The following is a 57,671-nucleotide window of genomic DNA, read 5'->3' as shown; positions in this document are numbered from 1 at the left end:
ACCGCTTGTTCGTCCTGAATCGACCACTGCTTCAGCCAACTTTGGTGCGGATATCGTGCTTGCTTCACCAGCTGTTCTACTGTTAACCCTTCAGGAGCAGAAGGGCCTTGCGGCAAAATAGACATCCGGCGTGCAATTTCTTTAGTGGAAATATGAGCAATTTCTTCGCCCGCTAATAATATCGATCCAGTATTAGGCTTAAGTAGACGTGCTAATGTACGCAAAATAGTCGATTTCCCACAGCCATTACTTCCGATCAATACCGTAATTTTACCTTTAGGAATATGCAAATGTAGATCTTCGATAATAGGATCTGCTCCATATGTGATTGTCAGATTGCGAGCTTGTAATTGATCCATCATATGCCCTCCTTTATATTCGAGATAACGTTCACATAGAGATATCTATAGGATCAAAAGCGATTGCGATTCTGATACAACAAATAGATAAAAAAGGGAGCTCCGATTGCCGCTGTAAATATACCTGCTGGAATATCAATTGGATAGAAAGCTGTTCGTGCGATCACATCTGCGACAAACACCAACAGTGCTCCAATTAACCCTGATGCAAGCGAAATGCTACCAAATGTACGCCCCACCCATTTACGAGCAATATGAGGAGCAATTAATCCGACAAATCCGACTGCGCCTACCACAGCAACAGCACTGCCCGCCAGAATAACGCTCAGTATCAACAGCAATAACCGATGCTTCTGTACACGTACACCTAACCCGAGTGCTACATCGTCGCCAAGTTCCTGGGAATTTAGACTACGGGCAAAATACAACAGCAATGGAATCGCAATTACGCATACAGGCAGAATCGAATACACACCACTCCATGTCGCTCCATAGACACTGCCGGTTAACCAGATATACACTTTGCTTGCTGTAAATGTAGAGCTAATGACTAGCATAAATGTCGTCATCGCACTCATCCCTGCGGATATCCCAATACCAATCAACACCAGTCGCATCGGTGTGACTCCATTTTGCCATGACAATAGATAGATCAGTGCAGATACGATCAACGCTCCCATAATGGCTGCTACAGGTAACCAGTCGATACTTAGATGAAATACACTACTTCCATACGAAAGAAATAATACCGCAGCTACAGAAGCTCCACCTGTAATCCCGATAATATCCGGCGAAGCTAAAGGATTGCGAATCATCCCTTGCAAAATAGCGCCAGACATCCCTAAAGCGGCACCAGCCAGTAACCCTACAACAGCACGTGGTAATCGTAATCGGTATAATACAAAATCGTATGCTCCTGAACTCTGACCGAATATCGCCCGAATAACTTCCCACGGATGTATCCATGTCTCTCCTATACCGATGCCTATTATACTGACTACGATAACAATCATTGTTAATATCGCCAGAGTACGAACAGATCTTTTTTCCAATTGCATATGAAATCTCGCAGATCGACTGCGTAATGTCCAATATCTAGGTTTGTTCATTTCCATGTCACTCCTTTACGAGCGATATAGAGAAAGAACGGTACTCCGATAAAAGCAGTAATCACGCCCAGAGGAACTTCTGCCGGTATAATCACTAATCGTGCAATCAGATCTGCTGTCATCAATAGTAGCCCTCCTAAAGCACCGGAAAAAGGAATGATCCAGCGATAGTCAGTGCCTACCAGTGCACGTGCCATATGCGGAATAAATAACCCTACAAATCCGACAGCTCCTACAATCGCTACCGAACCACCTGCAAGAATCACAATAGTCAGACCCATGACTATTTTGAGCAATACTACTCGTTGCCCCATACCTTTAGCGATATCTTCACCGGTTACAAATAAATTAATAGCCCGGCCCATACCTAATGCAGTCACACCCGCTATAGTCAATAACGGAAGCACAGGCTGTAACATTTCCAGTGTTCGTCCACCGATCGCTCCTGCTAACCAGAAAAGCACATTTTGCATTCCTGTTTCATTTAATACCAGCATCGCCTGTGTAAATGAAGTAAATAACGCTAAAATAGCTGATCCTGCCAGAACTATCTTGATCGGTGTTAATCCATCACGTCCAATAGACCCCAATCCATAGACGATAATAGCGGCTACTAATGCTCCTGCAAAAGCAAACCACATCAATTGTGTCATGTCTGATATCGAAAACATCAGACTCGCGACCACTACAAAAAAGATAGCTCCTGCATTAATCCCAAATGTACTGGGTGAAGCTAATGGATTACGGGTCAATGCTTGCATCAATGCGCCTGCAATCGCCAGACTTGCACCTACGACTAACCCGATAATCGCTCGTGGCAACCGTTCGGTATGTATCAATACATCTGCTGTCGATTCAGGATTGTAATGCAGAAAAGCATTAACCACTTCTCCCCATGATGCAAAGGTTCTTCCTAACATTTGGCTGATCCCAAGGCATACTACACATAGTAGTAAAGTAATAATCAGACTCCATATTTTGGCTGTATTGCTTTTGAATAAAACCAATAGACATTCACTCTTTCATCATTACATTTCGTGAAGTGAGTATCATTCTGACTCACTTCTATCGCTAAATAGTAGATGTGATAAAAGGAGAAGCAGGTGATGTCGCTACCTGTTCTCCTCCTTATGATTACTTGGTTTGAGGTTTCTCTAATTTGTAGATATCATACAATTCATCTAACATCAGACCTGCAGAGATATAACCACCTGCTAGATTCCAATTGACTTCATTTACTTTGTAAATTTGATTGTTTTTGTAGGCTTTTAAGTTTTTCCATAATGGATGCTGTGTCCATTGTTGATAATTTTGTTCGATAGCTGCTTTGTCTGTTCCTGAATCAAATACAAAGATTGCATCGGCATCCATATCAGGAATACTTTCTTTCGAATTGACTTTGATTCCCCATTCTTCTTGCTCTTGCGCCGCGGGGCGAGTGAATCCAAGTTCTTTCAATATCAAGCCTGCATACCCCATATAATAAATGCGAGCATGATCTGCACGGAAGTTTACGATCGAAGCTTCAATCGGTAAACGGTCGCCCATTTGCTTTTTGAAATCAGCTACACGATCTTCCCACGCTTGTAGCAATTGTGTACCTTTATCTTTTTCATTTAAGACCTGACCTACTAGATCGACTGTTTTTTTCCAATCGTACACTTGATCCACCATAACGGTTGGAGCAATTTCAGATAACTGAGCATACGTAGCTTCATTGCGGAATTTAGAACCGATAATCAAATCGGGCTTTAAATTATAGATTTCTTCTAGATTAGGTTGGGTTTCTAATCCCACTGTAGGTACGCCTACCAGATCTTTTTTCAAATAATCATAAGCAGGTTCACCTGTATGTGCTTCTACTATGCCTACAGGTTTGACACCATAAGCGACTAACACATCGGTTGCTCCTTGATACAAAGTCACAATCCGTTTCGGTGTTCCTTTGACCTCGGTGGCTCCCATTTCATGTTCAATCGTACGTACAGATGAATCAGCGCTTGCATTGTCACCTGCTGCTTGAGCGGTAGGCTCTACTGCGCCGTTATTCGTATTTGCACCACAACCTGCGAGGATAATCACGAGAGTCATCATGATGCATAACATATGTATACCTTTAAACGATTTCAACATGGTCTTCGATCTTCCTTTCTGCTCACTACAATTGATATTGATTCTCATTATTAATTATAGTGAACGTTTATTCCTTTAACATGGACAATTCAGTCTAGTCCTTGGAATAATCCGTCATTTGTCGTTTTTATCCAAAAACAATTGACGCACTTTTTCTAACAGCATAAGGTGTGAATATGAGTTATAACAGGTGTGCATATGCTGAGTCGTATACATTTCGTATACAGATTGCGTCTGTACTGCTTGGAGACGTTGCCATAATGGATCTGCACATAAACGGAAAATACCTTGCTCAATACCTGCTTGCATCCCTACAGTTCCATCATGTTGAAAAGGAGTCATTAAGATACAATCTGCATCATAATGAATTAATTCTTCGGGTTGAATTTCATAGTAATGAGCGATATTCTCGACCCCAGCAGGCATGATGAACCCAAGATCGTTATACAATACAGACCCCAGATTACGCTTACCATAAATACAGATTTTACTCTCTCCAACACCAAGAATAAGCAATGAGCGTTGACCGAATTTATTTTTCAATTGTTGACGTAATAATTGAGCGATATCTGCATATTGTTCTAACCAGACTTGCGCTTCTTGATCTTTACCTACGATTCGTGCAATTGTCTGAAAATGAACACGCCAGTCTTCAAAAAAAGGCAATGTGATCGTGGGTGCAATCTGCTCATACATTTTTTCTTTTTGCGACTTTTCAAAATCTCGAAATTCGCAGGTCACGATCAGATCGGGCTGAGCATTCATTAATTTCTCCAGATCAGGCTTGTTGTCGCCTATCGGAATCGTATGTTCAAATTGAGTTGTTATGGGATAGGCATTGTTAATCACTGCTGCATAGGGTTCTATCCCAAGCGCTACCAGATGACCGGTTAACAAATGTTTAAGTGAAGCGATTTTGTTAGAATACCGGATATTATGAATATAGGATTTGGGCGAACGACCTGTGACTGCTTTGAATTTGCGACTAAAATAAAACTCATCACTAAATCCCACCTGCTGAGCTACCGAGCGAAAAGAATCGTTAGAAAGAAGGAGCACTTGCTTGGATTGTGTAATCCGAATTTCAGTGAGATGCTCCATCGGGCTTTTACCGACTACTTTTTTGAAAGCACGCGAATAATAATCTGCACTCATCCCTGCAATCTCTGCCAATTGATTGCGAGTAATCGACGTCGCATAATGCTGTTCCATATGATCCAATGTAGCGGCTATCGCTTGATTCATATCAGGCTTCTGCTCTTGAGCATCTTCTTTGAACAAATGGATTAACAATTCTTGAAAAATAACATTGGCTTTCATCTGATCCCATAGATTTTCTTGATCATGCTTATCTTGAATCTCACGTACACGATCGGCAAACCAGCGAAAATGAGCCACATGCAGTTCATACAATCCGAGTAATTCAATCGGTACAAAGTGCCCTTGTCCGTCAGGCTGTAATACATGAAAAGAAAGAATATAGTATTCGGTACGACTATCGCTTTCAATCATTATTTTGAGCGAAGCATGTGGAGGTACCAAAAACACTTTTTGCTGATGTAGATCATAACGGTTACCGTTAATAATAATCTGCCCTTTGGCCTCTTTAAAAAGTAAAAGACTATGCAATGTGGCATCGTAGCGTGGTAACACTTGATCCGCATATTGCACAGTCTGTAATTTATAGATATAGGAAGGAAATTGTCGATACTGATCTAATACCTTACTCATCACTCGTCGCCTTTCTACATAGATTGAGAATAATTATCATAATTCTGAGAACTATTCTCATTATATAGATTTAGACGAAAAAGTAAATTGTTGTAGCAATTGACGCTAGAAATTACAACTGTAAAAATGGATTCTGAATCGTACTTTGACCGGATGGCATACTTCCCGGTACACCGGCTTGTTCTAACAAAGGCTTCACAACCAATTTAAGTGGCCATTCTTCTTTTTCGAATAAAATAGAATAGATCGCTTGTCTCACTTCTACCGCAAAAGGAACTTCATGTAACTGCTCTCGCAATTGATCTCGCAGTATATTCCACAATAATTTCTCTTCGATATTATACACGGTAGATAGCGCATCTATAATCGCATACAGATTGACTTGTATCCCTAACGTTTGCAAGTAAAAGATCAATTCTTCAGGTGTGTCATTGTACAGGCTATTAGAGTAACCCGGACGAATCATATATTGAGGATCGTCTATTCCTTGTTGCTGAAGCCATGGTAAATGAAGCCGTACAGAATCATGATCTCGTAACAGCATCTGCTTCATATATCCATGTTGCCAGACTAATACGCTGTTCTGTCCATGCAACTCTGGCATTAATCCTAAGCGGAATAATCGTAAATTGATTTGGAAAAAAGTCTGGCAGACTTCGCCAAATAAGATACAAATCGATTCTTGATTAACATCCAGATCACGAACCTTCATCCATTCATCAAAAAAGTGTCCTTCACGTGGTGCATTAGTAGATACAGGTAACACTACCGAGAGAGCAGACATCGGCAATAAACGTGTACCTTTTTCCCCTGTGATTAACGATGTTGGATAGGTGCGCACCATTGCTGCTAGATGTCTGGGTTCATCATCAAATAAACTTCCTGCTTCAGGCATATATGCCCACCAGCGACGTTCATCACAAAGAAATAACTGTTGTGCCAATATAGGATCACATTTTAATGCTTGTTCTAACATGCGTTGTCCACGTTGCCCATTAATTAATTTGACAGCTGGCAGATAACGAGAAGCCCCTAATGAAAAGACGCTAAGCGGTAATTTAATATAATGCGGGCTATCATTTACAGGAGATAGTGACCGTACAGAAGATGTAGCTTCAAAAAGACCCAGTTGAAGCTGAAGATCGACCCAATCGCCTTGTGCTTGTGCTGTTCTCAAATAGTGAGGCAGATTATGCTGTAATTGCCACGGATGAACAGGAATCGCTATATATTCATTCGTATTCAATCCTTTGTCCTCAATCGCTTGGATCACTTGCTGTTGTTGGTCTAACGATAAAAGATCAGTCATTGGTTCTGATAGATCGCAAGCTAATGTGCTATCTTGGCGATAATCATAAAGCTGATAATCGAGCACTGTTCTGTCTACAAGCGCTTCCCCTTCCATCACCAGATTGCGCTTTATAGCGACCCATGATAACGAGATCGGCTGTGCAAATTCTGCACTATATTGACGATAATTTTGCTTATCTAATCCTACTTTGGCTTTGGATACAGGATGAAAAGGTCGATCTCTTAAAGAAGCATACCGCTCCATCTGCTGAAAAAAGTCACTGGCAGACCGATCAAACCATGACTCTTCAGATAGGGAATGATCTAACGACCATGTGGTCTGCTTTATTGTCTCCTCTAATAATTGTACAAATCGCTTCACTCCCGGTTGTTCGCGGTAAGTGGCTGTTAGGCATTGATCATTGACTATTTTCATCAATTGAATGGGTGTTAATGGAGTGATCTGTAGTAATGGTGCATTGTGATCTGTTGTACATGTAGTTGAATAACGAATAGCATAGACATGCGTATCGGTTAGTTCTTTTGCAGATAATGAGGCAGGTCGCGCTGTAGCCCGTTGCTTATACGAATGTATAGTTACACTGGCGGGAACATAACGATACGGTTGCACAATCGCTGATTGTACAGGGAAAATAACCATATATTGTGGTTGATCTATTCGTTGAGATGAATCAGATAATGTGGATGGCTCAATTGATAAAACTGGAATTTCCCAGTAATACCACAAGTTATTTTGCAATAGAGAGGTATCTGTTATAGAAGAAAGAACAGATAATATGTCTTCTTTTTGTGACTTATGCTGTTCTGTTAAAGTAGAGATCAATTTTTGCTTTAATTGTTCTGTAGATAATAGTTGCAGTTGATCGTTAGACCAGAATCCTTCGGCTAGCAATGTGTTTATCAGATCTTGCATCACCTGTTCTGAAGCTACACTTTGCTTGATTTGAATCTCAGTCTGCTCTAAATCTGTGTATGCTGGAGTAATCGATTGCTCAGAGACAAGTTGAGCTTTATTAATATTAAGTGGTTCTAACACTTCATTCCAATTCATAATGATTCATAACCTCCTGTGTGATGATCGATATAGATCATATCGGGATGAGGATGACTTAGAAAGTCATGGTGCGATATCGTCCATGCATACGCACCGGCAATCGAAAACAAAACAATATCTCCTACAGCAATCTGTTCTAGTGTTACCTCTTGAGCAAGGATATCTTTGGGTGTGCACAGTTCACCTGCCAGTGTAAGAGTGACTTGCTCTTGACGGGGACGTTCAAACGGATAATCCCACTGCTCTATCGCTATCATTTGAAAAGGTTGATTGTGTCCCCATGAGACAGGTAAACGAAAATGATGAGTCCCTCCACGTAAAATCGCATAATGCTTATCATGATTACATTTCAGATCAATCACTTCTGACGCATAATAACCTGCATGAGCGACTATATATCGACCCGGTTCAAAAATCAGTTCTACGCCAGGCAATACTTCTTCGTTCCAGATATGATGTAGTCCATTGATAAATGTCTCCCATTCGAAATGACGATCTGGTTCTGTATAACAAATACCAAATCCTCCGCCAGCATTAAGGTATTGAATAGACAAGTTATATTCACGAATCCAACGACTCACCGATTGAATATACATATGAACCAGTTCTACATGTAATTGAGCATCCAGATTATTAGATACCGAATGCATATGGAATCCTGCTAACGTCAACTGTGGCAAAGATTGTACTAATTGGATCGCTTCTCCGATCTGTACTTCATCGATCCCAAATTGCGTCGGTTTCCCACCCATCGTAACCGTACCTGTAGGAATACTTTTTCTTAAATTAACACGTAGTAGAATCTGAACCGTTTTATTTTTTTGCTCCGCTATCCATGCGATTCGGCGGATTTCATGTACACTTTCAGCATGAATAAGCATCACATTGTGATCAATCGCTTGTTCAATCTCGATATCTTTTTTACCCGGCCCACCAAAAATAATATGAACGTCTGGATCGATTAAGCGAATCGCTTGCACTTCTCCGATCGATGCCGTTTCAAAACCATCTACGATTGGCGCTAATGCTTCAATCATACGTGGATCAGGATTCGCTTTGACCGCATAAAATAAATGCGTGCCTGCTGGCATATCGGCTACTTTGGAACGTGTACGCTCACGTAATGTATTGAGATCATAAATAAAAGCACATACTGGTTTTCTAGATATGACATGAGGATCGCGATTGGCTTGTTCTGCTGCTCTTATTCGATAGACTTCATCCATAATCGAAGAAGGCGCTTGCGCTATATATGGAGCATACGATTGAGTAGTATTTGAGTTCAACATAAAGCCTCCTTTGCGTGCTGAATATCTATAATGCAATTACGATAGATCATTGATGATTGTGCGATTGTTCTTTGGAAGGGATAGCAGAAGCTACAGGAAATTGAGTTAATTTACTTTGTAACGCACGAAAAGCTATTCCACGTTCATCTCCTAATACGTAAGCCTGTACTCCTTTTCCTTGCCAGTAATCATATTGATCCGGTTGACGAGGAATTGCGCAATAAGGGATCTGTTGTTCAGCGGCAACTTGTTGAATATGATCCAATGCTTGACGCACATGAGGATGCTCGGTCTGCCAAGGTACACCATAAGATTGTGATAGATCAGCTGCTCCTTCAAGCACCATATCGACTCCTTTTACACTTAGAATCTCATGGATGTGTTCGACTCCTTTGACCGTTTCAATCATCGGTACAATCATGATTTCTTGATTCGCTCGATCCATATAATCCACTAGATTGTCTCGTCCAAAAACACCCGGTCGCCCGCTATTCATACTGCGTTGACCGATAGGAAAATATTTAGCCGCTTGAATCACGGCTTCGATCTGTTCTTTAGTTTCTACTTGCGGAATAACTATTCCCATTGCTCCGCTATCCAGAACACGTAAAATCACTTTGGCATTGATTTCAGGGATACGTACCAGTGGTGTAATCCCAGATTGTTCAGCCGCACGAATCATATGTTCAACCGTTTCAGGATTGATCATCACATGTTCCATATCAATAATTACAAAATCAAAACCGGCATAAGCGATCATTTCAACCATAATTGGTACAGGCACAGAAGCGATCAATCCAAATACTGTCTGCTGTTGTGCTAATTGCTGGCGTAGCCGATTGGACGTTAACATGTGGATTGTCGGTAAGCATATAATGGGTTCATTCCATCTTTGAAATGAAGCTCACCATCTCCGAACAATCTTCTTTTGGTTAATTCTTCGATTAATACTGTCTCCGCAAACAGATCAAAACAATCAAACCGTTCTTGATGCTGTGGATGGTCATGCTGATATTGATGGATAATATCGGCGGTCATTTTCCAGAATGATTGTTCGGATAACTGATAATGCTGTTCCAAAAACATACACATTTCTGTAGCTGCAATAAAAAAGAACGCATCATAAGAGAAATCCCGTACATCATCAGGGTTATTCGTTTGGATAAATGAATTACGATTGATCTTTGCATGACTTGGCGGTTCTGGCGTTAGATCAGGGCATAATTCAGGTTCTACCAGATGTGTCACTGAGAAACGCACACCGTCATGAAAATCTTTGAGTGCAATACGTGTAGGTAATCCATCATGATGAATCAGAATAATATTTTGACCGTGTGATTCCATTCCAATTCCGTGCGCATATAACATATGAATAATAGGAGTAACCGTTGCTGTTAACATGGCATATGTCCACCGTTCTACTCCATATTGCTGTATCCACGGATCGATCAGAGGTACACCGCTTGGTTGCACATGACATAATCCATTGAAAGGAACACCGTCTTCCCCTTCTTTTAGATACGTATGCAGACTTTCACGCCAGATCGTTCCTAATGAACCATAGGTCTGTGACTGTCGATATTCGGGCAACTTTTCATAATTGAAAGTGATTCCAGCACGCTCACGTAAAACTACAAATCCAAGCTGACGGGCAGTCTCGTTATGTTGAATCAATCGAGTTAACCAATCTGTAATCATCGCTCCATTAAGAACGGTATGCCCTGCTAATATACGAGCAGTTGATGTATTGGTAATACTTAATGCCATTTTCAAATAAGGAGCTTCAGGTCTTGTTCGATTGCCTAATGTACGAATCGATTGCTGAGCATAATAAGCATCATTTCCAATTCCGAGCGGAACGATCTGTTGACTGGCTAGTTCACGGTAAAAAGCCGATACAATCTTATTCTTCCACTGCCACGGATGAACAGGGATCAAGTGATAATCTTCTATATTCAATTGTTGCTGTTGTAAAATCTGCTGAAATTGATTCCATTGCTTGGTGCCTAATGATTCCTGCATAAATGAATCGTGATCTTCGACTGTAGTTGAAAAAGCAGACAAACTGTATTCTTTAGCCACCGCTAACCAAATCGGGTACAACGATTGTTGAAATTCTGGCCCATACTGAGCATTATCTTCTAACGTAAAACCGATTCTAGATTTATAACAAGGATGGTATGGATGACCGTCTTTGATCTGCCCTTCCAGCTGATCATAATAAGACTGTTCTGTTGAGAATACACTTTGTTGTACATATGCTTGAGATTGTAAATCTTTCAATAATGTCTGTTCTAGTTCATTACGGAATTGTTGTAGCTTCTCCCCTTGTTGTACTTGTTGAAGTACTTCATTCAAAAATTCATGCAGATGTGCTGTCTGTTGTTGTCCGTCTGTCGCTATTCGTATAACAGGAACTTGCTCTAATCTTACTCTGCCAAAGCTCACCATCCGCTTACCCGTACACATATACTGCACCTTTTGTTGATCTGTAGTTACACCGACTATAGTAAACTGCTGATAAGCTTTTGGCTCTGATAAGCTAGAACGTATTTGTTGCTGAGACATTTCAGTCTGAAGATAAGGAAGAATATCTTCATAGATGATTGCTTGCATTAATTGACGAATAATTCGCTGTTCTACTGCTGGAAAATGTTCTGAATGGAGTGCTTTGATCATATCAAAAGGATCAGTCGATTGTGTCAATGATAAGGCTGAATACGTAGGTAATTGTTGTGTAAACGTCATTATTTCACCTCGGATTAAGTTAGTCATACCTATAGAGATTGGATGTTGGAACGTGTCCGTAAAATTTGCATGAATTGAGTGACATTATTCTTCGTTTTTATCAACTTTTAGCTAGATATAAAGGATTCGGAATAGCGATAAATGAAGGATGATCGCCTTTGGCTTGAAAACAACTGATAAAGTTAGCTTTAGCGGGTAACGTTTTTACGTGTAGTAAAGATTCAATATGATGGCAAAGAGAACTATTTCCTTCTAACGCTGCTTGGGTTCTCCATGTTAATAATTGTTGTTGTACTATATTCCAATAGTGCTGTTCACTACGTTGTTCATAGGCGGCTATGGTGTGAATCAATGAACCTAAATGATTGACTACAAAATAGTATCCTGTTCTTAACCATGAAGTCTCGTGATCATATAGCACATGACTATCCTGTTCGATTAACGGTTGAATCCATTCCTCTACGGATGGACATGTTCGATCAATACTGACTCCTTCCAGATCGCGTACATAATAACAGTCTGGCATCCCGTCTTTGAGCGAAATTAATGAATTTTGCAGATGGGCTTCAAAGCTTATCCCGTAATCCGTAAAAACACGTAATAACGATAAAAGAGTGATCTCTGTATACTTTGACAACCATGTTGATAAATGTGGAACTGTATCTTTTGCATGTTGACGAATTACTGATATTAATTTGGGTTCATTAGTGTTGGGCGCTGTTTCCAATAGGGAAGCTACAACATACGTATGCTCAGGATCAATCTGTTGTGGACGATAAATGACAGTCATGGCAGCAGTCCATTGCTCTTGCTGCGCCAAAGTCATGGCTGTCAATGAGTTAAACTGGTTGTCGGTAGCTGATTTGCTATCATTTACTTTATGATTTTCCGCTAGATCGTCTGTCCATTGTGTACTTAACGTACCGACTTTTACTGAACTGTAGCCTGTTTCTGTTAACACTTTAAAATGATTCGATTCTATCGCTGTCCGTTTATGATGAATAATGCGTGCAGCGTCGATAGTCCGCTTGGCTTGTTCTATTGTATTTTCACGAATAAGATTCGTTATTCGGATATGCAAGGGTAACTTATAACCTCGATGGTCTTTGGGATTCCAGACTGTTCTGACCGAAGAAGTCGGATATAGTTCATCACCTAGTGACCCTAACAATACCAAATACTGAGACTGTATCGCTTGCTCCACGATAGGAAGCGTCTGAATATACTTTGCTTGCCACGGATGCATTGGTAAAAGGTGATATTGATCTGCCTGTACACCTTTTGCATGTAACAGGTCTGTTGCTTGCTGATATATAGCAGGTGAGATTGCTTCTTGTCTGGTCTGCTCATCTAGCCAGTGTTCCTCGATATAGATCGACTGTACCGCAATATAAAACAACTGAAAGCTAGCTCCCATTTCTGGACTATACAATGCTAATTCAGGGATAGCGAATCCTTCTGAACTTTTGGGAAATGGATGAAAAGGATGCCCTGCAATCAGTGACTGTTCCGAATAGATATAATTGTTACGATCTGAACCGTGATCAGCAAGATGATGATCATAGTAATATTCCATTTTGGTCAGACTGTTTCCGATGCGATCTACCATTTGTTGCTTCTGCGAATCTCTTGCCTTACTATCTGTATAATGACTTACTTCTTCGATCATATAATTGATCAACTGATAGGCCGTTATAATCGCTGGAGATTGCTCTTGTTCAATACACACAAAATAATAAATATAATGATGCTGACCGATCAGGGAATAATACGTCACCCCTGTCTGTATCCATCGCCCGGTAAAAGGAAGCTGGATCAGTATCATGTCATACGATTCTTCGATATTGATATCTAATCTGGATATCATTTTGTTGTGCAGTAAAGGGAACTTCTCAATCACGGCTGAAATTCTAGGGTCAAATTGTTTCGTTTCTCGTAAATAACTATTGAGTATCGCTTGAATACTTGCAGCAAGCGCCCACTTTTTGGCATCTAAAATAGGATTTTCTGTTAATTCAAAGTCTTTACTATACGTTGTTTGTTGCATTAATTTCTGATTTTGATGGATATCTACAGAAGACACATTATGCACTCCTTTTCATATGATGGATAGGCTCAGAAGATGTTACCGTCTGATGCATGAAGAAAGCCGCTGGAATCGTAAATAAAATGATTATACTTAACACCCAGAATCCCTGATTGATCGTATGCAATGTGCTAAAGGCATCTGAATGTCCATCAGCTATAAGCTGAGTCCGCCGAACTTCATAATAGACTGAAATGATCACAATTCCGAGTGAGGAAGTCATTCTTCGAATCACATTATTCATGGCTGAGCCTTGAGATACCAACTGATCAGGAATTGCATTTAACCCTGCTGTCGTGACAGGCATATTCGATAATCCCAACCCTACTCCGCGCAACATCATCAGTACAAAAATGATCCAGATTGGTGAATTAACTTGCAACATACCCAACATCGCAGTCGTAATACAAGTCATAGATAAACCAATCAATACAATCATTTTCGGCCCTTTACGATCAAGATGTTTGCCTGCAATTCGGACAAAAATACCTGTGAAAATCGCTGAAGGTAAAAATACCAATCCGGTCATCATTGCACTATATCCATATACATTTTGTACCAGTAAAGGAACCATAAAAATCGTAGCAAACATCGCAATGGCTTGTACACTGACTACCACGACACTAAGCGTATAAGTCGGAATATTGAAGATACGCAGATGCAGTAATGGTTGTTCTTTGGTTAACTCCAAACGAACAAAAATAATAAGCAATACAACTCCAACACCCAGCATCACAAGATTAGACCCTAACCATATATCTGCCAGATGCTTCATTTGACCCAGTGTCCATAAAATAATGCCAACTCCCAGCGTCACTGTAACAAATCCGCTCATATCAAATGTTCGCTTCCGATCAGGTGTCGTATGTGGCAAATACTTAAGCCCGATCAGTAACCCGAGCAATCCAGTAGGTACATTCATCCAAAATAAAGATTGCCAGCTTCCCCATTCGATCATCATTCCTCCGACTGTGGGGCCAATAGCAGGTGCAACCATAATCGCAATGCCCCAGATTCCTGTCACACGACCACGTTCATTTTTGGGAAAAGCATCGAACATAATCGCTAGTGATAGCGGAATCATCAATCCCCCTGCAATCCCTTGTAGCCCGCGAAAGCAGATCACAGATAACAAATTCCATGAAAATGATCCAAGTACAGACCCGATAATAAACAGGAACAGTCCGAGCAAATAAATTCTTTTTTTACCAAATCGATCACCCAGATATCCTGTTAATGGCATCGTCATTCCCATACCTAGCAGAAAAATAGTAATAATCCAACTGGTGGAACTGGCACTACTCTGAAAAACGTTCATCAATTCAGGAACAGCTGGATTGAGCGAACTGTTATTCAAAATGACTGTAAATGTTCCTAATAAAATACTACATAAAATCATCCATTCCGCAGAAATAGCCAACTTATATCGATGCTTGATCATTACACTGTAGAAGTCTGTAACGTTTGATACGCTGTAGTGACAGCTTCACCAAAAATACGAGTGACTTCTAATACTTGCTCTCTTGTAATAATAAGGGGTGGTAAAAACCGCATGACGGTAGAATGTCTTCCTCCTACTTCTAGAATCAGTCCACGTTTCAAACATTCTTGCTGGATCAAGCTTGCTAATTGTGGATGTGCTGGATAATGCCCTAGATGATCCATGATGTGCTGATCATTTACAATTTCCACTCCAATCATTAATCCACGACCACGAATATCACCAATACAACCCACTTGCTGTTGAATCTGCTGTAACTGTTCTACCAATAACGATCCCATATCAGTGACATGCTCAGGCAAATGATGTTCACGAATATAACGTAATGTTGCAAGTCCTGCTGCCATCGCCATCTGGTTACCACGGAAAGTACCAATATGTGCACCTGGATTCCATTGATCCAAATCTTTGTTATAGATAACAACAGATAATGGCAAGCTTCCTCCGATAGCTTTGGACAATACCAATACATCAGGAATAATACCTGCATGTTCAAAAGCATACAATTTGCCTGTCCGACCAAGCCCTGTCTGTACTTCATCAATAATTAATGGAATATTGCGTTCTTGTGTAATACGACGCATTTCACGAATCCACTCTACAGGAGCAGGAATAGAGCCTCCTTCGCCTTGTACCACTTCAAAAATCATTGCACATGGCGATACAATGCCACTCTCAGGATCATCCAACAAATTTTCGATATAACTACTACTGATCTGATGCGTCTGTTCTCCGCCTATTCCGAAGGGGCAACGATATTCATACGGATACGGCATAAAATGAACATCAGGAATCAATCCATTCACACGTTCTTTTTGCCCTAATGTTCCACTAAGACTCATTGCGGCATGAGTCGATCCATGATATCCCCCTTGAAAAGATAAAATACTACGTTTACCTGTAGCTGTTTTGACTAACTTTATCGCCGCTTCGATTGCATCTCCTCCGGTAGGGCCACAAAATTGAATTTTGGCATTTTGGGCAAAAGATGGCGGAAGACTTGCAAATACTTCTTCTACAAACTGTTCTTTGAGGGGTGTAGTCAGGTCTAAGGTATGCAACGGATGCTTGCTGTTTAGTAATTGCTGAATCGCTTCGATCACAACAGGATGATTATGTCCAAGAGCTAATGTTCCTGCACCTGCTAAGCAGTCATAGTATACTTTGCCATCCATATCTGTAATATGAATCCCTTCAGCTTCTTTGATGACAATTGGTAATCGGCGTGGATAGGAACGAGCATTAGACTCTCTTTCGGATTGGCTTTGCAAATAACGTGTATTTTGAGATACGGCTGAATCTACTGTTTCTATCATCATAATCGCTCCTTTGATATTGATAATCATTTTCAATTAGGCACTTCTCTAGTATATGGAATAAATTTCTAGACTCCATAGACATTTACGTCCTGTATTTGTACAAATACTACATCTTCATTTTTAGGAATCGCGATCAGACAAAAAAAGACGACTCTATAAGAGAACTATAGAAATCGTCGATACAACAAATTAGCTATTCATTTTTCGATATGTCCATGTATGAATAAGCTTTTGATATTTCTTTTCGTTGGCAGAATGAGGGTCATTTTCGCTAGATGATAATGTGGATTCTATCGTAATCTGTTGGTCGATCCATTGGCCTGTCAACCAGCTATAATGCTTGTCTACAGGTAAAGCGATTTGCCAATCGTATTTATTACTAGCTGAATCTGTAGCTTCATAATGTCGCCACTCTACTGCTGTCCAATCGATCCATGCAGTCGATAATGCAACCGGTACATGTGGAATCAGGCTACCTGCTCTGACCAGTATAATGATCGGAATGATGGATTCTTCTATATGATGCCATGTAGAGCCTGCATATCTCTTACCTGTCTGGTAATCGATCCACTCTCCAGAAGGAGTATACACCTCTCTAGCTGTCATTCCTTGTTCTAACATCGGAGCAATTAACAGATCTGTTCCTAGCAAATACTGATCTTCAATCTGCCATACACCCGGTTCATCTGGATATTCAAGCAATAGTGGACGCAGTAATGGAATACCTTGTTCAGCACTTACAACCGATTGTGTATAAATATAAGGCATCAGCTGATATTTTAATTCGACTGCTTTTCTAAAATCTTCGACAAACTCTTCATCATAATGCCACGGCTCTTTGGGAGGTGCTCCATGACATCGACTATGCGACGTCAACATTCCAAAAGGCATCCAGCGTCGATACAATTCTCGCGGACTTTGATGGACAAATCCACCGATATCATGACTCCAAAAAGTAAAACCACTCAACCCCAACGACATTCCTGCTCGCAAAGAAGCTGCCATGCCATTATCCGTATTTTCAACATCACCGCCCCAATGTAAAGGATACCGTTGACTGCCTGCCCATGCGCTACGTGCCCAGATAATCGATTCACCAGTGACTTTTTGCGTAATCTCAGATACTGCCTGATTATAGCGAAGAGGATACAGATTATGCTCTTTCCATCCATTTTGACGAGAATAATACGAACCATGAATCGGTGCACTTTCTCCAAAATCGACTTTGATTGCACTTACACCTATATTTAATAATCCTGCAATCTTTTGTTGATACCACGCTACGGCTTCAGGATTGGAAAAGTCTAAAATAGCATCTTCCCCTGCAATATAACCATTGCCATCACTAATCGCATAACCTTTGGCAATAATCTCTTCATATAGCGGATTAGAAGGCATAAAATAAGGATACTGCCATAAGCTAATCCGATATCCTTGCTCACGTAAATCCGTAATCATTTGCTCTGCATGATCAAAGCGACTGGTCGAAAATTGATAATCACAACGCCAATCATGCTCAAACCAACCGGTATCCAGATGAATGACATCACAAGGAATTCGGTGCTCTTGCAACTGACTAGCGACTTCCCTCACTTCTTGTTCGGATTGATACGTTATACGACTCATCCACAATCCGAAAGACCATAATGGTGGAACAGTAGACTTCCCTGTTAAGGATGTGTAACTAGACAGTATTTGTTTGGGTGTGCCGAAAAAGAAAAATAAATCCAGTTCATCTTCACCAATATAGATCGTATTGGTTCCATCAAAATGATGCCCTACATCACAAGTCATCGGACAGCTATGATGAAAAAACATCCCATAACCTCGATTACTCCATAACAATGGAATAGGCTTATACATATCTGCGGTCTGCGCGCTTAAAGGATCATATGTAAACCAGTTAAACTTTTGTCCGCGTTTATCCATTTTCAAAAAGGATTCGCCACCTCCATATAATCGTTCTCCTGGAGATAAAGCAAAACTTGCTGCCAGACTACGATTCATATCTTTCGCCGATCGGATAAAACAAAATGGAGTTGGGTCAGAGCTGAGAATAGAAGCTTGATCTGCCATATGATGTGTGCGTGTTAATAATTTTCCTGTAGCATCTCGAAACTCTATCCGCCACGGCCGATATACTATAGTTACCGAGCCATAAGCACTTCGATACGTCACATGATCATTATCCTGTTGTTCGATAATCCAATCTTGACTAACAGGTATTTCTTCCTCTGTAAGCATCAGACTATGACGGGGTTCTAAAGTGGGCTTACGAACGGTTAATCGAATCCGAACTGTCTGTGCATCAACAAATTCCAAGCGAAAAGGAAAAGAAGGTGATTCGGTATAGGCAGGAAATTCCCACGATTCTGTGGCTGTAAAAGGCAATGTGTATTTACCAAAATCCAATCTAGGCTTACGTGCATACCGTTCCCAATGTATCTCGCCGGTAGCTGTTTCGGGATTGAAATGTTCGATATGCATCCCCATAAAATAGGTATTTTCAATCTGTCCAAATGCTTTGCTCATATCAATAGGTTCACAAAGTAATGCTGTATCATATAATCGAATCATTCGTAGTTATCCTCTCACTATTTATTTAATTGATAACGTTTACATCTTAAAATATTGTATACTTTTGTATAGATTCAACCTACTCTAATTCTATGTAGTATTCGCACAATATTACGATCATCGAAGTACATCAAAATAAAATATATGCTCTACCGTATCGCTTCCGATTCCTATACCGTCTAATTTCACTATACATATAATGGAGGTTGACCACAGATGCAACTCTCACCCCCTTATGAAGTTACTCAAATGCCCGACAAAACATTTCCGATTAATATCTTTCATGTTGCTACACCTCATTGGCGCTGGGTACCTTTGCACTGGCATGAACATTTGGAATGGATGATCGTCTATAAAGGCTCTTTCCGTGTTCAAATCGGTACAGAGCATCAAGATATTACGGTAGGAGATATTGTGTTTGTTAATACTCGTCAGATTCATGCCGCTTTTCCTTTAGAGGAAGATACTGAATTGATATGTATTGTGTTCAATGAAGCATTGATTCGGAATATCCAGTTAGATCATACAGAGTCACGCTATATTCGCCCCCTATTGGAAAATCAATTAGGACTACCTGCTATTTTCCCCAAAGATCATCCGTTAGCCAAACAGGTCACCTTTTATTTACAACAGATGATTATAGAGTATGAACAATCTACCTCTGGTTCTGAATTATTGATCAAATCCTATCTGCTGGCTTGTATAGGTTGGCTTTATCGTATTGTTGCTCATGATCATATAGAGTTGCCTGCCTCCCATCAACCTGCTTATATGCAACCTTTGTTTCAACATCTGAGTCATCATTTTCGAGAATCTATTTCGATCGAGACAGCCGCTGAACTATGTCAATTGACGCCTACTTATTTCTGTTATTTATTTAAAAAGACAACAGGCAAAACATTTATCGAATATATCAATATGCTACGTATTCATGAAGCCGAGCAATTGTTGCGTTCTGGTGATTGGAATATCAGTCAAGTGGCTTATCACTGTGGATTCACGAGTCTAAATTACTTTGGCAGAGTATTTAAACAATACAAGCAGATGTCGCCAAGTCGTTGGCTCAAGCATATCGCCAAATCGTAAAATAAACTAAAGTTGTATTATTGTGTAGAACATGTGTATTTCTACGCTCTTTTGTAAATACAGTTTATTTTTCACCTTTCATAAAATACAATAAAATGGAAATTAAACCATATAAAAGGTGGGGTATTCATGTTGATACGCAAGCAGATTGCTATTATTTTATCCACGCTATGCTTATTTACATTATTGGGATCATGGACTTGGAATTCTCAAGCCGAAGCAGCAGGCACTTGGAAACAGATCTGGTCAGATGAATTCAATGGATCTAATGGAAAAGGGGTAGATGGTTCCAAATGGAATTCAGAAACAGGTGCTGGCGGTTGGGGAAATAACGAGTTACAGTATTATACAAATCGTACCAATAATGCTTATATGGATAATGGCAATCTGGTTATTCAAGCGTTAAAAGAAAATTATAATGGTGCTCCTTATACATCGGCTCGCTTAACAACAGCTGGCAAATTCGACGTGAAATATGGAAAAATTGAAATGCGTGCTAAGCTTCCCTATGGTAAAGGCATCTGGCCTGCATTCTGGATGTTAGGTAGCGATATCGGTAGCAACCAATGGCCAAAAAGCGGTGAAATCGATATTATGGAATACGTAGGTGCTAATGCTCCAAACACTGTGTATGGCACTATTCACGGCCCTGGTTATTCAGGCGCAGGTGGTCTATCTGCGGCTTATACGATCGGTGAAAATATCAGTAACGCTTACCATACGTTCTCGATTGAATGGGAACCGAATGTCATCCGCTGGTATGTCGATAACAATCTATACCACACACGTACATCAGCAGATATTGGTGGTAATCAATGGGTATTTGATAAACCATTCTTCTTATTACTTAACTTAGCTGTAGGCGGTAACTGGCCTGGCTATCCTGATGCAAGTACTACATTCCCGCAAAAATATGCAATTGACTATGTACGTGTATTCCAGCGCTCTGGAGATACAGGTAATATTGTAGCCCTTAAAGCTGTAGCTAATGGAAAATATGTAGCTGCTGAAGATTATGGAAATGCACCTCTACTTGCTCGTTCTACTACAGTAAGCGATTGGGAAAAATTTGAGTTAATCGATCTTGGAAATAACAATGTTGCTTTGCGTTCTCTAGCTAATAATAAATACGTATCTGCTGATAATACAGGTGCAAGCCCGTTAATAGCTAACAAAACGGCGATTGGCACATGGGAAACGTTCCAAATCGGAACAACAGCCGATGGGAAGCGAACCTTCAAATCATTAGCGAATAATCAGTATGTCTGTGCAGACAATTATGGAGATAGCCCGCTGATTGCGAATCGAAGTACCATTAGCGGTTGGGAAGCTTTTGAAGTGATCAAGCAGTAAAAAGTAAAATGTAAAGGTATCACTAATTAGCACTATTATATTCACTATTACAATGCAAAAAGGAAGCCTATAGCAATCTCAGGCTTCCTTTTTGCATTATTGCTGTTTTTTACTTTTAGGCATTTTATTCTTGATATAGAATGTAATTCGAAATAGCACTTGTCACAGCGTTATCTAAAAAATAGATTGTATGACCTTAAAATCATCTTTATTTCGCAATCTTACTATTCTGATTCGCTACTCGTAAATAACGGAAGAAAAAGATAAATACTATTGCCATCCATATCGCAAATACGAGGAAAATATTACTGAACGTATTGGCTTCACTATAATGCCATAAGCTATTAAATGACCACGGCGATTGTACACGATCTAAAATCAATCCCAAGACCGTTGTCCCAATGGCTCCAGAAATAAAGCTTAACATCATGTATAGACCCATCCCTACACCTACTTGTGCGCCGTCTAGTGTCCGAGAAACGGTATTCGCAAGCCCTACTTGGGCAAATGTCAGTCCGGTGTTCCCAATCACCAGTACGCCCATAATCATCCAGTACGAACGATCTGTAAACACAGCAAGAATGATATACGTAATCAGTTGTAAGATAAAAGCAATCCGAAGCAAAAACGTATTTCCTTTGCTATCTGCAATGCGTCCACCGACGATACCAAAAATAGCAGCGATCAATGCACCCGGAAACATAATCATACCAATCGTAAAGGAAGACAACTGATGAATACTGCTTAACATTTGGGGTATCAAGTAAGGCACACATAGATTAAAGATCAATGCCAGACAAGCGATAATCATCGTCATTGTATAGGTGGAGTTACGAAAAATCGCTGGATCCAGAAAAGGCTGTTTGGCTTGACGAATATACAGAATAAAGATAATTAATAATACAATCGTCATTATCGCAAGAATGAAGCTTACATTGGTAATCGCTAGTAAAAGTAATGTTACGGTTGCTGCTAACATTACACCGCCCCAGAGGTCTATTTTCAGCGGACGTACCTGATCTTGATTAAGATATTTGCGGAAAAATGGAATCGTTACTAATGATAGCAAAGAGATCGCAAATAAATAACGCCAATCTGCAAAACTGGTAATCATACCTGCAATAATCGGCCCCATAGCTGTACCTAATGCCATACCAGAAGAAGTAATGCCTAGCGCTCTCCCACGCTTTTCAGGAGATACATAACGAATCGGAATAATCATTGACGATGCTGGAATAACAGAAGCACCTGCTGATTGTAGAATTCTTCCTGCAATCACCATCCAATAATCAGAAGCTATAAACCCTACAATAGAACCGACCGCAAATAAGCAAATACCTACAGTTAGCAAATTTTTAAGGCGGTATTTATCGGCTAGCTTGCCATAAGTCACTGAGCCAATCGCGTAAATAATAATATATGACGTTACGACCCAGCTCACTTGTGAACTACTGAGATCAAAATCTTGACGAATGGACGGTAAAGCTACATTAAACATCGTTGAGTTCATGACAGAAATGATCATAGCCAATGCTAAAATATAAATAATTTTCATAATATACCTGAATACTAGCCTTATACACATAGTAGAGACGTATAAGACTAGCGTTATTCTTTTCCTTTATCCCATTATTCTGGACGGTGACCGCCAGGTGGAGTTACAACTTTAAGATCCAACGTTTGGATATTGGCAATCACTCGATCCATACGAAGAGGTCCCGGTGTATCAGGGAAAATATAATGTTCATATTCATCTCCTAATAGACGGAAAAACGGTTCAAATAATCCACTAACCAGTACACCTACAAATTTGGTATAGTGTGTATCCAGACGATAAGAGTGTACGGTTCCAGCAGGTACATGCAAGAAGTCACCGGGTAACAATTGAACTTCTTCTCCATTTGCCCACATCGTCATCTGCCCTTGTACACAGAAAAAGGTTTCTGTATGGTGTTCATGATAATGAGATACGATGGCATCTCCTTTGGGTCCTTCTGTAGATACCATAATATAATCGCCATCTGTAGACGCTTGTGTAGCCAAGAAACGATGTAATTGATCCCCTGTTAATAATTTGGTACCTTCTCCACTTTCTAATACATAAGTTGCTACAGATTCAGGAATTACACTGTTGCTGACCAAGGTATAATCAGAAAATACCGTTTGTGATGTAGAAAAGATAATATCTGCTTGTTGCGCAGCTTGTTGTAAATGATCTGTAGAATACACATGGTTGCTAACTGCTGGATATTCATATGGTGTATGGGCTTGACCTAAGATCTCATAAATAGCAGTTACATTACCTGCGATAGAATAGGAAATAAACGCATTACGATGAGCCAGTAATTGATACGCATGTTCTGTCATTGGTGGGATATGTGCATAATCGCCCGGTAATAATAGATGACTCTCCCCATTGATAACAAATTGAATTTTACCTTCTAATACAAAAATAGATTCATAGGTGTTCTGATGCGTATGCAGTGGGAACGATTCCCCTTTAGGCCCTGACAGAATAGCCGCTGATAAAATATCGCCTGTACTTTGAAAATTAGCGATGACAGTAGCTAACTGTTTGCCAAATAAATAACGTTTCCCTTCTCCTCGGCGAAGTAAGTAAGGTGCTACAGTATTTGGTAAATGTGTTGTTAATGATGTTGTCATATGTTCCTCCTGAAATGTGAGTATTCGTATAGTCTGTAAGAGTTATTGTTGATCTCTTGTACTATTTTATTGTAGCGAAATCTACAAATTTGAAATATAGTTGAATACGACAAAAAAATAGGCAAAAGCGACATACGAATATGTTATATAGAGGAGCTGTAATATGTCATCATCCGATCAATCTTTTCAAATGCTTGAGCATCCTTTTCCTATAGAAACACCGATCTCTTTTAAAATGTTTACGGTGGAAGGCTCTTTTCAAGAACACGCCCATAATTTTTATGAGATTATTTATATATCTGAAGGTAAAGGTACATTATTTATTCACAAAGATTCATTACCTTTTGAAGAAGGAGACTTATTTTTTATTCCGATCGGGATGCCTCACTTGCTCAAAGCAGAATCTTCTCCCTCTGCTGTACCTTTGCAAATGATGAATTGTATGTTCCAAACAGAGCTTCTTGCACCTCAATATGAGCCCAAAAATGAATTAGATCGCGAGTTTGACGCAATTGCCCAATTTTTTCGTCAAAGTGAAGCTTGGTTACGGTATCAAGATCAAGGCGGGGAACTGGCTCGAATAATGTATAACATGAATTTTGCTGTTAATTCTCAGTCACCGGGTTTTCATTATAAGTTGTATATTTGCTTACTGGATCTGCTCAATACATTGTACCGACTCCAACAATTCAGTCTGTTATCGAGACCTGATAAATGGGTCGATCCTGTTGCTTTTACGATTGAATATATTCAAGTCCATTATCGTGATCCACTCAAAATGGAAGAGTTCTGCCAATGGTTATCCATCAGTCCCCGCCATCTCCAACGCAAGTTTAAAGAAACAACCGGTTATACGTATACTCAGATGTTGCAACAAATTCGTATACAAAAAAGTTGTGAATTGTTAATCAATACCGATCGAAGTATTCAACATATTGCTGACGAAGTTGGTATCCATGATATGAAATATTTTTATCGTTTGTTTAAAACAAGTTGTGGGCTGACTCCGCTTCATTTCCGTCAGCATCACGCACGTACCAAATAAAAAAACCTTTCTCCTACAGTCTATGCTGTATAAGAAAGGTTTTTTTTATTTTTTATTAAATAAGCTTTTCTACGATGGCAGGTTCTTTAATGCCAGCGGCTGATTCTTTTTGTTCTTTTTCAGATGGCATTTGGAACTGACGTACGGAACGAATAAAGAGTAAAATAATACCGCATCCCACAATGATCATCGCACTGATATAAAGTACACTTTCTAATGGAAATCTTAATGACAGCATCCCACCTACTAATGCTCCTAAAGGTAATGCCGCATTAGACAGAGTATGCAGGAACGCCATAACACGCCCCATCAGTTCTGTCGGTGTAATAATCTGGATCATAGAGGTTTGCAGAACATTGATAATACCTGTAAATACACCCATCATTAATACTGCACTGAGCTTCATCCATAGTACTGGCGCAATAGCGAATAGATACAGGGAAACACCCATTAGAATCCATGATAATGCAATCACTAGTCCATTTTTCTTCATGATATTGATTAGACCTGATCCTGCAAAAATCCCTGCAAAAAAAGCGATATAAAGTAAACTGTAATAAATCGGCGAACCATACGAAACAGCTAGTGCAGGCACCGTAATAATTAAGATCGACATTGCAAAATTAGTCAAAGCATAAAATGGCAACATCACTTTTAGAAAAGCATTCCGAATTACAAAAGTATATCCTTCTTTTAATTCTGCAAAATAAGAGCTTACTTGTTTTTGAGGTTCATGTTCTTGTACTTCAGAAATATTACTTTTATCCAGCTGTCTTTTCAACTGAATATAGATAAAACCTGAAAGTAATAACAATCCACTCGCAAGGAAAAATGTATTTTCCATACCTACCAAAAGAATAACAGAAGCTCCTAATAAATAACCTCCAATATTAACAATCTGATCGCTGGATGCAACCATTGAATTGGCCTGTACGATTCGATCAGGTGAACGAATGAGCATCGGCAACATTTTATTATTGGCTGGATAAAATAACATTGAAAAACAAGAAGCTACAAATACTAAAACTAAAATCATAATCAGGCTACTATATTGATCGCCAATCAAAAATGGGACTAGCATAATCAAAATAGCTTGGGCAAATAGCGATATACTTGCCAGCAGTGAAGGAGAATAACGGTCAACTAATGGTCCCAAAAGAAAACTAAATATAGAAGCTGCTGAGATCGCTGTAAACGTGAAGCTAGTGAATGACACAGATGACGTTGATTTTTGTACAAAATATAATAATACGATCGAATAGATACTATCTGCAATATTTGCTGAAGTCCGAGAGATAAAAAAGCGAGTAAATCGACTATCTTTAAATAATTGAATCATAATCTCGACTCCTTTGGTCTGCATTCAGATGTAGATGTAGAGATAGTAATGAAGATTGCTGTTGCATCATCGTATGAATTGCTTGTATATCTGCTTCGTATGGAAGTAACAGCGATAAATACAATCGGGTGCCAATATGCTGTGCAGTCACATAAATGATAGGTTCGATTGTTTGTTCTGTTGCATCCAGCTCATTCACAGCTTGTGTATGCTGAATCATTTGATTCCATTCTCGATCTTCCTCTTCTTGCTCACCTAAATAATTGAATACAATCGGCATACCTGCAAAAGCAGATAATAAATACGCACAAGATTGTGGATATACTTTGCTCATTGATTCGTTATAGAGTAGATTAAAGAAGTTAATATGATGGGTAGTTGCCGTATTTAATAGAGCAGGCAAGTCAGGCAATGCTTGATCCGTAGCTATCACTAGAGGAATTTGATCAATACATTCACCCATTTGCTCATAAAAATAATGTTCACCATATTGTCGTCCATAATGAGTTAACCAAAAAGGAACATTCGATATTTTAAAATAAGCACCTAATACTTTTGCAGATAATTGCAATAACACATTCATAGACGTAGAAGAATCTGCTTTTTCTAGATGCTCATATTCGAAATATCCTTCCCATTTACTATACTGATTACGAACTAAAGAATTACTCTGCTGAACTTGCTGACTAGCTATAGAGAACTGTTCTAATTCAAAACGATGACTTAACTCTTCATCTGTTATATGCTGTGGCCCCTGAAGAACCAATTCCGTATAATCATGATACTGAACATGCTCATATGATACAGATTGATAGTGTTCACCACGTTCATAAGCTTGGGCTAATTCTGCTTTGAGAATCTCTCCACTCATGCCATCGAAAATAAGATGTGAAGAAGCGAATAAAACTACGCTTTTCTCTGGTTCAAGACGTACACATAAGATTCGATACAATGGATCTTCTGTACATACATAGGGAGTCATATACAAATCTGGTAATAAAGATGATAATATCGATTGCTGTTGTACTTCTGTATAGAATGATAAATCCAATGTTGGAAAATGAGATACAGATTCATTGATATTGATATTCCAATCATGGACTTCCCATTCCCAAGCTTGTTGATGACTGACTAATCGACTACGTAGTAATTCATGACGTTGAACAATGTTAGCAAAAGCTTTTGCTAGCCGTTCTATATTTACTGCATAAGGCAAAGGAATTACAACACCAGAACATTCTGGATGAAGCAAATGATGTTGCTGAACAGGCGCAAGCGGATATACTTCTGTTACAGATGATTGCATCGTATATTGATACCACTTCATATTATGAATCTGAATATGTTGATTCCACTGCTTGAATTGCTCTGCTGAAATGTCATAATTTCTATCTGCCATCTTCCAATCATCATTTATAACTACATTTTGTTGAGAGATATACAATGAATCTGGATTTTGATCTTTAGGTATATACAGATCAGATAGCGCACGAATCGTTTGATGTTGAAAGAGTTGATGAATATTTAAAGAAATCCCTTGTTCTTTAGCTTGAGATATAAGCTGAATACCTTTTAGCGAATGCCCACCACATTCGAAGAACCGATCATCGATTCCAACTTTGTCCATTCCTAAAATCTCTGCCCAGATTAAAGCTAATTTTTGCTCTTGATCATTACGCGGTGCTACATATTCCTGAAGAGAAGCTGATGTCAAATCCGGCTGAGGCAAGGCTTGACGGTGAACTTTACCGTTAGTATTCAATGGTAACTCAGACAGAAATACATAATATTGAGGTACCATGTAGTCTGGCAATTTTCCATTGAGGTAATGACGAATATCGGTATACGTTAAAGGTTCTTGTGTAGCTATATAAGCACATAGACTTTTCTGTCCATCATCGCTAGTAAGAATTGCAACATGAACTTGTTGTACAGACTCATGACGAAGTAGTATATTTTCAATCTCACTAGGTTCTATCCGGTACCCGCGAATTTTCACTTGATGATCAATGCGACCTAAATATTCTATAGTGCCATCGGATAACCATCTACCCAGATCTCCTGTACGATACATTCGTGCTGTTGGAAGCCAATAACTGCTAACAAACTTCTCGGAAGTTAGATCATCTCGATTCAGATATCCTCTTGCTACCCCATCTCCGCCTACCCATATTTCTCCAGGTACTCCTGGAGGCAAGAGATGACCGGATTCACTGACAATGTAAGCCGTCGAATGCATAATTGGTCTTCCGATCGGAATTGGACATTCATTTTCGATGAATGGAATAGTATAACAACAAGAAAAAGTTGTATTTTCTGTAGGCCCATATCCGTTAATAAGGGTTAGCTGTGGACAATGGTTTTGTACGCTTTTCAGCATTTTGGGCGACAGAACGTCTCCACCGATTATTAATTGTTGTAAAGGTTGAAAAAGCTCTGGTTTTTGCAATGCTAGCTGGTTGAATAATGGTGATGTTAACCACATGGTCGTAATTTGATATTGAAGCAAAGCTACATGTAATTTTTCAGCATCTAAAATAGTTGTGTCAGGCACCAAACAAAGACTTAATCCATTAAGCAGTGCTCCCCATATTTCAAATGTACAGGCATCAAATACTAACGCTCCCGTCATCAGAATACGATCAGCAGGATTGAATTGAATATAATTCGTTTCTTTGACCAACCGAATAACATTACGATGTTCTATCATGACTCCTTTGGGTTGTCCTGTAGATCCCGAAGTGTACATAACATAAGCTAAATCATTCGCTTGATTGATAAATGGTAATGAATGCGTACGTTCATCATAAGATGTAGATTCTTTTAAATTCAGAACCGTTCCCTCAAATGTTTGTTCTGATAGTTCAGAGGTGCGATTCATAGTTAGTAATATAGAGATTTGGCTGTCATCAAGCATATATTGAATTCGCTCTGCTGGATAAGAAGCATCTATCGGTACGTAAGCTCCACCTGCTTTGAGTATAGCCAGAATACCAATAATCATATCCGGTGAACGCTCTGGTATAATACCTACCAGTGTATCGGCTTTAACGCCTAATGCATTCAATGTCCATGCTAATGAATTCGCTCGATCTTCAATCTCCTGATAACTCCAACTATCTTCACCACAGATGACTGCTGACATATCTGCATGCGCCGAAACCTGCTCTTCCCATAACTGCTGTATCGTCGCATGTCGCGGATACACTGTATGAGGTGGATTACATGTAGTTAATATATATTCTTGTTGCTTATCCGATATAAGCTTAATATCTCCCAGAAGAATATGCGGATCATAAGCTAATTGATGTAACAATTCCAGGTACTGTGTAGCCATCTGCTCAATCGTTACATGCTCATATAAATGGACTGCATATTCAAAATGGAATAACAAACCTTCCTCTTCTTCCACAGTCAACGATAGATCAAATTTCGATGTATTCGTCTTGATCGGAATAGGTGTAAATGTTACTTCATTTGCCACCATCGCTGAAGAACCTGTATTTTGCAAAGTAAATATGGTATCAAATAACGGATTCCGACTCAGGTCACGCTGAAGATTGAGTTGTTCCAATAGAAGTTCCAATGGCATTTGTTCATGATGAAAAGCTTCCAATGTTCTTTCTTTGACCACATTCAAAAATTGAGAAAAGCTTTGCTTTTTCGTGGAGACATTTCGCAATGGTAGCATATTCACAAACATCCCCATCATACTTTGAAGATCAGCATGATTTCTTCCTGCTACCGGTGTACCAATAATAATATCTTCTTGTCCGGTATATTGAGAAAGTAAAATATGATATGCAGCAAGAAGGAGCATATACATGGTGGATTCATGTTGTCCTGAAATCTGTCGCAATTGATGGGTTAACTCAGGGTCTACTTGAACTGTAAATGAATGTCCAGCAAAACTTTGTTGAACAGGACGTGGGAAATCAGTATGCAAATTCAATACTGGAAGTTCACCCTCTAATTCACTAAGCCAAAACGATTCATGTTGGTCTAGCAACCCGGCTTCAAGTTGCTGTTGGTGCCATACCGTATAATCTCTATATTGTACTTTTAACTCGGCTAAAGTCTCTCCAGCGTACAACTGATTAAATTCTAAAGTTAGACTTTCCATAGAGCTTCCATCAGCAATTAAATGATGAATATCTATTATCAAAATATGTTCATGATCGCTGATACTAACCAATCCAGCACGTAATAATGGTGCATGAGCTTGGTCAAAAGGACGAACAAAGGTCGTTAACAAATCTGAAAAATCGACCACATCTGCCTGCGAATATTCCAGTTGTTCTATTTGCCACTGAATATGAGAAATATCGTGTACTTGTTGATAATACTCCTCCCCTTCTCGGTAAAACGAAGTACGTAAAGCTTCATGGCGTTCAATTAACTGCACAAATACTTTGTTCATTCGCGCTATATCAGGTGTTCCCTGAATATGTAGCAAAAGTGGAATATGATATGCAGCACCAACGTCTGCAATATCTTCAATCATAAGTAATCTTTTTTGAGCAGAAGATACTGGATAAGCCAATTGATCATCTACTCGAGGTATTGAGATATGTAAAGCCGGACGAGCATTCTCAATATAATGAGCCTGATCCTGTAATATCGGATATTCAAAAATATGTCGTAACGAGATTTCGCTTCCTATCTCCTGCGCAATTTGTGAGATCAGTACAACTGCCTTTAAAGAATGTCCTCCACGTTCAAAAAAATGATCCTGCCTTCCAATAGATTCGACTCCGAGAATACCTGCCCATAGTTCAGCAAGCTTTCGCTCTATATCCGTAACCGGTGCTTCATAATCTTCTGTAGACAAAAGGGTTAAATCAGGCAAAGGTAATGCTTTACGATCAATTTTTCCATTAGGGGTTAATGGAAATTCAGCGAGCTGTATAATATGAGCAGGTACCATATAAACAGGCAATTGTTCTTGCATATACTGACGCAATTGATTTGACGATATAGACTGTTCATTATTTATAGAAGCATGGACTGTAATATAGGCACAAATTGTTTTTTCTCCTTGAAGCTCATGTACGACTACAGTTGCTTCTTGAATCTGTGGATGAGTAACAAGCTTACTCTCAATCTCGCCAAGTTCAATTCGGTATCCTCGAATCTTCACCTGTTGATCGATTCTTCCTAAATACTCTAGCTGACCATCAGGTAACCAACGTACGAGATCGCCGGTGCGATACAATCGTTCTCCTTGTAAAAAAGGATGGATTATAAATTTCTCTGTTGTTAACTCGGGACGTTGCCAGTATCCTCTCGCTAATACATCTCCACCAATATATAATTCGCCTGCTACTCCGCGTGGTGTTAATTGCTGTTCCGAATTCATAACATATAGATGAGTGTTCCATGATGGTTCGCCAATCGGAATCGTACCTGATACCTGCTTTGGTGCATCACGATTACTTTTCCAGATCGATACACAGATAGTCGCTTCTGTTGGACCATAAGCATTACAATAATCTACATAAGGATTCCAGCGACGTACCAATTCAGCAGAAGACTCAGAGCCTCCTGTAATCAATAGACGTAATGAAGGTAATTTTTCGGGTTCTACATAAATAGCAAAGTTAGGCGGTAACATGGCGACAGTAATCTGATGTGTATTCATCCAACGGGTAAAGTAATCAATATTAATTAACTTTTCTTTGGGAGCCAAATATAATGTTCCTCCCATAAATAGTGCCATATACATTTCCCACACAGAAGCATCAAAAGATAGGCTTGCAAACTGAACCACACGATCTTGCATTGTTAATTCAAAAGTATGCTCATACGTTAATCTCATATTAGCCATACCGTGATGTTCTACTAGAACACCTTTGGGTGTACCTGTTGTTCCTGATGTATAAATAACATAAGCCAAGTGATCTGAAGTCAATTTCGAAGGCGTATACACATAATCATGTTGGTAAAGGTATGACTCATCTAAATCTAGTATTGTGCCACTAAATTCTATATTTTGAGCCAAATGATGATGAGTCAGTAACAATGAAGTACGGCTATCTTCTAACATTAATTGAATACGTGCTGTTGGATATTCAGGGTCAATAGGCAAGTAAGCAGCTCCTGCTTTGAGAACTCCCAAAATGCCAATCACCATCTGAAGAGAGCGCTCTGGCATAATGGCAATAATATCATCAGGCATAACACCTTGATGTTGTAAATAAGCAGCGACTCTATTTGCTTGCTCATCCAGCTCTGCATACGTCATTTTGTCGTCTTCGTAGACGATTGCATCTTGATTCGGATAAAGTAAAACCTGTTGTTCAAAAAGACCATGAATCGTTTGTTCTCTATCATAATCTGCTGTTAAACGGTTCATATCGATAACCAATTCATCATGTTCTGATGGTGTTAACATCTGAATGGTACTTAGTGATTTTTCTGGTGCAGACATCATTTCTTGTAGAATATTTATATAATGATGATGAAATGCCGTGATCGTTTCTTTTTGATATAAATGACTAGCATAGTCCCAGTGAATTATCAGTTTATCTAATAAGCTCGCTTCTTCAATCATTAATGTAAGATCAAATTTTGCTGTGTGCGTGACGTTTTGATACGGTTGAAATTGTAATCCTTGAATCTCAATGACTTCAGGCTGAGCATGCTGATATGCAAATACCGTATCAAATAATGGATTTCGACTAATATCTCTTGGAATAGCAAGCTTTTCAACAATTTGTTCTAACGGATATTGTTCATATTGAAAAGCTTGCAACACATGTTGCTTGACTTTTTCCACAAATGAAATGACTGACTTCTCGCCTGAAGGGTATTGACGCAATGGCAATGTATTCACAAACATACCAATCAACGGTTGTAATGATGAGTGAGATCTACCTGCTACAGGTGTACCTACAATCACATCATTTTGATCGGTATATTTATATAAAAGAATATAGTAAGCCGACAACAGCAACATGTACAATGTGCATCCTTGTTGTGTTGCAAATTGCTTAAGTGATTTGAGAAGTGACCCATCTACAGTAGCCGAAACACGTTCTCCATCAAACTGTTGTACAGATGGGCGCAAGAAGTCTGTAGCTAACTGAAGTACAGGTAGCTCCCCTTGAAGAGTAGTCAACCAGAATTCTTCTTGCTTGTTCCAATGTCCTTCTGTTAACTGTGTATGTTGCCAGACTGCATAATCTTTGTATTGAATAGACAAAGGAGGCAACGATTCACCACTATAAAATGCAATAAATTCCTCTGTCAAACGCTCCATAGACAATCCATCTGAGATAAGATGGTGCATATCTAACATCAACACATGTTCTTGGGAATTGAACTGAACTACCTGAACCCTTATTAGAGGAGCATGCTCTAATGTAAAAGGAATCATAAATTCAGTGATTAACTCTTCAACGATAGCATCTGTTTTCTTTGCACGAGTAAGATATTCCACTTCAAAAGTAATGTCTTCTATTGCATGAATTCTTTGTACACTTTTTCCACTCTCGGAAGCAAAAGAAGTACGTAACGATTCATGACGTTCAATCAGTTGCTTAAACGCTTTATTCAACTGTTTATCATCCAACATTCCATATAATTGAACGATCATAGGCATATGATAGGCTAACGATGCTCCACCTATTTCCTGCACCAGCAGTAACCGATGCTGGGCTGTTGATACAGGATAATAAGCTTGAATAGGCGCTGGTGTAATAGTTGTCGCTTGTTGACTTGCGATTTGAACAGATGTAGTATGAGCTATTCCTTCACGAGACATGCGTGCTTCTAACAATTTGCGTTGCTCAGGAGAAAGATTGGCAATACGTTGTGCTAAATCCATCCGTTTGATTCACTCCTCTACCTATTGGCTATCATGTTACAACTGTTCCATACTTTCTACTTCACGCAGCAACTCTTCAAAACGTCGCAGTTCTTCTTGCTCTTGTATGATTTGATCGGCTGTCCATTCAATAGTAGGATATTGGAAAAAATGACGCAGATCTAATTGTATCCCCCACTTCTCCCGTAGACGTACAATAAACAATGATGCATTCAACGAATGCCCACCTAGCTCAAAAAAGGAGTGTTGAATTCCGATCTGTGATTGTGGTTGATTTAAAATATCCGACCATATTTCAATTAAATCTTGATCCATTTCATGACGTGGAGCGATATAATCTGTTAATGCAATCGTTTCGGTCTCTATATGGAGTAAAGCATTACGATCAATTTTGCCATTAGGTGTTAATGGCATCTTCTCTATGAGTGCAAAAGAAGAAGGAACCATATAATCAGGCAACTGTGAAAGTAAATGAGTCTGGATCTCAGCCAATAACGAAATGGATGTAGAATCCACTAGTACCAAATAGGCAGCTAATGTATACTGATCAGCATGATCTTTAATTGCTAACACAATCGCTTCATTGACTGCGGGTAGAAGGGTCAATATTTCTTCAATCTCTCCAAGCTCGATTCGATGCCCTCGAACTTTAACTTGATGATCTATCCTTCCCAAAAATTCGATCTCACCTGAAGGTAACCAGCGTGCCAGATCCCCTGTTTTGTACATTTTGGACGATTGAGCTTGACCTGTAGATTCTGCATAGATAGACGCATTGCTTTCAGTGACTAAAAGTCCATAAGGATCATCTACAAACTTTTCAGATGTAAGAACATCCTGTTTCCAATATCCACGAGCTAACCCTTCACCAGCTATACATAACTCCCCGGCTATACCGATCGGTTGCAATTGACCTTGTCCATTTACAATACGAATCTGTGTATTCAATATAGGATGTCCAATTCGAATAGCAGAAGCATCTGTTAATTCATACATTGCTGACCAGACAGTCGTTTCTGTAGGACCATACATGTTATAAATTCGCAGGTTTTTAAATGATTGCACAGCTTGTAGTAAAGATAATGGCAAAGCTTCTCCACCAATTAAAAGTTCTTGCACATTATTTAGACACTGCGCGTCTTCTTTACTATTCATCAACATTTGTAGACGAGAAGGTGTCATTTGGATCATATGAATCTGATGATGTCGAATCAATGCTGCTAAAAGATGCGGATTTTTTTGATGTACTTCTTCTGCTATAACCACAGTCATACCGCTAGTTAATGGAACGAGCGTTTCTAATACAAAAATATCAAATGATAGTGTAGTTAAAGCAAGCACTTTATGACCTGCTGTAAAATGAAGTTCTTGTCGCATTGCTGTAATGAAATTCACTACCGATTGATGTTGAAGCATCACGCCTTTGGGCTGTCCAGTAGATCCAGAAGTATAAATAACATAAGCTAAATGTTTCGAACGAACCGGGATTGGTAGATGTAATTTTTGAGTCGATTCTGTAGCCCATTCTCGATCGTCTACCATAATCATTGTTCCTGAATATTCCCAGTCTTTTACAAGGTTACGTTGAGTGATTAATAGGGAAGCTTCACTATTTTCTAACATATACTGCACACGAGCAGCTGGATAATCAGGATCAATCGGTACATAAGCACTTCCTGATTTCAGGATAGCCAGTAGACTAATAATCATCCAATCAGAACGTTCAGTCATAAGTCCAATCAAGCGATCTGGTCCTGAACCATGACTGATTAACAAACGAGCTAGTTGATTCGCCTGCTCATCTAACTGTTGATAGGTCAATTGATGCTCAGACCACATCAGAGCAATCGCATTCGGAGTCTCTTGTGCTTGTTGTTCAAACCATCCATGAATGGTCATCTGATCTGCATAAGCTACTGGAATTGGATTGAATTGATACAATAGTTGTTCTTGTTCACCCGAAGTTAACATATGAAGTTCAGACAATCGAGCTTCAGGAGAATCAATAATAGCAGTTAATAAACACAACCAGTGCTCTGCTATATGTTGAATCGTTTCTTGCTTAAATAAGTGGGTGGCATATTCCCACTGGAATTGAAGTTGCTGTTCTTGTTCTTCTACTTGTAGAGTCAAATCTACTTTGGATACTGCTGCATTGTATTCATAAGCTTTCCACAGCACATCTTTACTTGCTGTATCATCAAATTCCATCGTTTGTACAATAAGCATCGTATCAAATAATGGATTCCGGCTTAAATCACGTCGCAAAGCTAACCCATCTATGATTTGTTCAATGGGTACTTCTTGATTTTCAAACGCTCCAATAGATAGTTGTTTGATCTCGTCTAGAAATTGAATAAATGTGCTATCTGGTTGGGGTTGACTCCGTATCGCTAACGTATTGACGAACATCCCTACGATCGATTGAACATCAGCATGTGATCTTCCAGCAATAGGTGAGCCTGTAATAATATCTTGTTGACCTGTATATTTATGCAACAATGTATGGTAAGCCGCTAATAACAACATGTACAAAGTAACTCCATAATCAGAAGCTAATTTTTTAAGTTGTCGTGTTTCGGAGGCACTAAGCGTGCATAAAAAATGATCACCTTGAAATTGTTGTAACGCAGGTCTGGAGAAATCAGCAGGTAAATTCAAGATAGGCAATTCTCCTGATAACTGATCTAGCCAATATTGAGTTTGTGTACCCATACGATCTGAATGTGTCTGTTGCCATACTGCATAATCTTTGTATTGAAGCTTGAGAGCAGGTAAGGACTGACCTTCATACAGGCGATTAAATTCATCTGTAATAATAGTCAACGAGACTCCATCCGCGATAATATGGTGCATATCAATCAGCAATGCGCTTCCGCCGTTTACAAACTGTACGACGGTTGCACGTAACAAAGGAGCTTGACTCAGATCAAATGGACGTATAAATGTATCAATAATTGAATCGAATAGATTATGTTCAGCATGAACAATGGATTGATAATCCAAGTCCGATCTTGTAACTTCAAGTTGAAAATGTGATTGAGGATGAATATGTTGCACAGGTTGTTCGTGTACCATTGTAAATGAAGTACGGAACGATTCATGTCGTTGAATCAACTGTTCAAAAACAGACTGTAAACGTGAAATATCTACATGTTGCTCTGTCAGAAGTACATGTGGAATATGATATGCAGAACTGTGTTGTTCCAACTGATCCAAAATAAGCAATCGGCGCTGAGCAGAAGTTACAGGATAATAGGGCTGTTCAGGTGCAGGTTGAATCGACGTAGTTAGTTCATATTCACTTGTTGTAATGAATCTAGCTAGGTCGCGTAATATAGGATATTTAAAAATCTGACGTAACGGTACATCCACCTGACATTGTTGATGAATCAAAGCAACCAGTTGAGATGCTTTTAAAGAATGACCACCTAGTTGAAAAAAGGAATCTGTAGCACTAACGACTTTGACATTCAGCAACTTTTTCCATATATCAGCTAACTTTTCTTCTATTGCACCAGAGGGTTCTACATATTCAGTAGATGTTTGATCCAGTTCTATATTTTGCAAATAGCGACGATCAATTTTGCCATTAGAAGTCACAGGGATATGCGTAATCATCATAAAATGAGTAGGAATCATGTAGGATGGTAGTTTGCTAGCTATACGTGCACGAATAGCTTCTTCAAGTAAAATGTCTTCTGTATCACTCACTAGATAAGCACACAATACCGCTTGTTGCTGATCATCACGACGATCTAACACAACACATTCTTTAATCGATTTGTCTTCCAAAAGAATGGCTTCGATTTCTCCTAATTCGATGCGGTACCCACGAATTTTCACCTGATGATCTAAGCGTCCCATGTATTCGATATTTCCGTCAGGTAGCCAGCGTGCAAGATCACCTGTACGATACATACGTTGCTGAGGTTGATGTGGAATAGGTACAAACTTTTCAGAAGTAAGTTGCTCCCGATTGAGGTATCCTCTAGCTAATCCTACCCCGGCAATACATAATTCTCCTGGAACACCAATAGGCTGTGGAAGCAGAGCTGTGTTCATAATATACAATTGAGTATTATCTATAGGACGTCCGATAGGGATAGACTGTATATTGTTGTCTTGGTGTGAACAATCATAATAAGATACATCAATAGTAGCTTCAGTAGGACCATATAAATTAATAAGACGTGTATTATTCGTTTTATAAAGAAGATCATTAAAGCGATTGACTTGTTGCACTTGTAAAGCTTCTCCACTCGCAAATACATAACGAAGACTGGATAACCGTTCTACTTCTGCTTTTAGTTCAAGATGTTCTAGAAAAACAGATAACATCGATGGTACAAAATGAATCGTAGTGACTCCATACTGAGCAATCGCTTGTGCAATCATAGCAGGATCTTTTTCCGCTTCCGGTTCTAAAAAGACTACGCTTGCTCCCTGTGTGCTCCACCAGAATAATTCCCATACAGAAACATCAAAACTGTAAGGTGTTTTTTGTAAAATAACATCTTGTGAAGTCAGCGGATACTGCTTTTGCATCCAGTGGATTCGATTCACTAAAGATCGATGTTCAATCATCGCTCCTTTAGGATTTCCAGTGGTACCGGACGTATAGATGACATAAGCGAGATGAGAAGGTTCTACTAGAATAAGATCATCCTCATGATACGCCTCGTTCTCATCAGGCGTTATTGTATCTACCGTAATCAAATGAAGATGTTCAGGTAAACGTGATTCATGCTGAACAGTAGTCACTACTACCTGTGCTCCACTATCTTGAAGTATAAATTCCAAGCGTTCTTGCGGATGAAAAGGATCAAGGGGAAGATAAGCAGCACCTGATTTGAGAATTGCTAGTAGACTGACCATCATATAATGAGAACGTTCCATCATAATGCCTACAATGTCATCAGGGCGAACACCTTGAGCACGTAACAGCCGAGCCAAGTCACTCGATTGCTTATCCAATTGGGTATAAGTCAGTGAAGTATGCCCATCTCTTACAGCCAATTGATCTGGTGTACGTTCCACTTGTTCTGCGAACCACGAATGAATAGTAAGATGAGAAGGATATTCGGCATCTGTAGCATTGAACTCCTCAACCACTTGAGTCCACTCATGAGGAGTCAGCAATTGGATACGCGACAACTCTATATCCGGTGTATGTATAATTTGTTCAATAACACGGGTTAAATGATCTGCCATACGAATCATAAATGATGACTCATAACGATGCAGATTGTATGAAAATGAAATTTCTAATTCCTGACCCGGTACCACCATAACGGTCAAATCATAATTCGTTTGTTCAAATCCGTCGACGTCTGTAATCTGTAAGCTTGCATTACCGTTTTCATCACCATGAGTAATTTCTTCAGATAGCGGATAATTTTCAAAAACAAGAATATGTGACAATAAATTTTGCTTCAATATAGATTGATTCTGAAGTTCTGCAAGCGACTGATAACTGTAACGAGTCCCTTCGTTCATAGCAGACTGCATCTGTGCTAATAATGATACAAATGTCTGTTCTTCCTTGCTTTGTACTCTTACAGGTAAAGTATTAATAAATAAGCCTACCATTTCTTCGATTCCTAAAATATGTTCAGGCCTTCCCGAAACGACAGCGCCAAATACCACATCGCGACGACAATTATAACTCTGGAGCATCACTCCCCATGCTGCTTGAAATACAGTACTCACAGTTACTTGATACTGCCTTGCTAATTGTTCTAGCTGATGAGTTAACTGTTGATTCCAGCGAAAAGTATGCTGTTCTAAATCAAATGCCTGTGAATTTTTATCTAATGAACGTATATATCCAGGAATAACCGTCTCTTGATCTAATCCTTCCAAATAATTGTTCCAATAAGTAGAAGCTTCCGTCTTATCTTGACGTTCTATCCATTGAATAAATTGGCTAAATGGATAGACGGTCTCTAATTGAACAGTTGTCTGATCACGTAAAGACGTATAGATAGCAAAGAAATCTTTAGCTACAATGCCTAGACACCAACCATCCATTATAATATGCGGGAAACTCCATACTAATTTTGATATCCCCTCTTTCCATTGAAAAAGAGTGATACGCAGAGGAACATCGCTCTCCAGATCGAACCCGGATATACGATCTTGTTGCTGAAATTCTGTCAGTAGTTGCTGTTTTTGAGCGTCCGAGTGCTGGCGAACATCCTTGATTTCCACACGAGGTGCTTCACGCTCTTTTAAAACGACTTGCAAAGGACGTTCTGTTTCTTTATGCAGAAAAATCGTACGAAAAACATCATAACGATTAATAATCTGTTGCAGACTTTGTTGAACCCAATAAGGGTTCAACGTTTCCTGCAAAGTAATAACATTTTGCTGAAAATAAGCATCTGAATCTGGATCTAATAATGAATGATATAGCATGCCTTCTTGCATTGGAGATAATGGATAAATATCTTGAATTTGTGGCTGACTCAAAGTGCTCATCCTTTCTGGATTAACATACCTTCTGACTGAAAATCATTTCAACTTTCCGCTTAACATGTTGCTAATCTGATCCAATTGACCAATTGAAAGCTGATTATATGTGAAATCCGTAGGACTCTGTTCTGTCGTCTGCTTACCTGTACAATGATCAATCAACTTCAGTAAATAGTGCTGATACTGTTTGGCCAATTTCGCTATAGTCGCTGGAGTATACTGATGACGATTATAATTAAAGGTCATTTTCAGCTGTCCATCATTAACCATCCCATTAATATCCAATGTAAATGCACGTTTCATTTCTGGATGGATTTCTATTCCTACGGATAAAGGAGAAGATTGAAGAAGACGTTGTGATGATTCGTTACTAGCTTCATCAAACTGACCTAAATAATTGAAACTAATTGCTGGTTCTTGAGCAGTACGTAGCTTCTCCAAAGGTAGTGATTCCTGTTCTAATGTTAAATAACGAAGAATACCATATCCTATACCTTGGTTCGGAACTCTCCTCAATCCATCTTTAATTTCTTTCAACTGATATCCCAGATCATCCGCATGATCTATATTCAAAATATGTGGATACATAACGGTAAACCATCCAACTGTTCTCGAAATATCTATATTGCTGAACAAAGACTCACGACCATGACCTTCTACGCTGACATGAATCTGTGATCGACCGCTCCATTCATAGAAAGTAAGCCCTAATGCTGTCAGTAAAATATCATTGATTTCGGTATTATAAGCATGGTTGGTCTGTTGAAGTAGACGCTGAGTATCCTCTTTACTTAGAGTCATTACTTCTTCACGACTATCTTGTTCATATCCATCATCTATAACAGGCATATCTTGTGGCAACGGTTCTTGTTTCTGTGATGCCCATGTATTCCAGTATGCCAACTCTTCTATTGCTTTTTGTTCATTAGAGTATTGGTCTAAACGTGCTGACCACTCTGCATAAGAGTCGCTTTTGGAAGGGAATTGGATAGACTGTTTTTGTAAAATTTGCTGATAGCCTACTTCCAAATCTTCCAATAAAATTCTCCATGACACGCCATCTACCACCAAGTGATGAATGACAATGAACAATTGATCTTCTTCTGGCGCTTGAAATAGAGCTGCACGAATTAAAGGTCCTTGCTCTAGATTCAAACTATGCTGAAGACGATCTGCTATTTGCTCTATCTGTTCATACGCTTGTGTCTGGGAGTATTGAGAATAATCATGTGCATCTAACAGGTATAAATGTTCTTCTTTTATACTGCGATGTTGTGCAGATACAATGTCTTTATGCTGCTTATATACCATTCTCAAAGCATCATGATGTTCAACCACTTGCTGAAATACTTGATTCAGTACATCTATATCTATTCGGTTAGTACTTTGAAGCATGACTGCTTGATTATAATGTTGATGTTGCCCCAGATTATATTCAAAGAAACGTTTTTGAATAGGTGTAAGTAGAGCTTCACCTTGTACTTCATCCTGAGAAATTTGACGCTCTACTTTCTCAATATAAGGAGCAATACTGACAATATCTGAGTATCGGAAAAGATCCCGAATTTCCATTTTGAGTCCTTGACGATTAAGACGTGATGCTATTTGTAAAGCCTTGATTGAATCGCCACCATATTCAAAAAAGTTATCTGTGATGCCTACTTGGCGAATGCCTAGTACTTCTTGCCATACGTTAGCTAATATCTGTTGTACCTCAGTCTGCGGAGCTTCATAAGCTTGAGTATGACGCTGATTGAGATCAGGTTCAGGTAATGCGCGACGATCAATTTTACCGTTAGCAGTCACTGGCATATGATCCAAAAATACAAAATGAGCTGGAATCATATACTCAGGAACATATAGAGCCAAGAAAGAGCGTAATTCGGCTATATCTACTACTTGATTCAAATCAGGCACGATATAAGCGCACAGTTCTTGTCCTTCATCAGAGACTTGACGGGTCATTACATGTACTTCACTAACGACTTCGTGACGGAATAAATGAGTCTCAATCTCACCCAATTCGATTCGATACCCTCGAATTTTCACTTGATGATCAATTCGCCCTAAATATTCGATATTTCCATCGGGCAACCAACGAGCGAGATCTCCTGTGCGATACATTTTTTGACCGGGTACAAATGGATTCTCGATAAATTTCTCTGCTGTTAATTCAGGTCGATTCAAATATCCTCGAGCCAACCCTACTCCTGAAATGCATAGTTCTCCAGCAACTCCAATAGGTTGCAAATGATACTGTGCATCTACTATAAATAATTGAATATTATCTATAGGTTTACCAATAGGTACTTTTACAACTTCGTTTGTTGAAGGGCAATCATAATAACTGACATCTACTGTTGCTTCCGTAGGTCCATACAGGTTAATAAGTTCTGCTCCATAATGAGTTGCAATTAAACGATTAAATCGTTCTACTAATCTCACTGGTAAAGCTTCTCCACTTGCAAAAACGCGGCGAAGGCTTCGAATTTGATGAATACGAGAAGAATTTTCTAATACATCTAGAAAAGCAGATAGCATTGAAGGTACAAAGTGCATAGTAGTCACATGATGCTTTTCTATTTCAGTTAAGATAATCTCAGGATCTTTTTCTCCTCCTGGTGGCAATAAAACTACTTTAGCGCCTACTTCTCCCCACCAGAACAGTTCCCATACCGAGACATCGAAGCTGAATGGAGTCTTTTGCAATATCACATCTTCTGTTCCCAAAGGATAGCGATTTTGCATCCATTGCAGACGATTGATCACAGAATGATGTTCAATCATAGCTCCTTTAGGGCGACCTGTTGAACCCGATGTGTAGATAACATAAGCAAGATTTGTAGATTGACTCATAGGCGATAGATCATGCATATGTTCATCGTACATTTCTGATTCTTCTAATATAAAAGTAGTCCCAGCAAAAGCGATGGATTCTCCAAGATGAGATTGTCGTAATAACCATGAAGTCTGGCTATCCTCTAAAACAAATTGAATACGTTCTTCAGGATGTGAAGGGTCGATCGGTAAATAAGCGCCCCCTGCTTTGAGAATTCCTAGAATACCAACCACCATTTCAAGTGAGCGTTCTACCATCAGCCCAACAATAGCATCAGGTTCTACACCTTGATTGCGTAATTTCATGGCTAACGTATTCGCTCTAGCATTTAATTCTGTGTACGTGATCTGACGATCTCCACAAATTAAAGCAATATGATCAGGTGTTTTGTGTACTTGTTTTTCCCATAGTTGATACAACGTATCCTGCTCAGCATATGGAGCTGCTGTATGATTAAATAAGAACAATTGGTCTTGCTCTTCTTTTTGCAATAGAGGTATATCTGCTATAGATGTTTCTGGATTAGAAGCAATAGCTATTAAAATCGCCATATAATGATTAAGCATTTGTTGTGCTGTTTCTATACGAAATAATTTAGTAGCATATTCTAAAGAAACAATTAATTTATCTGTAAATTCTTCGACATTTAAGGTTACATCAAATTTGGCAATACCCATTTCGAAATCAACCGGACGGAAAGTTAGGTCTTCTACTTCGATCTGTTTCATACCCGTATTTTGGAGAACGAACATGACATCAAATAAAGGATTACGACTAACATCACGGCGCAAATTCAAACGTTCGACCACTTCTTCAAATGGAATATCTTGATGCTCATAAGCTGTTAACGTCTGTTGCTTGGTCTGTTCAAGCAATTGCATAAATGTCTGTTCAGGGTCTATATGAGTACGAATTGGTAATGTATTAACAAACATACCGATGATTTGCTCAATATCTGGATGAGGTCTACCTGCAATAGGTGAACCAATCACCAGATCTTGTTGACTCGTATAGCGATACAACAAACTAGCATAAGCAGCTAACATCACCATATAAAGAGTCGTTCCAGATTTGGCACATAACGCATACAATTCCCGAGTCAGTTCAGGCTTCAATTCCTGTATCAGACTACTGCCTTCAAAATTTTTCATAACTGGACGACTCCAGTCAGTTGGCAGATTGAGTACAGGAACATCTTTGCCCTGATCAAATAGTTGTTCCCAGTACGGGAGTTGCTTTTCTCTAGTCTCTTCCATCATGCTTTGTTGCCATACCGCATAGTCTTTATATTGAATACGTAGCTCTGGTAATTCTTCTTGCGCATATAAACGGCTAAATTCTTCCACAAATACTTCTATAGATATACCGTCTGTAATAATATGATGCATATCTGCAAGCAATATATGATGATCATTAGCAACCTCAATAAGTTCTACACGCAGTAATGGTGCTTGATCCAATGAAAATGGACGGATAAAAGATTCCATCAGTTGTGCTGGATCTGCAAAATCATCTTCACGATAACTGACTTGAAAATCAACCTGAGGATGAATTTTTTGTACAGGTTGTCCATCGACAAAGTGGAAAGAAGTACGTAACGATTCGTGACGTTCAACCATAGCTGCAAATGCTTTTTCCAACCGTGTTTGATCTAATTTCCCCTGTAATTCTAATACAGCGCTCATGTTATAAGCTTGCTGAGTATCGCCTAACTGATCAATAATGAACAGTCTTTTTTGCGCTGATGAAACATCATAATATTCTTGAATAGGTGCTACTTCAATTTCAGTGTAACCTGTATCTTCAGCACCTCTTACTAGTGGTGCCATTTGACGTATGGTTGGATAAGCAAATACATGACGTATAGGTAATTCAACACCGAATTGCTTGGTAATCCGTCCAACTAACATTACTGCTTTGAGTGAATGTCCACCCAGTTCAAAAAAAGAATCGTCAATTCCAACACGATTAATACTCAATACGTCTTCCCAGATTTGAGCCATTTCTACCTCTGTTGTATTACGAGGTTTGGCATAAGAAGAAGTCGTTATTGGCGAATCGGTCGGTGCAGGAAGCGCTTTGCGATCGATTTTACCATTTGGCGTAAGTGGTAAAGTCTCTAGATGAACAAAATGCGCAGGAATCATATACACTGGAAGTTGTGCTAGCAATATTGTTCGTAATACTTGAATATCAATTGTTCCTGTAACATAGGCACAAAGATATTTATCTCCTTGTTCATCTCTACGATCGGTTACAATAGCTTGCTCAACCATCGACTGAGCTAGCAGTACAGATTCGATTTCGCCTAATTCAATACGATATCCTCGAATCTTCACTTGATAATCGATTCGTCCAATAAAATCAACCTGCCCATCAGGTAACCATCGTGCTAGATCACCTGTACGATATAATCTACCTTTTTCAGAAAAGGGATTTGTAATAAATTTCTCTGCGCTAAGTTCAGTACGATTCAGGTATCCACGAGCAACAGACTGTCCACCTATACATAATTCACCGGCTACACCTACAGGAACTGGACGAAGATACTGATCTACGATATAAAAAGAATGATTGGCCAGAGGTCTTCCAATAGGTACATTACCGCTAACTGGTAAATGATCTGCGTCCTCTTCGTAAAAACTAGAATCAATCGCTGCTTCAGTGACTCCGTAACTGTTCATAATACGCATACGTGATCCAAACCGTTCAAGTAAGACTCGATAATCTTGTACACTACAACTATCTGAACTGGTAATTAATAATTTCATCGTATCCAGTTGAATATGTTGCTCATATATTTCTTTCATTAGAGGTAAAATTAAAGCAGGTGTAGATTCAAATACAGTAATTTGATGTTTGACAAGATATTGTGATAATGCAGAAGGATCAATCCGAACGTCTTGCGGACAGATCACCATTGTTCCTCCATTTAAGAAAGTACGTGCCATGTCTCCTGCAAATACATCGAAAGAAAAGCTAGCAATTTGCAATAACTTTACTGCAAATTCTTTCAGACGATAGTCATCTCGATATCCGTATGCTGTGTTCACATATTGACCGTGTTCAATCATAACGCCTTTGGCATTGCCTGTTGTTCCAGAAGTATAGATGATGTAAGCAAGGTCAGAATCATCCACACTTTCGTTTTCTACAACAGCCGTAGTTTCACGTTCTTTTAACTGATCGATATATATCGTCTGACCTGTATAGTTACTATTTTCCAGAGCAGATACCAGATAAGATTGGCTTATTAAAAGTGCTGTTCCACTATCTTGTAACATATAAGCAATGCGTTCTGAAGGGTACGTGGGATCAACAGGTATATAAGCACCACCTGATTTCATGACTGCAAGTGCTGCAATAATCATTTGTGCCGAACGTTCAACCAGAATAGCTACTGGATGACCACGACGCACCCCTTGCTGTTGTAATACTTGTGCCAGTTGATTCGCACGTGCATTTAATTCGTTATAACTAAGTTCTTCATACTCATCTATAACTGCTATATGATCAGGTGTAAGCAAAGCTTGTTGCTCAAATAAGGCATGAAATGTAGTTGGTACACGATCTGTATGTGGACCACTCCAATTTTCAAGAATGATCATAGATTCTTCTTTTGTCATCATATTGATTTCGATAAGAGGTCTTTCAGGTGACTGTATTGCTTGTGTTAACACTTGTATCAAGTGTCCTTCGATCTGCTTCATTATAGATTCATCATATTTTTGACGATTATAAGATAACAAAATAGTAAATTGTTCTGCATCTTCGATTTCAATATTGAAATCATACGGTGTTTGTTCAGATAAATGAGCATTTGTGATATGAAAACCTAGCTTTTCAGCCCATTCATTTTGTTGGACAAGATCTTGTAATGGATAATTTTCAAATACCATAATATGATCAAGCAGTTGTTGCTTCAATTCACTACGAGATTGAATTTCGGCTAATGAACAATAATCATATGTCTGCGCTTCGATCATCAATTGACGAATGTGTCTAAATAATTGTGCAAATGTCTGTTCACTCGACATCTGAATACGCACTGGAATGGTGTTGATAAATGAACCTACCATTCGTTCAATCCCTTGAATCTGTGGTGGCCGACCTGAGATCACCGTTCCAAAAACTACATCTTCACGCTGATTATATCTACCAAGGATAACTCCCCAGACCGCTAGAAAAAGATTACTTACTGTAACTCCATAAGATTCACTTGTTTGACGAAGCAAACGACTCAATGGAACACTTAACTGAAAAGAATACTCTCCTATTTCATAGGAAGATGTAGGTTTAATTTGAAAATCGCTTTTCCCAGTTAAAGTACTGATAGAAGGAATTGTTGATTGTTGATCATATCCTTGTAATAGGTTCTCCCAATAGGACTGAGCTTCTTCTTCATTTTGTTGTTCTAACCATTTGACATATTGACTGTACATAACAGGTTCAGCTAACTGAATAGTCTCACCATTACGTAGTGCTGCATAAATAGTCAATAATTCTTCTAGAACAATCCCCAGACACCAACCATCCATAATAATATGGTGGAAAGTAAAAAGAATAGTATATTGTTCTGTTCCTGTATGAAGTACAGAAATACGTATTAATAAATCTTTAGTTAGATCAAATGGAGTCTGACGATCTTTCTTTATCTGCTCTGCTACATCATCTGAAGTGTGCATCCCATCTATATATTGAATAGAAATAGAACGTTCTTTAAAAATAATTTGACGAGGACGTGCCATATTTTTGTGATACAAATTGGAACGCAACGTTTCATGGCGCTGAATCACGGTTTGCATACTTTGCTCTAACATAGAATGATCCAATTCGCCTGTAATAGATAATTGTACTTGTTCGATATAAGCGGATGAATCAGGCTCCATCATCGAATGAAATAACATGCCCTCTTGTAGCGGTGTAAGATAAACCATTTTTTCAATTTCAAGACGCTTACTCATGATGAGCCTCCCTGAATATATAATTAGACATTCTCATAAAATTGTTGGATATCTTCGAAATCTTCCAAATCTATATCTTGTGCACCGACATCAGTGGGTGTTAATTCACGCTCTTCTTTATGCATACAGTGATCAATCATAGACCCTAATGAGCGCTCTATATGCTGTAACAGTAATTCTATAGCTGTAGCAGTATAGCGTTCAGTATTGTAATTCAGCTTAATATTTAGCTGCTCTTCTTCTATATAAGTACTACATACTAAATCGTGAATAGAAGGTACTTGAGCCAAATGATCTAATAATTCTGCTTCAAAATGTAGATACTCTTCATTCCAAACATCTCTATAATGAAAGCTAACTGGTGTATAGTGTTCAGACAATTCATTTTCCATGTATCGAAGCATAGCGTAACTCATTCCCTGATCCGGTACCTGTCTTACTGATTCTTTGACCTGTTTAAGCAAAACAGCAAGATCCTCTGATGTCGTATTAAATACAAGTGGATACAATGAGTTAAAATGACCGATTGTGCGAGTGGCATCCCATGTCTGCTGTCCTTCTGTAAATAACATTTCACGTCCTGTTATTTTCATATCTATAAGAAGGGCTTGTTCATTTGGATATATCGCTAACTGTAAAGCTTGCCCAAAAGCAGCTAACAAAATTTCAGAGGTATGAGTTCCATAGACATGATGTACATCAGTCATCAATTGTTTTGTTTTTTCCAGTGAGCACTTGATTGACATTTGATTCATCGGGCGTAAATTCGCTTGTTGCGCAAGCTTTGGAATGTTGTTTTGAATATCCGATGGAATTTGGTTCCAGTAGCGAACCTGGTTCTGCCAATTCCCTGTGATGAGTTGATACTCTAACTGCTGATTCCATGTCTGATAAGCGATTGTTTTATCTACAAATTGAATCGGTTGATCTGCTAAATATTGGCTGTACCCGAGTGCTAAATCTTTCAATAAAATAGACCATGAAGCTTGATCTATCAATAACTCATGTAGAGCAATGAATAAATAATCGCTCGTATCAGTATGGAAAATAGCTAACCGAATCAGTGGCCCTGTTCCTGGAATGATCTGCTGACCGATCCGTTTCTGTTCTTGCTGCATATATTCGTGATCCTGCTCTGGTGATGAAGATAAGGACAATATATCCAAGCTAAATAACGACGGGTCTGGTGTCTGATAGATCCACTTTCCTTGCATCTGCTTATTCTGATCGTTTACCTTGTCTGTCTTTTCTGAAAACTCATTATTTACAGGTATATATCCCAAACGTAGAGCATCATGATGTTCTAGCAACTTCTCTATCACTGTTCTTACAGCTTTCTCTTCCCAACGCTCGTTAGCACGCAACCATACAGATTGATAATAAGGAATAGAGATATCTGAATATTGATGTAGGAATGCATGCTGTCCAGGTGATAATATCGCTTCACCTGTTACTAGAGATTGATCTACAAGAAGAACACTAGATTGGACAATATTACTTAATCCACGAATGGATGGATGTTCAAATAACGATTTGATATCAAGTGTATAGTTATGCTCATGTAGCCTTGCAATCACTTGAATCGCTTTGATCGAATCTCCTCCAAGCATAAAGAAATTATCATGCACTCCCACCAATTCACGTTTCAATATATCTTGCCAAATTTGAGCCATTAGCCATTCTAGATCATTTTCTGGAGCCACATATTCAGTATGTGTTGCATACCCCTCTTGAGGTTCAGGTAATGCTTTACGATCGGTTTTGCCATTCGGTGTTAAAGGCATCTGATCGATAAATGTATAATGTGAAGGTACTGCATAATAAGGCAGGTATTGGGCAACATATTCATGTAGATCTGCTCCTGTATATTCTTGTTGTGTATTCTGAATAACATAAGCACAAATTACAGGTTCTTCTTGATCATTTGTTTTAATTACCACAACAGCTTCTTGTATGCCTTCCATAGCAGTTAAGCAATTCTCAATCTCGCCTAGTTCAATTCGGAAACCCTTCACTTTAACCTGATAATCAATACGTCCGATAAATTCGATCTCACCGTTGATTTTCCAGCGTGCTAGATCACCAGTGCGGTACATACGTTGACCACTTGTAAATGGATTATCTACAAATTTCTCATCTGTAAGGTCTTCTTGCTTCCAATACCCTCGAGCCAATCCTTCACCTGCAATACATAATTCGCCGGCAACCCCCAACGGTTGAGTTCTCATGGCAGAATCAACAATATATAATTCTGTATTGGCAATAGGTTGGCCAATAGATATCGAAGAAGCTTTTGTTAATTCTTTAACAGTCGACCAGACTGTTGTCTCCGTAGGACCATACATATTGAATATACGTAATCCTTCAATAGTCTGAAGTTGTTGCAACATTGGGATTGGTAGAGATTCCCCACCGATCATCATATCTTTTACATGATGTAGGGCTTGTCTACCCTCTTCATGATTAAGTAGCATTTGGAGACGAGAAGGCGTCATTTGCATCATATCAATACGATAATCGATGATTAACTTAGCGAGCTCCATAGGGTCTGCTTGATGATGACGCTCTCCTATAACTACCTGCATTCCTTCCAATAGCGGTAATATCGTTTCCAATACAAAAATATCAAAAGACATCGTAGTTAGAGATAAGATCACTTTATCTGGAGTAAAAGGAATCACTTGCTTCATTCCTGTTACAAAATTCATAACCGAACGATGTTGCAACATTACACCTTTCGGTTGTCCAGTAGACCCTGAAGTATAGATGACATAAGCAAGATGCTCTGGTTTTACAGAAAGGTTTACATTCGTTTTATTCATATGATAAGATGCTTGATCTTCAAGATATAATACTGTGCCTGTATAATTCAGTTCTTTTAACAAATGACGGCTCGTCAGTAAAATCGAAGCTTCACTATGCTCCAACATATACTCGATCCGACCTATTGGATATTCAGGATCAATCGGAACATAAGCACTACCTGATTTGAGGATAGCTAGCAGAGCAATTACCATTTCAATCGATCGATCTACCATAATTCCAATCAATTGATCGTAACCTGTTCCATATTGAACCAACGTATGTGCTAATTGATTCGCACGTTCATTCAATTCGCTATAAGTGATTGATTGTGTATTGCAGACTAATGCAATATTGTCAGGCAATGATCTTACCTGTTGTTCCCACTGACTATGGATAGTCTGATTAGAAGGGAACTGCACTGCTGTATGATTAAAATCATGCAATACCAGTTGCTTTTCTATATCTGTCATTAGATCGATTTCTGCAAGTGGAAGATGGTTATGGTCAACAGCTAATTGTAAAATGTGAATAAAGTGTCGATGTAATTGTTCAACAGTACTTTGTGCAAATAATGCTGTTGCATATTCCCATGTACAATCCAATTGTTCTTTCTGTTCCGTCATATACAGCGATAAATCTAGCTTGGCTATCCCCGCATTAAATTCCTCAGGAACAAAAGTGACTTCTCCTGCTTTCAAAATATTAGTACCTGTATTTTGCAGACTAAATAGTGTATCAAATACTGGATTACGGCTAAGATCACGTACGCTATCCAGCTGTTCTACCAGTTCTTCAAATGGATATTCTTGATGCTCAAAAGCATTTAAAGATACTTGTTTTACCTCTTCTAATAATTGATAGAAATTCTGAGACGGCTGTGGTTGTAATCGCAAAGCTAATGTATTTACAAACATTCCGATCACCGCTTCTGTATCCGCATGTCTACGTCCAGCTACAGGAGTACCAATAATCATATCGTTTTGACCACAGTATTTAGACAAAAGAATCTCATAAGCTGTCAACAACACCATATACAATGTCGTTCCCGTCTGTTGCGCTAATGTATATAGCTTGTCAGTCAGCACATTATCAATTGTGAACGTTAAGGTATGACCCGCAAATTGTTGTGTCTGCGGACGGATATAATCAGTAGGTAAGTTCAGAACAGGCAGATCACCACTTAATGTATTCAGCCAGTAAGCTTGCTGTGTCTGTAATATTCCTTCTGCTATCTGCTGCTGTTGCCACATCACTACGTCTTTGTAATGAACATGAACTTCAGGTAACCATCTTCCCTGATAACTATGAACTAATTCATCCAATAGTATCGCCATTGAAAATCCATCTGCTATTGCATGATGCATATCAACGAGAAGAGCATAATTCTGATCTGACCATGTTAATAATTGAGCTCGAAATAACGGAGATTGATTCAGTTGAAAAGGCTGCACAAAAGCCTGACGCATTTCTGGCAACTCTTTTTCTTGAATCGATAGAGTCTCTATTTCAATTGGCAGATATAGATGAACACGCTGAATCACCTGATCCTGATCCCATTCCAATGAGGTTCTAAATGATTCATGGCGAGCAACGACTTGTTGTAATGCTTTGATAAGACGCTCTGTCTGCAATGGACCTTGAATCATAAGCTGTCCAGAAACATGATAAGCTAGTCCACCATTACCGATTTGCTCCATAATATACATTCGCTTCTGTGCAGATGATACGGGATAAAAGGCTTGAGGTTCAACGGATTCAATCGGCAGATAAATAATATGTTCACCGCCCTCAATATACTGGACAAGTTCACTTATAGTCTGTAGATTGAACATTTCACGAAGCGGAATATGTATAGCAAATTCTTTATTAATGCGTGATAAAATCACGGTAGCTTTCAAAGAATCTCCTCCTAATTGGAAGAAATTATCTGTTCGCTGTATGTTTTCAATCCCTAATACGTCCTGCCAGATTTGAAGAAGTTTATAAGTCGTATCACTTTCATTTTCAACAGAAAGAATACCACTTTGTAAAGGTATTGCCGTGATTCCTTGTTGTAATGGATCAGGTAAACATTGCAAATCAGGTTGCCCATCTTCCAATACAGGAATAGATAACATAGGAATCAAAATACGTGGTTGCATATAATCAGGCAATTGTTCACTCATCTGTTGACGAATATACTCAGGATCATACGACTGATGATGTGTTTGATCCATTTCTAAATAAGCACAAAGTTGATATGGATCGAATGTGTTACTTAAAGTGATAACAGGAATGACCACACATTTTTGGAACGAAAATGTAGTTATCATGTATTTCTCTAACTGTTCTAGATAAACTTGATGACCACGAATCATCTGAACACGATTGGTATCGCCTACATATTGAATGCGTTGGTCTATGCCCCAATACACAAGTTGACCGGTACGTTGTAACGCAGGTATAGATTGATTACTTTGCGAATCATGAGAATTAGTAAATGCTGAATGCTGTTGTCCAACATGCAACTCACCTATCGTTCCTGGCAAAGCCGGTTGGCCATATTTGTCTAAGACATAAGGGAATTGTCCCTGATGATCTGCTAATGAAATCCAATATTCATCAAGCTTGTTCAAAGCAGTTGCAGACAAAAGAGTATGCTTCATCATAGGCACTTCCATATGTGCAACCACTTTTTCCAAAAATGTAACGAAGCCTATCGTCCATTCTTCAATGACTTCTTTAGAAAAAAGGTCTGCATTATAATCCATGTCTATAGAAAGTTCTTTACCTATTGGAGTGACATTCAAGAACAATTCATATTTACTATAATGAATATCATGAGTTACCAGTTCAGTGACTAATCCTTCAAAATGAAGAGCTGGCAATGCACGGTCCATATTAAAAACAGTATGAATAGCGGGTAAATGTCCTATACCACGTTCAGCCAAAGATGCAAAACTATACATTTGATATTGTTCTATCTCTTTCATCTTTTGCTTCACTTGATCTGTATATTCTGCAAAAGACATTTCCTGTGTAACTTCAGTAATAACCGGTAACAGATTTACACAATTTCCAACTAACGCATAAGCTTCCATGTGTGCTTGTCCTGCTGTAGGTACACCTACAGTGACTGTAGATTGTCCTGTTAGACGATGAAGTACATATTTGAAAGTAGTCAATAAAGTAACAAATAAAGTGGTTCCCAATTGAATACTCGTAGTACGCAATTGCTGCGCCAGTTCTTCAGTCAGAGTCACTGTATGTCGACCGCCTTGAACAGAAGGTAAAAGAGTACCTCGATAGATAGATGGAAGCTCCATCACTGGAAGGCTCTGCTTCAAATACTGATTCCAGTAGGTCACAGCTTCACGACTTTTAGAATGATTTAGCTGTTCTTCTTGCCATAGGACGTACTGCTGAAAAGGAATCGATTCAGGCAAGCGAACAGGTTTATTATGTACAAGAGCAGAATAAATCTGTTCCAGTTCCTGAATACACACACCGATCGACCAACCATCTGCTATAAGATGATGGAAAGTAAACACAGCAATATACTCATCCTTTTTCATTTGCAAACATTGGATACGGAATAACGGTTCTATCGAAGTCATGGTGAAAGATAGTTGTTGCTGTTCATTCAACCATGATTTCATTTTTTGTTCTTTGTCGGTCGAATCATACATTGTAAAATCAAATACAGGAATTAACAATTCCATCTGTGGAGCAACCATTTGATTTTCTCCATCATGACTCATGTATGTTCGTAATGCGTCATGACGTTGCATGACTGTATGTACTGCCTCTTTAAAAAGAGTCATATTCAGTTCTCCATGAAACTGCAAAATCGCAGTTTCATGAAGGGACTGAGCTTCCATTTTACCGGATGAAGAAGCAAACCATAATTGCTTCTGATCAGCTGTTAAAGGAATGATTTTCTCATTCGCAGAAGAAGAGTCGATAGGTTGTGGTATAGATAATTGATCCGGATCATCATCTGGATCAGTCGGCAGATCAGGTAAAAACCCTCCATCTCGCAACTCTTGTACACTATCCTTGACTGCCTGTACAATACGAGCAATATCTTCTTCGGTATGTGCAGTAGATAAAAAGCAATTGCGTCCTTCCCAGATATAAATGCCTTTATTCAACATATGATAATAAAACAGCTCTAGATCTCCTTTTAATACAAAACGGAATAACGATCCAAAGTGAACAACTTTCATAGGTAGTTGTCCATCTTCAAAAAATGTATTCAATTCTGAAGCCAACTGAGCTGTTCTTACATTGAGATTCTCTTGTAATTCAGGTCCTTCTTCTTCCATACGATTCAATACAGCCAATGCTGCCGCCATAGCTAATGGATGATGACAGAATGTACCTGCAACAAAAGTACGGCGATGTTCATGAGCAGGATAAGATTCATCTCCGAAACTCCAGGTGCCTCCATCGACTCCATCCATATATTTGGCAGTTCCAGCAACGATACCAATCGGCATTCCGCCACCAATGACTTTTCCATAAGTTACTAAATCAGCTTTAATATCGAATATTGCTTGTGCTCCACCTGAATGAATACGGAAACCTGTAATCACTTCATCAAAAATAAAAGCTGTATCTGATCGACGAGTCAATTCACGAATCTGTTGTAAAAATGCTTTCGGCTGAAAATCGGGACGACGACTTTGAACAGGTTCAACAAGTACAGCAGCCAAATCATGACCATTGGCTTCAATATAATCTAAAGCTTGTTGTGTACCATAATTAAGAACAACAATATCATCGACCATATGTTGCAAAATTCCAGGTGCCAAAGGAGTAGAATGTTCTTTATTTGCACCTGCACTACCCAGAGCAAGAATGCCATCAAAAGTACCATGATACGAGCCTGCAAAAATAACAACTTTACTGCGTCCAGTAGCTGCTCTCGCTAAACGTAAAGCTACCATAATAGCTTCAGTACCGGAATTATACAAAGAGATTCGTTCCGTTCCCGTCATCCGTGTGATCGCTTCTGCCACTTGCCCTGCCATATTAGACATGGGTCCTACACACATACCTTGCTGTAACTCAGCTTCAATCTTTTCACGAATAAATGAAGGATTATGACCGAAAAAGTTCACTCCGAATCCCATGGTGATATCCACATATTCATTATTATCAAGATCCCACAACTTTGAACCTTCTGCGCGTTGGGATACAATTTGATACACCATTTCTTTTAACAATGGTCGAAATCCAGCAATATTGCGATTATTGGCATAAACAGAGCGATATTGTTGTGTATATTCTTTTGTACTTGCTGTGCGCTGATTATACTTTTCTATTAATTGTTGGATATGATTAGCTTGACGTACAGGTAACGAATGATCTGCTTGTAATTCTAATGACTTATAAGCAACAAATGGCTTCATTTCTGGATGAATGGTTGGTTGCTGGGATGAAATGGTAGTTAGAGATGTCTGTTGCTGATCTACGATAATTGATTCAGTTACTGCTGTTTCTTGAACTACACTTGATTCTGAACCGATCGTAGCCACAGCTTGTCCATTTAATACTTCTAATTGATAAGACATTAATTGAAGCTGCTGTGCCATGATTCGTTCTACAGATGAGTAAGAACTATTCACTTCAGATTCCGGAATACTTTGGGTACGATTACTCTGCGAAGTGTAATGTTGAATGTCTGCTGTCACCGTTTGGTTCGCTGAAGACGTTTCTATTTCCAGACTGACTTCATGATGGGCTGAAGAGGTATTCACAATCACTTCATGCTGAGTCCCCATTAATGTATCGATCGTTTGCTGAGGCAAAATATCTGTAATATACGTAGTGAGTATATTAAGATTCGTTAGAGATTCGAAAAATTCACTCATCGGAATATCTAGATTAAACGTATCTTTGATACTATGTCTCACTTGAGACAAATTGATAGAATCTAGACCCATTTCCAGAAAGTGAGTATCTGCTTCCAACTCTTCTGCTGTTAACTGAGATACATTACTGATCATCTGCGTAATCGTTTGTCTGACAACATCTTTCACAGCATTCTTCGACTCCTTCATCATTAGC

At 39.0% G+C, this 57,671-nt stretch carries 23 protein-coding genes (2 of these 23 running past the window's edge); 3 read left to right on the top strand and 20 right to left on the bottom strand.

The genetic code is table 11. The features are described from left to right. From PO903_RS16125 to PO903_RS16065, 13 genes are all read right to left on the bottom strand, one after another. Positions 1-359, bottom strand: partial view of an ABC transporter ATP-binding protein gene (locus tag PO903_RS16125; protein ID WP_273593940.1) — the 5' portion only. It extends 451 nt beyond the left edge of the window; only the first 359 of its 810 coding nucleotides appear in the window; it begins with the start codon at positions 357-359; its stop codon lies beyond the left edge, outside the window. 53 nt (positions 360-412) lie between these two features. Further along, positions 413-1,474: a FecCD family ABC transporter permease gene (locus PO903_RS16120; protein WP_069327622.1), complete on the bottom strand. Its 1,062-nt coding sequence runs from the start codon at positions 1,472-1,474 to the stop codon at positions 413-415. After that, positions 1,465-2,475, bottom strand: coding sequence for a FecCD family ABC transporter permease (locus PO903_RS16115; RefSeq protein WP_069327623.1), 1,011 nt, complete (start codon positions 2,473-2,475; stop codon positions 1,465-1,467). The genes PO903_RS16120 and PO903_RS16115 overlap by 10 nt, the downstream gene beginning before the upstream one ends. 127 nt (positions 2,476-2,602) lie before the next feature. Continuing rightward, positions 2,603-3,601, bottom strand: a complete 999-nt coding sequence (locus PO903_RS16110; protein ID WP_273593939.1) for an ABC transporter substrate-binding protein — start codon at positions 3,599-3,601, stop codon at positions 2,603-2,605. A 114-nt stretch (positions 3,602-3,715) separates the two neighbouring features. Next, positions 3,716-5,332, bottom strand: coding sequence for an ABC transporter substrate-binding protein (locus tag PO903_RS16105; RefSeq protein ID WP_273593938.1), 1,617 nt, complete (start codon positions 5,330-5,332; stop codon positions 3,716-3,718). 112 nt (positions 5,333-5,444) lie between these two features. After that, positions 5,445-7,694 (bottom strand): IucA/IucC family protein, encoded by a 2,250-nt coding sequence (locus PO903_RS16100; protein ID WP_273593937.1) that lies wholly within the window; start codon positions 7,692-7,694, stop codon positions 5,445-5,447. Next, positions 7,691-8,983 (bottom strand): type III PLP-dependent enzyme, encoded by a 1,293-nt coding sequence (locus tag PO903_RS16095; RefSeq protein WP_273593936.1) that lies wholly within the window; start codon positions 8,981-8,983, stop codon positions 7,691-7,693. Before PO903_RS16095 ends, PO903_RS16100 begins: the two co-directional genes overlap by 4 nt. A 49-nt stretch (positions 8,984-9,032) precedes the next feature. After that, positions 9,033-9,839, bottom strand: coding sequence for an HpcH/HpaI aldolase family protein (locus PO903_RS16090; protein WP_273593935.1), 807 nt, complete (start codon positions 9,837-9,839; stop codon positions 9,033-9,035). Then, positions 9,833-11,734, bottom strand: a complete 1,902-nt coding sequence (locus PO903_RS16085; protein ID WP_273593934.1) for an IucA/IucC family protein — start codon at positions 11,732-11,734, stop codon at positions 9,833-9,835. The genes PO903_RS16090 and PO903_RS16085 overlap by 7 nt, the downstream gene beginning before the upstream one ends. Before the next feature lie 100 nt (positions 11,735-11,834). Next, positions 11,835-13,817, bottom strand: coding sequence for an IucA/IucC family protein (locus tag PO903_RS16080; protein WP_273593933.1), 1,983 nt, complete (start codon positions 13,815-13,817; stop codon positions 11,835-11,837). Between the two features lies 1 nt (position 13,818). Further along, positions 13,819-15,240: an MDR family MFS transporter gene (locus PO903_RS16075; protein ID WP_350339072.1), complete on the bottom strand. Its 1,422-nt coding sequence runs from the start codon at positions 15,238-15,240 to the stop codon at positions 13,819-13,821. A gap of 20 nt (positions 15,241-15,260) precedes the next feature. After that, positions 15,261-16,637, bottom strand: coding sequence for an aspartate aminotransferase family protein (locus tag PO903_RS16070; RefSeq protein ID WP_441343335.1), 1,377 nt, complete (start codon positions 16,635-16,637; stop codon positions 15,261-15,263). Between the two features lie 192 nt (positions 16,638-16,829). Continuing rightward, entirely contained in the window at positions 16,830-19,217 is a 2,388-nt protein-coding gene (locus PO903_RS16065) for a glycoside hydrolase family 31 protein (protein ID WP_273593932.1), read from the bottom strand. Positions 19,218-19,433: 216 nt separating this feature from the next. Between PO903_RS16065 and PO903_RS16060 the strand changes: the two genes are divergently transcribed. After that, a complete protein-coding gene (locus tag PO903_RS16060) occupies positions 19,434-20,303 on the top strand; it encodes a helix-turn-helix domain-containing protein (protein WP_273593931.1) in 870 nt (289 codons plus the stop codon). Positions 20,304-20,432: 129 nt separating this feature from the next. Further along, entirely contained in the window at positions 20,433-21,656 is a 1,224-nt protein-coding gene (locus PO903_RS16055) for a glycoside hydrolase family 16 protein (protein ID WP_273593930.1), read from the top strand. A 208-nt stretch (positions 21,657-21,864) separates the two neighbouring features. Here the strand turns inward: PO903_RS16055 and PO903_RS16050 are convergent, their stop codons facing one another. Both PO903_RS16050 and PO903_RS16045 read right to left on the bottom strand, forming a co-directional pair. Beyond that, the gene (locus tag PO903_RS16050; protein WP_273593929.1) at positions 21,865-23,211 is read right to left on the bottom strand and encodes an MFS transporter; all 1,347 of its coding nucleotides are present in this window, start codon (positions 23,209-23,211) and stop codon (positions 21,865-21,867) included. Between the two features lie 74 nt (positions 23,212-23,285). Next, positions 23,286-24,320, bottom strand: coding sequence for a quercetin 2,3-dioxygenase (locus PO903_RS16045; RefSeq protein WP_273593928.1), 1,035 nt, complete (start codon positions 24,318-24,320; stop codon positions 23,286-23,288). A gap of 163 nt (positions 24,321-24,483) precedes the next feature. On the opposite strand from PO903_RS16045, the gene PO903_RS16040 reads away from it, so the two are divergent. Then, positions 24,484-25,365, top strand: a complete 882-nt coding sequence (locus PO903_RS16040) for an AraC family transcriptional regulator (RefSeq protein ID WP_273593927.1) — start codon at positions 24,484-24,486, stop codon at positions 25,363-25,365. A 55-nt stretch (positions 25,366-25,420) separates the two neighbouring features. Here PO903_RS16040 and PO903_RS16035 read toward each other — a convergent pair whose 3' ends face one another. The 5 genes in view from PO903_RS16035 to PO903_RS16015 are tightly spaced (at most 42 nt apart) and all read right to left on the bottom strand, a layout consistent with a single transcriptional unit that may run on beyond the window. Further along, the gene (locus tag PO903_RS16035; RefSeq protein ID WP_175425169.1) at positions 25,421-26,704 is read right to left on the bottom strand and encodes an MFS transporter; all 1,284 of its coding nucleotides are present in this window, start codon (positions 26,702-26,704) and stop codon (positions 25,421-25,423) included. Further along, positions 26,688-34,532, bottom strand: a complete 7,845-nt coding sequence (locus PO903_RS16030) for a non-ribosomal peptide synthetase (protein WP_273593926.1) — start codon at positions 34,530-34,532, stop codon at positions 26,688-26,690. Before PO903_RS16030 ends, PO903_RS16035 begins: the two co-directional genes overlap by 17 nt. Before the next feature lie 36 nt (positions 34,533-34,568). Then, positions 34,569-41,006 carry a non-ribosomal peptide synthetase gene (locus tag PO903_RS16025; RefSeq protein ID WP_273593925.1) on the bottom strand — a complete coding sequence of 2,146 codons (6,438 nt, stop codon included), beginning with the start codon at positions 41,004-41,006 and terminating at the stop codon, positions 34,569-34,571. Positions 41,007-41,048: 42 nt separating this feature from the next. After that, positions 41,049-48,812 (bottom strand): non-ribosomal peptide synthetase, encoded by a 7,764-nt coding sequence (locus tag PO903_RS16020; protein ID WP_273593924.1) that lies wholly within the window; start codon positions 48,810-48,812, stop codon positions 41,049-41,051. Positions 48,813-48,835: 23 nt separating this feature from the next. Beyond that, positions 48,836-57,671, bottom strand: the 3' portion of a protein-coding gene (locus PO903_RS16015; RefSeq protein WP_273593923.1) for a non-ribosomal peptide synthetase. Its footprint extends 3,977 nt past the window's final position; 8,836 of the gene's 12,813 nt are visible here — the last part of the coding sequence; its start codon lies off the right edge, out of view; the stop codon is at positions 48,836-48,838.

Source organism: Paenibacillus sp. PK4536, from assembly GCF_028594455.2.
Classification (GTDB): Bacteria; Bacillota; Bacilli; order Paenibacillales; family Paenibacillaceae; genus Saccharibacillus; species Saccharibacillus nuruki.
The sequence above is the reverse complement of the archived record's forward strand: the minus strand, read 5'-3'. Positions and strand labels throughout refer to the sequence as shown.

What these genes read in the sequence shown, in the direction of transcription:
- PO903_RS16120 (WP_069327622.1), bottom strand. Translation starts at nt 1,474, where the DNA reads ATGGAAATGAACAAACCTAGATATTGGACATTACGCAGTCGATCTGCG.
- PO903_RS16110 (WP_273593939.1), bottom strand. Translation starts at nt 3,601, where the DNA reads ATGTTGAAATCGTTTAAAGGTATACATATGTTATGCATCATGATGACT.
- PO903_RS16105 (WP_273593938.1), bottom strand. Translation starts at nt 5,332, where the DNA reads ATGAGTAAGGTATTAGATCAGTATCGACAATTTCCTTCCTATATCTAT.
- PO903_RS16100 (WP_273593937.1), bottom strand. Translation starts at nt 7,694, where the DNA reads ATGAATTGGAATGAAGTGTTAGAACCACTTAATATTAATAAAGCTCAA.
- PO903_RS16090 (WP_273593935.1), bottom strand. Translation starts at nt 9,839, where the DNA reads ATGTTAACGTCCAATCGGCTACGCCAGCAATTAGCACAACAGCAGACA.
- PO903_RS16085 (WP_273593934.1), bottom strand. Translation starts at nt 11,734, where the DNA reads ATGACGTTTACACAACAATTACCTACGTATTCAGCCTTATCATTGACA.
- PO903_RS16070 (WP_441343335.1), bottom strand. Translation starts at nt 16,637, where the DNA reads ATGATAGAAACAGTAGATTCAGCCGTATCTCAAAATACACGTTATTTG.
- PO903_RS16065 (WP_273593932.1), bottom strand. Translation starts at nt 19,217, where the DNA reads ATGATTCGATTATATGATACAGCATTACTTTGTGAACCTATTGATATG.
- PO903_RS16060 (WP_273593931.1), top strand. Translation starts at nt 19,434, where the DNA reads ATGCAACTCTCACCCCCTTATGAAGTTACTCAAATGCCCGACAAAACA.
- PO903_RS16055 (WP_273593930.1), top strand. Translation starts at nt 20,433, where the DNA reads ATGTTGATACGCAAGCAGATTGCTATTATTTTATCCACGCTATGCTTA.
- PO903_RS16050 (WP_273593929.1), bottom strand. Translation starts at nt 23,211, where the DNA reads ATGAAAATTATTTATATTTTAGCATTGGCTATGATCATTTCTGTCATG.
- PO903_RS16045 (WP_273593928.1), bottom strand. Translation starts at nt 24,320, where the DNA reads ATGACAACATCATTAACAACACATTTACCAAATACTGTAGCACCTTAC.
- PO903_RS16040 (WP_273593927.1), top strand. Translation starts at nt 24,484, where the DNA reads ATGTCATCATCCGATCAATCTTTTCAAATGCTTGAGCATCCTTTTCCT.
- PO903_RS16035 (WP_175425169.1), bottom strand. Translation starts at nt 26,704, where the DNA reads ATGATTCAATTATTTAAAGATAGTCGATTTACTCGCTTTTTTATCTCT.
- PO903_RS16030 (WP_273593926.1), bottom strand. Translation starts at nt 34,532, where the DNA reads ATGGATTTAGCACAACGTATTGCCAATCTTTCTCCTGAGCAACGCAAA.
- PO903_RS16020 (WP_273593924.1), bottom strand. Translation starts at nt 48,812, where the DNA reads ATGAGTAAGCGTCTTGAAATTGAAAAAATGGTTTATCTTACACCGCTA.